Raw genomic sequence first — 57671 nt, 5'->3', positions numbered from 1 at the left:
AATGGCATCGAACTGGCCGCTAAGGAGATCAATGAGCAGGGCGGGATCCTCAATCAAACCATTGAAATCAATTACAATGATGATGGTAATAACACCAATACCGCCGTGGAAGTAGCCACCCGGATTGGCGAAAATCGAGGTTTTCCGATTGTTATCGGACATCGGAGCACCGATGATGTGCTGAAGGTGGGGAGCATCTATAACCAGAATAATAAGCTGCTGTTCGCACCGATTATCGCCAGCTCGAAACTAAATCTGGCTGAAAATGAGGGCGCCTATCTCTGCGCACCATCGGATGATGCGATGGCCAGTGAAATGGTCAATAGTATGGCCGCTCAGGGTATCCGCCGGATTGCCGTTGTTCATACCGCCGGCAATACCTATGGCAAAGATTATATGCAAAAAGTTGAAGAACACGCGGGTGAAGCCGGCATTGAAATTGTTGATGCCGTGTCTTATCTACCGAATCTGGATTATTTCCGTTATTATCTAAAAAAATGGGACAGTCTGGGCGCCCAGGCCATCGTTACCGCCTGTGTCGGCGAGGATATCACCGCGCTTTATGGGTATCTGGAAAAAACCGGTAATACCCGGCCAATTTTTGCCAGCTATGACATTGAGATTCAGCCCTATATAATTCCCCAGAGCATGAAAAACCTGACCCAGGTCACCAGTTATTTTAACAATACCGCCACGGCGGGTCCCGAAGCGGCATTCATTCAGGCTTATCAACAGGCCTATGGGAAGAATCCGGATTTACCGGCGGCTCAAGCCTACATGAATATGCACCTGGCGGCAGCCGCGGCGAACCAGGCCCAGAGTCTGGACGTAGCGGACCTTAAAAAGGTGCTGGAAGAGAACAGTATTGATACAGTCTATGGCAGTTTAAGCTTTGATAAACGGCTGATCAACGGGATTCCGGTGTTCCAGAAGATCTATGTCAATGATCAATTGGTGCCCAAGGACAATTTGACGGGGGGAGGACAGGGTAGTGAGTAAATCCATTTTTAAAAATAAAGAGGATAAAAGCACCAAAAAAAGTGAGCATGCAGCCCTGATGACGGTCATCGGTCCGGGGAATCTGCTGATATTGCTGGGGATTATCATTTTTTTAGTCGGTGTGATCATTTATTCGATTACCGTCCCCATTAACATCACCACCACCATGGATGCGGTGGTATCCTATGGCGAAGGAACCGCCCAAGTGGTGGTTGAAAATGAAGGGATCTTATCCCAGCTCAGTGTCTCCAATGGCGATTATGTCAAGCGGGGTGATCTGCTGGGTGTACTGACCACCGAGGGGACCGCAGCTCAGATCACCAGTGGGGCCGTTTTAACTGATCAGGAGAAAAGCCTGGTTAAACGACAAACGATGATTGTCGCGATGGAAAGCGGTGTGGTGGCAGACCTGAGTTTTCAGGACGGCGCATTCTTGCCTAAGAACAGCACCTTGTGTCAAATTGTCAAACGGGAGAACGAAGAAACCACAGTGGTGGTGCTGGCTTATTCCAGCTATGAACAGGCGATTAATGTTAAGCAGGGAGACCGGGCATTTGTAGCGGTGGAATCGGCCGCCACCGATGAGTATGGATATTTAAGAGGGATTGTTCGCAGTGTTCAGCTCAGTGGTTTATCTCAGGAGCAAGAGAGTCCCGTTGAAATGCAGATTATTATTGATCCCAAGGTAGATGATCAGGGGAATTATATCTGGACCAAAGAAAACAATGGTTTCAGCGGTGAAATCACCGCTGGGACCTCCGCCAGCGCGACGATTTTCACCGATCAGTTATATCTCATTAATTTGATTATCTCTTAGAAAGGCGGCATAGACTCATGACGAATTCAGAAACCGAGAAAAGTCGGGATGAGCACGGAAAACTGCCTAAAATAGCTAAGGTACCGGTAGTGCTGCAAATGGAAGCAGTAGAGTGCGGGGTAGCATCGCTTTCGATGATTCTGGCCTATTATGGGCGCTACGAAACCCTGGAGACGCTCCGGATTGATTGCGGGGTCTCCCGGGATGGGGTAAAAGCCGGAAATATTGCCAGAACAGCCCGACTTTACGGCCTCGAGTCCCAGGGCTTTGTCTGTACCGTAGATAAGTTAAAAGAAATGACGATGCCGGTGATTATTCACTGGGATTTCAGCCATTTTGTCGTCCTGGAAGGGTTTAAAAACGACAAGGTTTATTTGTGCGATCCGGCTTCGGGACAACGGGTAATCACTACGGAAGAACTGGGACAAATGTTTACCGGGGTGGTGATTGAGTCCCGACCGGGACCGGAGTTTAAAAAGGCCGGGGAAAAGCCCGATGTCTGGAAGGCGCTGTTTAAACGGCTATCCCAAACCGGGATTTCCCCCTTACTCTATGCCCTGGTGCTGGGGGTGCTGCTGGTTATTCCGGGTTTGATTATTGCCAATTACGCCAAAATATTTGTCGATTATTACCTCAATAATACCGAAAAATTTGATATTTTGATTTTTGTTTTTATTCTGCTAAACACCGTGGTACTCCAGGCCATTCTCAACTGGCTGAAGGAGAACGCCCTGGTGCGGATGGAGAACTATATTGCCATCGACAGTGCCGGCACCTATCTTCGTCATGTCCTGCGGTTGCCGGTGGAGTTTTTTAATCAGCGCCAATCCGGTGATATCAACAGCCGGATGCAAAGCATCAATACCGTGGCAACCGCGTTGTCTTCTAATCTGGCCCGTATTCTGGTTAATCTGGTCACAGCTTTTTTATACCTGATTCTGCTTTTTCAATATAATGTCATTTTGACCCTGATTGGCATCGTCATCACCGGGATCAACATCTTTCTGCTGCAATACACAGCCAAAAAGAATGCTGACAACAACCGGGTGCTGCTGCAGTATCAGGGGAAATCGATTGGCTGGATCATGGTCAATCTGAAATCCATCGAAACCATTAAGTCAATTGGTGAGGAAGACAATTTCTTTACCCGCATCGCCGGACTCAGTGCCGAAACGCTGGCAGTGGAACAGCGGATGGGGCGGATGGAAGCCGTTATTTCGGTGCTGCCGACTCTGCTGACGGCGATCTTAACGGCTCTGATCTTTACTATCGGTAGTGAGTATGTATTAATGGGAACCATGACCATTGGGACCTTTGTGGCCTTTAATACGCTGATGACCGGCTTTACCCAGCCAATGAGTGAGCTGGTTAGCACCAGTGCCGCCTTACAGGGGATGATCGCCGATATTGCGCGTCTCGATGATGTCGAAAAATATCCGGAAGATATCGCCCTGGAGTCAGAAAAAATTTCATTGGATGGATTTGACTGTGATCAATTGGAAGGCGAGATTGAGATCCGGGATCTGACCTTTGGATATAACCGACTCTCAGACCCGATTATTCAGGGCTTGAACCTGACCCTCCGGGCTGGTGGTTCAATCGCCCTGGTCGGTTCATCGGGAAGCGGCAAATCGACGATTGCCAAAATGATTACCACCCTTTACCAGCCCTGGAGCGGTGAAATACGCATTGATGGCATTGATATTAAAGCGATTCCGGCCGAGCTGCGGGTCAACACGATGAGCTCGGTCGATCAGGAAATCGTGATGTATTCGGCCTCGGTGCTGGACAACATTACCATGTGGGATGAAACCATTGCGGTCGAGGATGTCATCCAGGCCACCAAAGACGCCTGTATCTATGAAGATATTCTGGCTTTGCCCAACGCCTTTGACCATATTTTAAGCGAAGGCGGAAAAAACTTAAGCGGCGGGCAGCGACAGCGACTGGAAATCGCCCGGGCCTTATGTAAAAATCCCCGGATCCTGGTGATGGATGAGGCTACCAGTGCGCTGGATACGGCCACCGAGGCCGAGGTCAGTGAAAACATCCGGCGCCGCGGCATCAGCACCATTCTGGTGGCCCACCGGTTATCAACGATTCGCGATTGTGATGAGATCATCGTACTGAGCTGCGGGGTTGTCAAAGAGCGCGGCACCCATGAAGAATTGATGGCTTTGGGCGGTGAGTATGCAAGTCTGATCAGAACTGAGGGATAAGAGATGGCAAAAAAACTAGAAGAGATCCGACAGATCAATAAAAAATACGATAACAGCGCCAAAAAAGCCTTTGACAGCGTTTTATCCCCCAAAAAATCGGCGGCATCCCAGGATGATAACCCGCTGATCGCGGCGGTGATCAAGGTCGCCGAAGCAATGGGAATTGTTGTGAAAATTCCGCCCCTGCGTAAGCTAAGTGGCGGCGGTGATCAATTTAAAATGATCGCCGATGAATCGGGATTTCGGATTCGCCAGGTGGACTTGAAAGCGGAGTGGTATCACAGCGACAATGGCCCGATGCTGGCCTTTACCATGACGGGAGAGCCAGTCGCCCTGATCCCTAAAACACCAACCCGCTATCGGTGCTTTCGTGCTGATGGGACATCTCAGGAAGTGGATGGCCAGTCGGAATTCGACCGGGCTTATGTTTTTTACCCACCCTTGCCCAAAGAACCAGTATCTTTTTTAGATATGATAAAATTGGGCTTAAAACTGTTCCGCCGTCGGGATCTGGTCTGGACCCTGGTGCTGGCGGTAGTGACGGCCCTGTTATCGCTGCTGCCGGCAATGGCCATGCAAGAGACCTTCAACGTCTGGATTCCCCAAAATCAATCAGTGACGATTCTGGTGGTGGGATTTATTCTGGTGGCTGTGGCCATCAGCCGGGGCCTGTTTACCATGGTTCAAAATATCTGTGTACTCCGCATCCAAGGGAAATTGTCGATATTGCAGAATTCGCTGCTGGATAAACTGTTATCACTACCGGCTTCATTTTTCAAGCAGTATTCATCCGGAGCTCTGGCCATGCGGGCCACCGGCTTTGCAATGATCCAGAAGATACTATCAGTTAATGTCATTACGATGATTATCACCAGCTCTTTTTCAATTATCAATGGATTTTATATCTTTACCATCAACACCACCATTGGCTTCCTGGCCATGGCTTTAACGGCCATCAGTGTGGCAGTCACCCTGGTGATCGGAAAAATGCAAATGAAATGTCAGCGAACCTCGCTGGAAATGTCCAATGATATTTCGGGGATGGTGTTTGAGCTGATCACCTCAGTTTCGCGGCTGCGGGTGGCCGGGGCGGAAAGTCGCTCCTATTTGAAATGGGTCCGGGAGTATGCCAAACAGCGAAAGGTGGAGTATAAAAGAGGACAGTTGATGGCGCTGTTGCGGTTAACGACCATTGCCCTGCCGACCCTGTCAATGTGTGTGATCTATTATTATGTGAGTGTCAACAGCATTTCTTCCGGGGGCTTTGTGGCCATCAATTCAGCCTTTGTTATCTTTATATCCTCGTTGCTGGGACTGGTACAAACCTTGATTTCGATTAACAGCGTAGTGCCGCAGTATGAAAATACTAAACCGATCATTGACGGTATTCCGGAAGTAGATAGTTTTAAAACGACGCCGGGAAAAATTCAGGGGGATATCGAAATAAGGCACCTGTACTTTTCCTATTACGAGGGCGGTGCAACGATTCTGGATAATATTTTTATCAATATCAAACATGGCGAATATGTGGCCATTGTGGGGGCCTCCGGCAGCGGCAAATCAACCCTGTTACGCTTGTTGCTGGGTTTTGAAAAACCGACCAGTGGCACGATTTACTGCGGCGGATTTGATCTGGAAAGTGTCGATATCCGGGAAATCAGAAAGCAAATGGGAGTGGTGCTTCAGGATAGTCAACTGATCCCCGGGGATATTTTATCCAATATCGCCGGCTCAAAAAAAGAACTGACCGAAGAAGATGTCTGGGAACTGCTTAAAAAGGTGGGCATGGATGAAGAAATCCGGGAAATGCCGATGGGTCTTAAAACCATGGTGGCAGAGGGAGCCGGAACCCTGTCGGGGGGGCAGCGGCAAAAGTTGCTAATTGCCAGAGCCATTGCTGCCAATCCAGCGATCATCTTTTTTGATGAGGCCACCAGCGCCCTGGACAACCGGTCCCAGAAGACTGTCTCGGAAAGTATGAAAAATCTTGATGCCACTCGGATTGTCATTGCTCATCGGCTCAGTACGATCATGGATTGTGACCGGATTCTGGTACTGGAAAAGGGTACCATCGTTGAAGCTGGTACCTATGATGAACTGATGAAAAAAGAAGCTTATTTTTATAAATACGCCAAAAGACAACTGGTCTGATAAAGTGCAGAAAAAAACCAGAAGCATCCTCCGTTAAGACGGCGGAACTTCTGGTTTTTTCTGGTTAGGAGATGGGGTTGATTATTTATTTTAGTATTCTAAATACGCAGTAGTTAATACTTAATAAAGCTGGTTCCGGGAACACCACAGATCGGGCATTTATCAGGCACTGCTTTTTCAATATTTCCGCAGAGGGGGCAAAGGTAGTAGAAGACTTCTTCGGTTTGATCCAGATTTTCCAGGGCTTCCTGATACAGTCGGGCATGAACAGCTTCGGCTTTCATGGCAAAAGTAAAGGTTTTGATGGCTTCTTTGTTTCCTTCGGCTTCAGCTTCTGTTAAGAAGTCGGGATACATTTCAGTATATTCATGGGTTTCGCCGGCGACGGCATCTTTAAGGTTTTCTGCTGTTGTATGAATCTTTCCAGCCACTTCAAAATGCTTCAGAGCATGTAGCGTTTCTGCATCAGCTGCCGCTTTAAATAATTTAGCCGCATTAATGTTTCCATCTGCTTCAGCTTTTTTTGCATAAGCAGTGTACTTTCTGTTTGCCTGGGACTCGCCGGCAAACGCCTCCATAAGATTGTTCAATGTTTTTGATTCTGACATTTGTTTTCCTCCATATCAATAGTTTAAATAGGTAGTTCGATTTAGCAAGAGTCTGGAAAGAAAGGGGAACGTTCCAGACTCTTGTGGATGAACCTTTTTTACAAGAAATAATTACTAAACAGTAATGATTGTAAATAAGATATCATAGAAAAACCGCAGTGTCAATAAAATTTGGGAAAAAAGTAAAAATGAAGATAAAAAAACCGAAGCAATTGCCTCGGTATCGATTATTGTTGTTCACAGTCGTCAGCGGTGATTTCCTCATAAATCATCTGCATTTCCTCATCGAGTCGGGTAATCGACTCGGCGCAGTATTTCAGTCGTTCCCGGAGTCCTTCAGACATATCGCTATGTCCTTTATATTTGAGCTGATGTTCAAGACTGGCCCAAAAATCCATGGCGATGGTGCGGATTTGGATTTCCACCGGAACGGATTCGGTTCGTTCCGCCAGAAAAATAGGTACCAGAACAATCAGGTGGAGGCTGCGGTAGCCGTTTTTCTTAGGCTCGGTGATATAGTCGTTTTTACGGACCAGGGTAATATCATCCTGCCGCAGTAATAGGTTGGCAATTCGGTTGATGTCATTTAAATAGTTACAGATCACCCGAACGCCAGCAATATCAGTCAGGTTTTTGCGGATATTTTCAGCAGTGATCTCCAGACCTTTTTTCTGCATTTTTTCAGCAATGCTCTGGGGCGCTTTTAATCGGTATTCCATGTGATGAATCGGATTGTGGTCGTATCTGGCCTGGAATTCTTCATCGAGGATTTCAAGCTTGGTTTTAATTTCTTTGATGGCAGCACGATAAATCTGCTGTTGAAGGAGAAATTCTTTCAGACTTCCGTTAATGTCCAGATCTTCAGAAAAGGGGACTTCAGTTGAATTAATTTGCATTGTTTTTTATCACTTTCAATCAATTAAGAGTAGAAAATGCCTTTCTATAGTTAATCGTGTCAATAAGCAAGCTGTAAATAGGGAAACGTTGCAATATCAATAAAGGCTGGGGAGTTATGGCCTTAACAAGTATCTCAACAATGGTGAGCGCATGTGATGAATGCGGTTGCTATTAATAAAGTCTACAACGAGTAATTGTACATCTAAAACCTTAGGTGCATTTTAAGGAATGGCGAATGTGATAAATATAACCGAAATTTTTGGTGATCACCAAGCGATGTAAGGGGATAACGGAGTTGCGAAAGCCTGGAATGGTGATATTTGGCGAATTTGAAAGATTTGTTTTAAGATCAATGGGTATAATAATAACAAACAGAGAAAGAAAGGAAGTGGCCCTATGGGATTTTTCACCTGGATTATACTTGGAGGGTTAGCCGGTTGGCTGGCCAGCATGCTGACTAAAAACAATGAGAAGATGGGATTAATTAAAAATATCGTGGTCGGAATTCTGGGAGCAATGATCGGCGGATTTGTATTTAGCTTTTTTGGAACAGCCGGGGTAACCGGGTTTAATTTATGGAGTATTTTTGTTGCCTCGGTGGGGGCGGTAATCCTGCTGGTTATCATTAATTTGTTTACAAAATAAAGAGTATATTTAACTGCAGGTTCCAATTGGTCGGGAAAGAGGCGAGGTTTCTCTCTTCCCGACTTTTTATGAGCGTAAAATAAATGGCGGCCCTGAAGACCAGGGTCTTTTTGTGATCATCTGAGAATATCGGCAAAATAAATAACGTTTTCAGAAAATTAAACAATAAAATTCAGAGCTCATTCACAGAACAGTCACTTTAGGGGAATAGAATGCTGACAAGAATATAAAGGAGGTCAGACCTATGAAACCTATTGTGATTATCCCTGCTCTGAATCCAGATGAAAAATTAGTCACCTTAGTTGAACAATTGAAGCAATATAATTTAACGACAGTTATTGTAAATGATGGCAGTACCCCAGGGTATGAAATTATTTTTGATATATTAAGAGAAAAGTTGGACTGTGTGGTTTGCGTCCACACTAAAAATATGGGCAAGGGGGTAGCTTTGAAAACCGGGATTGCCTATGCCGCCAATGTTTATCCAGATGCACCGGGTTATGTTACCGCCGATGCTGACGGACAGCATTCACCAGAGGATATTTTGAAAGTTGTCAGGATGATGGAAAAAAACTCTGGAAAATTCATTCTGGGAACCCGGGATTTCAATAACGAAAAAACGCCCTTTAAAAGCAAGTGGGGCAATCGTATTACATCTTTTGCCTATTGGTTAACGACTGGGGAACGGTGTCCGGATACCCAAACCGGGCTAAGGGGAATTCCGATGAGTTGGACAAAAAAGTTGCTGGAAATTCCCGGCGACCGTTATGAGTATGAAATGAATGTACTGCTTGAAGCAGGCAAAAGTCGGATACCATTTGTGGAGATCCCGATTGAAACCATCTATCTGAATGAAAATAAAGCTTCTCATTTTCATGCGATTAAAGATTCAGCCCGGATCTACCTTAATATCCTGAAATTTAGTTTATCATCCTTTGTTTCGGCAATTGTGGACAATTCGGTCTTCACGCTACTGATACAGATCGCCTTTGGGTCCACCTTTCTGGGTATCCTGGAGGCAACGATTATCGCCCGGGTAATGTCCGGCGGGGTCAATTATATCCTCAATAAGCACTGGGTATTTCAGAATAAGGACCGCGAAGGCAAGGCGGCATTACAGTATGCGATCCTGTTTATCAGTCAAATGCTGTTAAGCTGGTTTTTCGTTTCAAGTTTAAGCAGTCTGCCTATTCAATTGACCCTTTTAAAGATATGCGTCGATACCGGATTATTTTTCGGCAGTTACCTGATTCAGAAAAATCTTATTTTCGGTGAACAGCGAAAGGAGTATCGCCTCAAATGATTAAATTTTTTTCTAAACCCTACCGCTGGGCAGGGGTTTTCTCCCTATTATTGGTGGGGATGTTTACCTTTGTACTGCTGGACGCCTTTGTGATTCAGAAATCGATGGTGATTGTAGCGTCGGAAACAGGTACCGAAACGGCCACAGTGGTGGAAGTTGAGCCAGTGGTCACGGAAACCTCCTATGCAGATGAGCATATCGAGATCAGCATAGAAACGCTGCAAGAATATGATTCGACCATTTATGTGGCCGACATTCAGATTTCTGATGCCTCATATCTGAAAACGGCCTTCGCCAATAGTACCTATGGCCGAAATGTCAAAGCCAAAACATCGGATATCGCTGCGGCTCAGAATGCCATATTTGCCATCAATGGTGATTATTATGGTTTCCGGGATGAGGGCTATGTCTTGCGTAATGGTGTTGTCTATCGGGACAGTGCCAGTGAAAATGAAGCACTGGTTATAGATAAAACCGGGAATTTTTCAATTGTCTCTGAAAGCGAAGTCAGGATGACTTCACTGAGTGAGAATTGGCAGGTTTTGTCCTTTGGTCCCGCCCTGGTTGAAAATGGTACCATCACGGTAGACAGCAGCAGCGAGGTTGGTCAGGCCAAGGAAAGCAACCCCCGAACAGCCATCGGTCAGATTTCAGCAGGCCACTATCTTGTGATCGTTTCTGACGGCCGGACAGATGAGAGCGAGGGACTTTCGCTGCTGGAATTAGCCCAGGAATTTCAGGAAAGAGGTTGTACCGTTGCCTATAATCTGGACGGCGGCGGATCCTCCACCATGGTTTTTAATGGTGAGGTGATCAATAATCCCACCGACGGCCGAAGTATTGAAGAGCGGGAGGTCAGTGACATTGTTTATTTCGGGTATTAAAATAAAAAGCAAAAAGATTCGTAAGACCATTGCTGTATATCTGCTGCTGGCGCTGGTGGCCATTGCCGTCAATCTGATTTATAGTTTGTTTGGTCATGGAGTACATTCAGCAGCAATGACATGGATGTTCTTATACCCGCTATTGGGCGGGGCTTTAGTTTATTTTCTGATTGACCGCGGCAGTCCTTTGATCACCCGATTTGTTGTTTATCGCATTGCTTATAATAGCTATAACTCAGGGATTGGGGCCCTGACAGTGGGGAGCTTCCTGAAAGGAATACTCGAAATTGCTGGCACCAATTCCGACTATCTGGCGTTTTTTATAATCCTGGGTTGGTTGTTGATTGCCATCGGGTTGGCAATATTTGCTTTTCTGACAGTCAAAAATTCCCGTCGAGCCCAGCCTCAAAAAGCCCAGTCACCATTGAACTAGCCGTGATTCATGAATGACGCTGATTTTTGTAGCAGCACACGTATTAAGAAGCAGAAAAAAGCAAGTAGGATCTCTTTTATAGAGGTCTTACTTGCTTTTTGAAAGCGCAATTTAGAAAATCAGCTAGTCCATTTTAGAAAGTGGATCCGCTACGCAAGTGAATGAGGGGGTTATTTTGTACGGCTGTTTTTTATTTCATATAACTTCTTGTCTGCTTCAATGATGACCTTTTCGAGAATTTCTTCGTTACGCATCTGGTATAATCCAAAGCTGGCACTGATGTGGATAAGGGTATCGTTATAATTAATTTCGATGGTGTCGAGAACATGTTTTAAGCGGGCGATGAGGATGGATGCTTCGGCATAATTGGTACTGGACATCAGCAATACAAATTCATCCCCACCATAGCGGCCAAATAGGTCAAAATCCCGGATGCTTTCATTGATCGTTTGGGCGACTGTTTTTAAAACCAGGTCTCCGGCATGATGACCGTAGGTATCATTGATATTCTTAAATCGATCAATATCGATCATGGCAACACAAAGATCTGCATGAAATCGTTTGGCTTTGGAAAATTCAACAGTGGCCAATTGTTCAAAATACTGACGATTGTAGATCCGGGTCAGACCGTCCCGCTGGGCAAGATCGCGCATTTTCTGACCTTCCACCTTATCCGTCACATCCATGCAGCTGCCAATATAGCCGGCAAATTCATGATCGTTGATATAGTAGGGAGTGCCCCGGTCATTGATCCAGCGATAAACGCCATCCTTTCGTTTAAGTCGGTATTCCATTTCAAAGGATTCCTGTTTGGCAAAGGCGTCTAAATAAATTTTCAGGCACATGTCAAAATCCTCAGGATGAACGCCTTCGGCCCAGCCGGTTCCGACTTCTTCGGCCATGGCTTTGCCGGAAAAACTCAGCCAGGTGGTGTTAAAGTAATTACACAATGTATCGGTACCAGCACGCCAGATCATGTTAGGGGATGACTCAACAATGATCCGGTATTGTTCATTATCCAGTGTCATGGAAATACCTCCAGAAAATTTAAATATTAACGGTTTAGATTTAATACTTATTATAGCCTGAGTTGGGTATCTTTGCAGTAAAATTTTAGCGCGTCAATTTATTTATTTTTGCTGCCGGGAAAGTAATCGCAAAGGGATCAACCTTAATAATTGCGAGGGGCTTGAAACGGCCCAGATCGGGAAAGAAATTTTCGTTTATGTTAAGATCGGTCATCGTTGCAAAGCGACCGGTACCTGTGCCGGAAAAGGTGGTTCGAAAGGCCTTGTTATCCCAGTGCTGAATCAACGGAAAGGGTAGCAGCCGGGTGCTGACCGGAAACGGGATCGGACCGGTTTTGAAACTGGCCTCAAAGATGGGCGAGGATTCCCCGTTGTTTCTGTTTGTGACGGTCACTTTTTCGCTTTTGTCTGACTGGGGTTCAAAATTGAATTGGGCCAGTTCTTTGGGGATCCCCCAGTTTTTCCGGCCATTTTCCACTGAAGCCTGGGATGACACATAAATTTTGCTGATGGTATGTTTCTTTTCCTGGTGATATTGATATTTGCCAGGGATGACAAGCAGTTCACCATAGGGGCCACAGTCGGAGGTCTGATAATTTACCAGCATCACACTGCCAAAACCGGGGATCGCCTGATCAGTGAGAAACTCTGGGGCTTGTTGATTGGCAAAGCTGGTGCCAAATCGATAGAGAAGAATATAGCCGTAGCCGCGTAAGGTCCAGGGGGCGGGATAATCAGTCATGTACGGTCCTCCATTTAGATAGTTTATCGGCTTCCTGCTTTTTTATCAGCGGGTGGATCAGGCCCAGATGATGAATAAGCTGAAAAATTTTGGAAGGGTAGATGTGAGCCTTGTTTTTTTCGATGCCAGCCACGTAATGTCGAGCTACCGCTTCGGGGGTCTGAGTTGGAAAAAGGTCAGGATTGTCATTCTTGAAAAATGCCGTTTTGGTGGCAATCGGGTGGATCAGCGAAATCACCTGATGACGGGGAAGTTCAAACCGGGCGGCTTCGAAAAACCCCTGCAGACTGTGTTTGGTGGCCGAGTACAGGGCATAGCCGGGAAGCGGTAAAAAACTCATGGCACTGGCGGTCACGGCAAACTGAAAGGGCTGGTCACCCTTTATTTTTTTTAGTCTGTGAAAAGCATAGATGGGGGAAGTGACATTCGTATCAAAAATGGCTTCAATATGATCCCAGTCTGCCTGTTCGGCCCCTTCATAATAAGAAAATCCGGCATTGGCAATAAATATATCAACCCCACCGAGAATGGTTTCGGCTTTGGTGAACACTGAATCAACCCCCAATTGGGTTGAAATATCTGCTTGCATATAAGTGATGGTGGAAAAATCCGGCGTAAAGGCTTGGCGACCCACGGCTAAAACCCGGGCGCCTTTATGATGGAGCAGCGGTTGCAGGGCAAGTCCGATGCCCGATGAAGCCCCGGTTAGAATAATCCGTTTACCGTTTAAATTCATAAGTCATCATTTCCTTTCCATGATGTTTCGTCAAGGCCCAGTAATTCTTCAAGCTGAAACATCATCGTTAAAATTGTCTGGGTACGTTCGGACCCAAGATTTGTACTGGCTTTTTCGATGACCTGATAATGAAAGGCATCGATTTCTGCGATTACAGCTTTTCCTTTAGCAGTTATCTGAAGTGATTTGATTCGACGATCGGACTTTTTTTCAAACCGCAGCAGCAATTCTTTTTTGACCAGTCCATCGACCAGTCGGGTGGCCTGGAAGGGTTTTATGCCGAGTAGCTCAGTGGCATAACCCATACTGAAATCGTTGGTGCTCGAGAGCTGTTTCAGGAGCAGCATTTCCTGCCAGGAAATTGAAAATTTTGCCAGCTCCATTTGTTCAAATTTATAAATAGCCTGTAAGAATGCAAAAAGAGCATCATTGACCTGTTGTTTATCCATCATTCACCTCGTTTATTTGCGATATGCAAATAGTTTAGCACAATTAATTGCGCATTGCAAATTAAATATCAAATCAACCGGATAAAAAGTTTTCAGCACTTTTTAGATTTATTTTCTTTAAGGTTTGTGGTATTCTTTTACCAGCGTCACCGTATCAAAAATTAACAAAAGAGGAAGATGAGAGCGTAAATGAAGATACTGAGATTTTTACTGATTTTTGTGCCGATAAGTATTGTGGGAGAATTCATGCATTTTTCACCCACCTTGATGTTTATTTTGTCAGCTTTGGCCATTATCCCCCTGGCGGGCATTATGGGAGAGGCAACCGAAGAAATTTCTTTTTATTCGGGGCCGCGAATCGGCGGATTTCTCAATGCCACCTTTGGTAATGCCACCGAATTGATCATCGCCTTTTTTGCCATGCAGGCTGGGTTGTTTGACGTGGTCAAAGCGTCGATTGCCGGTTCGGTGATTGGTAATATTCTACTGGTGCTGGGGGCCAGCATGCTGATGGGGGGGATTAAGTTTAAATCCCAGACCTTTAATAAACAATCCATTGAGGTGTCATCCAGTATGCTGCTGTTTGCTGTCATTGGTTTAACTGTTCCGGCGATCTTTACCCATACAGTTGCGGCCGATCTTCTCAATACCCGCTATGAGGGTCTCAGTATTACGGTAGCGGTGATCATGTTTGCCATTTATCTGATGAGTCTGTATTTTTCTTTTTATACCCATAAAGATATTTACTCGGCAGTACCAGAGGAGGAAGCCACACCCAAGTGGTCCCTCAACAAGGCGATTGCTGTTTTAGTTGGCGCAACCGTCCTCATCGGTGTCGAGAGTGAGATGTTTGTGGGAGCGGTTGAACCGATGACTGAAGCCATTGGACTGAGCGAGTTTTTCGTGGGGATTATTCTGGTGCCGATTATCGGAAATGCTGCGGAACACAGTACCGCCATTGTGATGGCTTATAAAAATAAAATGGACGTAGCAATGGAGATCGCCATTGGTTCCAGTCTTCAGATGATTCTTTTTGTTACACCGGTGCTGATTTTTTTGAGCCTACTGTTTACGCCGATGAGCATCATTTTTAACGAGTTTGAACTGGTAGCCCTGGTTTTATCGGTACTGATTGCCAATCGGGTCGCCAGCGACGGGGAATCCAACTGGCTGGAAGGGGTTCAGCTGCTGGCAGTCTATCTGATTATGGCGGTGTCATTTTTTATTCTTTGATTCTTTGATTCAATCAATGCTCTTAATGAAGGAAATTCCAACAAATTATTTTTCTAGTTTGTTGGAATTTTATTTTTGATAGGGATATGGTGGGTATAAAGAATTAAAAGCGTCGGTTATATATTAACGTCGAGAAAAATGTAATTGAAAGGGGAAAGTGGGATGATCGAGCCTAGAAAGATCATCGTTTTTGTATTTGTGTTGTTGCTTCTTTTTTATACCTGTCGCCTGTTATATGCGACACGAAATAAAAAAGATAAGGCATACGTTTTTATTATTATGATTTGCGGACTCTCACTGAGTTCCATCGCAACATTTTTGGATATAATCGCTAAAATTGTCAATAATCAGGTGATTTATGATTTATTGCGTTTATGTTTTACATTGGGATCAATTTTTTATATTATCGGAATTATTCTCTGGAGTGGTTTAACAAAAGCGATGATTGAGGAACTGGAACAAATTGCTTCGACGGATCCGCTGACTGGAGCTTTAAACCGAAATGGACTCGAGAAAAGATTTCAGGAATTGATTAAAAAGGAGAGATCTTTTTTTCTTTGCGTTTGCGATCTCGATGGAACGAAATCTATTAATGATACTTATGGTCATATTGAAGGTGACAAGTTTATCAGCAATACAGTAAACCTGATGGTCGGCCTGGTGGAAGCTAAAGGATGGGTAGCGAGAACTGGAGGAGATGAGTTTATTATCCTTTTTGAAGATAACAAGGAGATGGAAATTGAGAGTTTTCTCGGTGTTATTAGAGAAAAGGTCAAGTGCTTCTATCCGCAGGAAAATGTTGGTATCAGTGTGGGTTATGCACATTTCCCGGAAGATGGGCAAAGCCTGGAGTTGCTGACGAAAACAGCGGATATGAGGATGTATGAGGATAAAAATACTAAATAAAACAGATCAGAAAGAGACTGGATTAAAGGCAGAAAGGGGTTAAAATGAACAAGAAGTTGATGGCGTTGGGGGCTAGTCTGGTATTGATAATGGTGATATTGTCGGGATGCACACAAAGCGCTGAACCAAAACGCTATGAAAAGACCATTGAAACGGCGCGAACGGAGATCTGGAATGCCATCTCAGCAGGAGGGGCGTCGAGTGCCACCGTGGCGATTATGGACAATGGCAATCTGGTATATGAAGAAGGCTTTGCCATGGCCAACCGGGATACCGGGCTTCCAGTGACCAGGGATACCCAGTTTAATATCTGTTCGGTCAGCAAGGTGTTTACTGCTGCGGCAATCTTGCAACTTTGCGAAGATGGAAAATTGGAACTGGATAAACCGGTGGTTGATTATCTGCCGGAGTTCACCATGGCGGACAGCCGGTATAAGAATATCACAGTCAGAATGCTGCTCAATCATACTGCCGCCTTGCCCGGAACCTATACCAATAATGCCGAAACAACGGTGCCGAACCCCAACTATACCAAAAATTTTCTGGCCTATCTGACCGAAACAGAGTTAAAGGGCGAGCCCGGGAAGGTTAGCGTCTACTGCAACGATTGTTTTACGTTGGCTCAAATTCTGGTCGAAAAGCGTTCCGGCCTGTCCTTTGCTGATTATCTGGCGACAAACATTTTTAATAAAGCTGGGATGAAAAACAGCAGCTGTTATTTTAAAGCCGACAACCCGGACATTGCCCGGAAATACAACGAAGATGGCACTGCCGCTCCAGTGGAATACATCAACAGCCTGGGCTCGGGAGGGATTTCCTCCACCGCGGCCGATTTATGCCGTTATGGCCAGGCGCTGTTCCAGGGCAAAATTATCAATGAAGCGATGTTCACTGAATATACCAGTCCTCAATATGGTGATGAAACAGTACCCGCAGGAACGCCCCTTTATCCTTATGGGTTGGGTTGGGATAGTGTGGCAGTGGCGGATTTTGAGCGCCAGGGGGTGACCGTGATTGGCAAAAACGGCGGATCACCCCAATACAATTCGCAGTTATATCTGCTGCCTGAGGAAAATATCTCAGTGGCCATTGTCTTTGCGGGAAATGCTGATGTCACTGGCGTTGCCAATGATATTGTCCAGTCGCTGCTTGATGAAAATGGCCTCGGTGAAGTTCCGGAAATTGCGGTAACGGAGCCAATAGCAGCCACCATCCCTGATGCGATTTTGGCTTACGCCGGGATATATGGCGATGGTTCAGCCATTCAAAAGATTGAATTCAATAATGAGAAGAATGCGATGACTTATAAAAAATTTAACGGCCAGGTCTTTGAAACCCAGGGCACCTATCCCTATCTCAGCGATGGCTATTTTCATTTACCGGTGGGCTACCGGGCTGGCTTTGCTGAAAATTTCGGCCAAAAACTTTTCGTGATCTATGATCTCAACAGCGATGCGGGCTTTGTTTCAGGTCAAAAAATGGCGTCTGGAGATGGGGTTCTGGATACCAGCCAGTTTAACGGAAAATCCTGGATTCCCACCAATCTTTCAGCCATTGATGCCAATGCAATGGCCGTCCAAACCGGTGTTGTAGCAGAGCTGTCGGGTTATCTTTATCACACGGCTAATGGGGGTTACACCCTCTATGGCTTAAAGGATGCAACGACAACGCAAATGGTTCTGCCCTATGGCAGGGATCTGGCCGAGGCCACGATTACCGAAAGCAACGGTCAGGCGATCTTAACCATCATGGATTATCAGTTAATCGATACCGCTACTGTGGCTTTGTTGCAAAAAGATGAACCGCTTGTCATTGGCAGTGATGGTCTGAACGTGTGTCGTAAGCTGGATCATGACGGGGTCTTTGGCGCAGTGATTCCGGAAGGCAGCCGGATTGTTATTTACGATCCTGATTTGCAGCCAGGCTACGACAGTATGACTGACGCGGCCAAAGAAACCGCAGTGACCGCCGGATCCTATCTGGTCTTTATCGGAGCGCCGGGAGATACATTCGCTTACAACTATACGCTTTAGCCCGGCAGCATTGCCAGGGATGGAGAAGCTACTAAGGCTGTTTATACAAAAGTAGGTAACGGCGAAAGTGCCGTGAGCTATGGATTTAGTTTTGAAATTAAATAGAAAAAAAGACACGAAAGGATGAAGAAAATGTTAAAAAAAAGATTAACGGTTGTGATCCTCAGTTTGTTCTTGATTCTTGTTCCTTTGGCGGGGTGTACGACCGCCCCTTCTCAGAGTCAGAGCTATGAAAAAACCATTGCTACCGCTCGCACCGAAATCTGGAAAGCGATCGCCGGTGGCAGGGCTTCCAGTGCGACGGTGGCCATTATGGACAATGGTAAAATTGTTTATGAAGAAGGCTTTGCCATGGCCAACCGGGTGGAGGCTCTGGGGGTAAATACCAGCACCCAGTTTAATATTGGCTCAGTCAGTAAGGTTTTTACGGCTGCCGCCGTGATGCAGCTGGTGGAGGCTGGCCAGCTTGAGCTGGATAAGCCGGTGGTTGATTATATTCCGGATTTTACCATGCAGGACAGCCGCTACCAAGATATCACGGTCCGGATGCTGCTGAACCATACCTCGGGATTGCCGGGAACAATGATGTATAATGGCTTTGCATCGGCCAAAGATCCCCAGTTTTTAAGCGAATTTATGAATTATCTGGCGGGCTGCAGTCTCAAGGCTGATCCTGGGGTGGTCAGTGTTTACTGCAATGATGGCTTCACTTTGGCCGAGGTTTTAGTTGAAAAAGTAACCGGCCAGAGCTATGCGGACTATCTGGATAAAAACATTTTTTCAAAAGCCGGGATGAAAGACAGCAGCTGTTCCTTTAAGGCTGAAAATCCCAATATTGCTCTGAAGTATAACAATGAGGATGGCGCTGCTCTGCCGGCAGAAATCATCAATCTGATGGGTACCGGGGGAATTTCCGCGACAGCAGCGGATCTGTGTCGTTTCGGAAATGCCCTGCTGGGGAACAAGCTGATGAGTGCCGAATCCTTTGCCGAGTATACCAGTCCCCAGTATGGAAAAGAAACGGTGCCGTCAGGTACCCCGATCACCAATTACGGTTTGGGTTGGGATATGGTGGACGTCGCCAGCTTTGCCGAACAGGGCGTCCATGTGCTCAGCAAAAATGGGGGAACCCTGCAGTTTAATTCCCAGTTGTATGTGATACCCCAGGAGAATATTTCAGTTGCCCTGATCTTTGCCGGTACCGGTGATGCCTCGGGAATTGCCGAAACCATCACTCAGACACTGCTGGAAGAAAAGGGGATTATTCCCGCCCCGGTAGCCGCGGATCAAACCGCGACAACCGCCGCCGTAGCGATACCCAACGAAATTCTCGGTTTTGCTGGGTATTATGGAGCCAGTGGCAGTGCCATTAAAATTGAGTTTAATCAGCAGAACAACACCCTCGAATACAAACGCTTCGATGGAAATGGCTTTGCCACCGCCGGCAGCTATCCCTACACGGGTGACGGATTCTTTGATATGCAAAACGGATATCGGATGTCTTTTTCCGAAAGTTTTGGCAAAAAATTGGTACTGCAATCGATGAATGAGGCTGATTATTCGCTTGTTATCGCAGCAGATATTAAGGCCAATAATCCGGTCGATACCAGCCGTTTTGCTGGTAAAGCCTGGATTCCGGTGAATCTCAGTGCCATTGATCTGTATGCCTTCTCGGCTGTGACCGGCAGTCTGCCGGAGCTTCCGGGGACGATTTATTTCGGCAGCGACGGCAGCTTTACCCCTTATCCCCTAAAGGACGAAAATACCGCCTTTATGAACCTGCCCTATGCCCGGGATCTGGTTGAGCCAACCATTAAAGTAGAAAACGGAACCACAACGATGACGGCGATGGGTTACGTTTTTCTGGATGTGGCCGAGATCCCCGTTCTGGCCAGCGATGAAAAAATCAGGATTGAAAAAGCTGGCGAAAATGTCGTCCGAAAGCTGGATGCCGATGGCAGCTTTAGTGTCACCCTGCCAGAGAGTGGCCGATTGGTGATCTATGATCCAGCGCTGACGGTATTAGCCGATACCATGTATGCAGCAATTGAAGAAGTGCCGGTGACAGCGGACTCCTATCTGATGTTTATCGGAAACGAAGGCGATGAATTTGTCTATCAGTACAGCTTTTAAATAGTCAGTACTTGCAATAAGGCTCAAAACAAATATTTTGATTCAGACTATCAAAAAAGATAACCCAGTACCGACAATTGTTACATCATGTTGTACGCATCGGAGCGGACACGGCAGAGCCTGTCCGATTCCGCGGCGAACAACAGATTAACAATTGGTCGGTACGGTAGTTTATAGACAACCTCGCTCAAAATATATTTTGAGTCTTATTTTTTTGTCGGAATTGGGTTACAATGAATGAAATAGAGCAATTGATTATGAGTCGAAAAATTATCCAGGGTGATTGCAGATTTGCTTATTTGAATTAAGAAGGGAAATTTGTCATGAAGAAGATTACCAAGATTATCTGTCTATTTCTTTCGGTGCTGTTTTTGACCGGCTGTACCGCCAGTCAAAATGAACCAAAAACAGAGCGTATCAAAGAGACCATCTACGATGCCTACGTTTATGCCTTTCCGTTGGTGCTGGTGAATGCCACCATGGAAAAGATGACCAATACCGTGGAGCCAACGACAACCCAGGCACCGCCCAATCAGTTGTTCCACAGCCATAATCTGGCCAATGCCAGTGCTAAAGATGTGGTCACCCTCAATACGGATACCCTCTATTCTCAGGCATTTTTGGATCTTTCGGAAACGCCGATGGTTTTTGTGATGCCCAAAGCCGATCGTTTCTGTTCCGGGGAGATTATGGATGCCTATACCAATGCGGTGAAAATTACCGGCTCTGGCAGCGATAATCCCGATCAGACGGCTTTTCTGATCACCGGGCCGGACTACCGTGGTGAAGTTCCCGATAACCTGACCCAAGTAGCGATGCCAACCAATATGGCCTGGATTCTATGCCGGGTGCTCAGCTACGGCGAAGCCGATCTTGATAATGTTTACGCCATTCAAAATAAGATGCAACTGCAACCATTACAAAACTATTTGTCAGGGGAAGTCTATATCCCGGCTAAGGGCAGCTATAATGAAAGTAATAACTTTATTCCCATTGAACATGTGTTGCAGATGTCTCCGGCGGATTTTTTCAATACGGCCAATCAGTTGATGGTTGCTAATCCCCCCGCCAGCGCTGATCAGGCCATGATCGAAAAAATCAGCATGGTGGGAGTAGGACCGGGCCTTAAGTTTGATGAAGCGATATTGGGGGATTCCGGCCAGGAAAACTGGACCGAAATGATTAATGAGCTGTCGACCACGTTGTTTAATGATTCCCAGGATTTCCTGGTTCAGATGAATAACTGGCGGTTCTTTGGGGAACCGGTGGCGGAATTTGGCACCGAATATGATTACCGGGCATTGATTGCCTTAAATGGTTTGGCGGCCAATCCGGTTTCAGTGGCCATTTACCCCAATGCCAGTACTGACAGCGCTGGCGGCACCTTTGATGGCACCAATAATTATGTTATTCATTTTGACATAGATCAACTTCCGCCAACTAACAATACCGGTTTCTGGTCGATCACTGCCTATGACAGTAATAACTTTTTAATTGATAATCCGATTAACCGTTACAGCATCAATGACCGCAGCGCCGTCACCTATAATCAGGACGGATCACTGGATTTGCTGCTGCAAACGCAGGCTCCTGGCGATGCCGCAATGACCAATAACTGGCTACCGATTTCGGCCGACAACTTCCATTTATATCTGCGTATCTACCTTCCTCAGGATTCAGTGTTTGATGGAACCTGGCAACCGCCAACGATTAAAAAGACTGAGTAAGAAGGTGTGATTTAAGAAGTAGCAGTGGTGATATGAGTAGGAATCCGAATTAGAGTATAACAAAATTGGCGAAGCCCCAGGGGATTCGCCAATTTTTATAGAAAATTTTTGACTGTGATGTTATTGAAAGTTACACCAAATGGTAGGCGGCAACAAAACCGGTTTCGACCGCGTTGGCAATTCGGCCAACCTGGGCGGTATCACCAATTTTGACAACCCGATCAAAGTGATTAGCAAGCACATCGGCCAGGGTTTGATCAGCTTTGACACCTAAGGATAGCACCACATAGTCAACAGCGAGGTCAGTGCATTGTCCATTAGTCTGCTCCAATTTAATCGATTTGTCATCAATCGAAACCAGCTTATGGGCAGGCATAAAGATCGTGCCAAATTTTATCAGGCGGGCCTGAACGTCGCTGAAGCTCTGCCAGCTGGCATCGGGGCCAATGCGATCAGCCATTTCCACCACAAAAACCTCGTTATCCTGGGTTTCCAGCAGCTCAGCCGTTTCAACCCCGGTCATGCCAGAGCCGATCACAGCAACTTTTTTACCAGCGAGCTGGACCTTGCCAGTGAGAATATCGGTGCTGGTGCAGACATGGGCTTTTTTGACGCCTTTGATCGATTGGGGAACAATCGCTTCAGAACCGGTGCCAACAAAAACAGCATAAGGGTTCAGGGCCGTAATGGCATTATGGGTGGCGGGCGTATTGAGTCGAACCTCCACCCCCAGTTTAGTGAGCTGGATTTTATAATAGTCGATCAGCCAGTTGATTTTGTCTTTATGAGGTGGTTTGTTGGCCAGCCCGAGTTGGCCACCCAGTTCGCCGTCTTTCTCAAATAAGACGACTTTAAACTGGCGTTCGGCCAGCTTTCGGGCCGCTTCCATGCCCGCGGGACCACCACCGATAACAACCACTAAACGGCCATCGCCATCCCGCCGGGCATCATTATAGAACCATTCCCGGGCGGCCCGGGCATTGATGGCACAGGCAAAGGGTTCACCCTTCATTCCATTGGCAATCATCGAATCCATACAGTTCAGACAGGAAATACAGCGGCGGATATCGTCCACCTGTCCGGCAGCAGCTTTATTGACCCAATCGGGATCGGCCAATAAACCCCGGGCGATGGTAACCCCGTCTACCCGTCCTTCGGCAATGATTTGTTCGGCAAACTCGGGGTTGCGGATCACACCGACCCCAAAGACCGGCACATCGACCGCTTTTTTAACGGCTTCGGCCAGATAGATTTTCCAGCCTTCGTTAAAAGAAATTGGTTCCCAGGCCTGGTTCATGGTTTCATAGATACCAGCGGAGACGTTGATGGCATCGAGACCAAAGGGCACCAGGTATTTACAGATTTCCACCGCTTCATCCAGCAGCAAGCCGTCTTCGGAAAAGGGGAACATCGATTCCCGGAGAAACTCATCGGCTGAAATCCGGAACATCACCGGGTAGTCCCGGCCAACGCGGGCGCGAATGCCTTCAATAATTTCTTTAACGACGCGAGCCCGGTTTTCGGTGCTGCCGCCGTATTCGTCAGTCCGTTTATTGGTCAGCGGGGAAATGAACTGGTTTAACATATAGCCATGGGCGCCATGCAGTTCAACCCCGTCGATCCCGGCTTTGTAGCAACGTTCTGCAGCATTGATATAATCCTGAACAAAACTTTTTATTTCGGCATTGGTCATTTCCCGGCATTCGGCCTGGGTTAGCATGCTCTTGATGCCACTGGGGGAGATGGTCGCCCGACCGCCGATGGCCATGTTATCAGTCTGGCGACCGGGATGATGAAGCTGAATAAAGATCGCTCCATCATAAAAATGAACGGCTTTGGCCAGCTTTGCCAGTCCTGGGATGCAGTCGTCGGTGGCGGCAGAGGTTTGACGGGGCATCATCACCCCGGTTTCATTATTTACCCGGGTGACCTCATTGATAATCAGTCCGACCCCGCCTTTGGCGCGCTCGGCGTAGTAGGCGCATTCGCATTCCGAAACCGTAGCGTTGTCGTGGGCCGTTCCCGAACCCATGGCGCCCATCACGACCCGGTTTCTGATTTTTAATGAACCAATATTAATAGGGGATAATAAATTTTCAAAAGTCATAGAGATTCTCCTTAAATTTTATAAATCGATTTACTGATAGCAGTCGAAGATCTTGGCCAGCGATGCGGCAATGCGTTCTTCAGTAGCGGGAACCGGACAGAGAAAGCGTAATCCTTCATTGGCGACATAGTTTGTACAGCCGATGATTTGCTCCCGGGATATATTTAAGTCCTGAAGCGTGGGGATCCCCAATTGCTTCTGAAATTGCCGTAATCCATTGGCGACTTCGATCCCAATGTCCAGGGGATCAGTGGCACTGATGGTTAGGCCCATGCAGGTACCGATTTTTTTGACTTTTTCGGGATAAACGGGTGCCGTCAATTCAAGGATAACCGGCGTGACCAGGGCGCAGGCAATCCCATGGGGGATATGAAAGGTGGCGCCCATGGCGTGGGCAATGGCGTGACCCAGGTGAACCATGGCATCATTAAAGGCAATGCCGGCATTGTTACTGGCCAGGGCCAGATTTTCCCGGGCCTCAAGATGCAAAGAATCAGCAGCAGCGATGGGCAGCCATTTGGTAATCCGTTCAATGGTGTCATAACAGAGAATATCGGAGTGGGGATTGGGTTGCACACTGGTTAATGCTTCGCAAACATGGGAAAAAGCGTCCATACCGGTGTAAACCGTGATCTCCTTTGGTAGACCGAGAGTCAGTTCCGGATCAACAATGGCAAAGCTGGCAGGTGCAATCGCACCGATTTTTTCATGATTCTTGGTATCGCTGATCACGGCGATAACGGTGCTTTCCGAGCCGGTACCAGAGGTGGTGGGAATCAGAATAAGTTTAATGGGTGGGTTTGCCAGTGGCGTCATGTTTCGGGCTGAATCCAGCAGTTCTGAAACACTGACATTATTGGCGCCCAAGGAGCTGATTCCTTTGGCGGTGTCGAGAACACTGCCGCCGCCAATGCCGACAATCCCATCAATGGCGTGGGTTTTTACCAGATCGGCACCAGCCTGAACCGTATAGTCCGGGGCATCCATTTCACAGTCGGTAAATAAAAAGGTTTCCATCCCGGCAGCGGTTAAACTGTCAATGGCTTTTTGAGAGTGCCCCATTTTTTCAACGTTTTCATCAGTGACGATTAAAACCCTGTTAAATCCTAATTCTTTGGCGACATCTCCGGTGGTGCTGACAGCGCCAGCACCGAAAGCCACCGGACATAATTGTGAGTATCGTTGTACCATATCAAATCCTCCTTGATTTTGTTAAAGAGTTGTCATTTCTATCTGGCATCAGTATAGCAGTTGGGGGTGGCTCCGTCTTTGTGAGGGTTTGAGATTTTAGTGATCAAAAAAGAAGTCAGTTAACAAAGCAGACTTGTAAAAAATGACAAAATGAGGAGGCTGAATTGGTAAACGATTCCTAAAAATGAGATCCGGGAAAGGTCAGTCGTTTTTATTTAAGACCCTGATGTACAGGGGTTTCACCCCGTGATATAATGAGTCAAATTCGATAAGATGATAAGGTGGTTCTGATGGCGGTAACACTTCAAAAAATTAGGTCGGTATTGAATGGGCGTCCCATTAAAATGAGCAGCGATGAAAATGACGACAATATTGAAATTAAAGGCATTGATTATTTTGCTGAACAGCGTCCGGACTTGTTGCCAGACTATGCCTATGTCATTAAGATGTCTGAGCTAGTCCAGCGACGGCTGGATCACAAAAACTGTTTCATTATCATTGCGGATCAGCCCCTGGACGAAAAGGATATCAGGGTAAGCGGCACGAAGGCCATTCTGGTGAATAAAGACTGGAACCCGGAAACGGTGGTCAAGCGGGTAAGACAATTATTTGAGGAGCAGTATCGGATTGGTGACAGTTCAATAAAGATTCTTGAGTCCTGCCGGAAAGGCTATACGATCCAGCAATTACTGGATCTGGGCTATCAGCTGCTGAATAATCCCTTGTTGCTGGTTGACGTTTCGTTATGTTTTATTGCCCATTCCGGCGGAAATAATATTGACGATGAACCGCTCTGGGAATGGACCCTGTCCAAGGGCTATGTCAATAAAGAGTATGCAAAATCGGTGATGACGGATGATAATCAAAATGAAATTGAACAGGGCAAAGAAGTGCTGGTCATCTGGGAAACCGGCCTGTTAAACCACCGGCAACTGGTTGGCCGGGTTTTAAAAAACAATCGGCCGCTGGCCTATCTGAAACTCTTGGAGTATCATCATCCGATTACTGAAAGCGATCAGGAAATCCTGATCATGCTCTGTCATGCCGTGGCGATGACCATGGAAGATGCCAACGGCAGCAGCCATACCGCCAGTTCACTCAGCGACACCTTTTTAATTGCCCTGCTCAACCAGAAAATGTATGATCATAAGGCCATTGAAGAACGGGAAAGAATTTATGGATTAAAGCTCTATAAAAACCTCTTTGCCCTGGTCATCCGCATTGATAATCGCCAGAATACCAATGATCGGTTGTACTATTTAAAACGGATTTATCAGAATTTCTTTAATCGTCAAACAGTGATTATTTACAATGGGCAATTGGTGATTTTGCTGGACACCATTACCGCAGAAATTCAGAATGAGCGGGAGATGGCATCTTTTGAAAATCTGCTGGAGGAAAATGACTGTACCGCCGGCATCAGCAAAATATTTTATCACCTGTATGATTTTTGTGAGCACTATAAACAGGCTCACAACGCGCTGAATTTAGGCGATCAGCTGAAAAAACCAGGACGGATTCGCAACTATGACGAACTGATTATTCCCCACATGATCCTCAGTTTTAGAGGGGAAACCAATATTAAAAATTTAATCCATCCGGTGGTGAAAGCACTGAAAGACCTGGATGATAAAAAAGGTAGCAATTTTCTGGAAACCCTGGTAGCCTATATTAATCATAATCAGGATACTACCCTGACAGCTAAAAGCCTGCATGTTCACTACAATACGCTCAAATACCGGATTAATCGGATTATCGAATTAACCGAGCTTGATTTATCCGATAGCGAAACCTTGTTCAATATTCAGCTGTCAGTGAAGGTAAATGAAATTTTAGCCTGTTTATAGTAAAAAATGGAGAAAAGCGCGATGAAGATAATCAATGAAACCCACAGCTTAAGTTTAAAAGAGAATTTTGCAATCGAACGCATCCATCAGTCGACAGACCAGCAGTTGACTGATGAGAAAATGACTGACATGGTGATTGTCGAACATCATCTGGATGCTTATATCAATGATCAACTGGCCTTCAAGCTGGTCTGCACCCCGGAAAAACTGGATGCCCTGGTGCTGGGATTTCTGCTCAGTGAGGGCTATATTGAAAAGCCCGATGAGATTGAATTTATTTATGTCTGTGAAAGTGGGGAGCGGGTCAAGGTCCAGCTGAACAAACCGTTGGCATTGCCGGAAATTGATCATGACACCGGCAGTAACTCGATTTCCTGTGGCAATAACCGGAAAATCCGCCAGGCCGCTTACGCCACAAGTCTGATTTCGATACCGGTCCATGACTGGTCTCATGAAACGGTATCGATGCTGGCCAATGCCTGTAACCGGAATGCCGGACTATTTGCCGAAACCGGCGGAACGCACTGCTGTGCGATGAGCATTAGCGGCGAACTGACTTTTATCTGTGAAGATATTGGTCGCCATAATGCGGTGGATAAAGCCATTGGCCAGGCCTTAATGGAAGAAAAAAACCTCGACGAGGCAATCCTGTTTACCACCGGTCGGATTCCCTCGGATATGGTCATAAAAGCGATCAGAAGCCGCATCCCGGTGATTGCTTCACATTCAGCACCCACCGACGAAGCGGTTTTACTGGCCCGCCAGTTTAATCTCACCCTGATTGGTTTTGTCAGAGGTAAACGAATGAATCTTTATGCAGGAAAGTAATTTCCTGCTCAGACTGTCAAAAAAGATAACCTAGTACCGACAATTGTTACATCATGTTGTACGCATCGGAGCGGACACGGCAGAGCCTGTCCGATTCTTCGCGAAAGTAACGAGCCAATCACAAGCTTGCTTGTAGTTGGCGACTGCTCGCGACTAATGCGAAAGGAGCGTAGCGGATTTCGCATAGCGCAGCGAACAACAGATTAACAATTGGTCGGTACGGTAGTTTATCGACAACCTCTGCAGGAAAGTAATTTCCTGTTTTTTTTCGGAACTGCAATATCATCCAAGAGATAAAACCAGATCAATGCTACACTGGGATGGAAGCGGAGGTAGTAAAATGAAACACCACGAAGAACGGGTTGTCCGTTATGATAGCGAACTGAAAATCGAAGCCTTGCGGTTAAGAGGCATTATTCAAAAATTTCCCAATCACTTTCATGAGCATTATGTGATTGGTTTTATTGAAAGCGGACAGCGAAAACTGTCCTGTAAGAACAGGGAATACCGGGTGGAACCGGGGGACTTGCTGCTTTTTAACCCCTATGATAATCATTTTTGCGAACAAATTGATGAAAAACCATTGGATTACCGGTGTCTTAATATCAAACCGGAAATAATGAAGGAAGTGGTTTACGAAATCACCGGGAAGTTGGACAGGCTGATTTTTAAACAGCCGGTAGTATCCCGGTGCGAACAGGTCAAGGGCCTTCAGGAACTGCATCAGATGGTGATGCAGGAAGCATGCGAATTTAACAAAGAAGAAGCCTTTCTGTTTTTGATCGAGCAGCTGGTCGAAGAATACGGAAACTGGGAAGCCGATTGTGATCAGCCGGAAAGTGATGGCGACATTGAAATGATCTGTGCTTACCTGGAAGCACATTATCAGGAGCGGATCACACTGGCGGACTTATGTGCCTTAAGCGGATGCGGCAAGTATTATCTGGTCCGGGCTTTTACTAAAACAAAGGGCATCACCCCCTACCGCTATCTGGAGACGGTGCGTATCAACCAGGCCAAGCAGTTGCTGGAAAAAGGCCTGGAACCGCTTGAAACAGCTTACCAGACAGGATTTTCGGATCAGAGTCACTTCACTAATTTTTTTAAGGAATTCATCGGGATTACCCCCAAACAATACCAGAAAATATTTATCCCACATGCTCCGCAACCCCGGGGATCCAGGAGCGGGGATGAAGGGAGCAAAAATTGAGTGGCGATCCCCGGCTGACCGGCCATCTGGCCGCGGCATTTACGATTTTTATCTGGGGCATCACCTTTGTTTCGACAAAAATTCTACTGGATGTCTTTGCGCCGATTGAGATTCTGGTTTTGCGCTTCGTCATCGGGTATATCGCTCTGACGCTTGTCTACCCCCGACGCATGGGCCTTTGCAGCAGGACTGAGGAAATGCTGATGATGGCCGCGGGTTTGTGTGGGGTCACGCTTTATTTTTTGCTGGAGAACATTGCCCTAACCTATACCTATGCCTCTAACGTTGGCGTGATTATTTCGATTGCGCCCTTTTTTACGGCCATCCTGGCTCATTTCTTTTTGGCGGGAGAAAAACTGCGTCTGAATTTTTTCATTGGTTTTCTGGCCGCGATCATGGGAATTTTTTTGATCAGCTTTAACGGGATCATGGTGCTGCAACTCAATCCCATTGGTGACTTACTGGCGCTGCTGGCGGCCGGGGTGTGGGCGGTTTATTCGGTGTTGACCCGGAAAATAAGTGGTCTGGGTTATCATACCATTCAAACCACAAGGCGGATCTTTTTTTACGGGATCCTATTTATGCTGCCAGTGCTGCTCTTTTTTGATGTCAATTGGAGTCTTAAACCATTGGCCCAGCCGGTTTATCTCTTTAATCTGCTGTTTCTGGGATTATTGGCCTCGGCGCTCTGCTTTGTCACCTGGAGTCTGGCGGTTAAACGATTGGGAGCCACCAAAACGACGGTTTATATTTATCTGGTGCCAGTCATCACGGTGGCAACATCGGTGCTGGTTCTGCAGGAAAGACTAACCGGGCTGGCGGTTCTGGGGATTATGCTAACCTTGCTGGGATTGGTCATTTCCGAAAGGCAGGTAGCCCCGGGGGGGAAATACGATTGCCGAACAAACCGAAAAGATCAGCTAAAATTGAGAACCAGCAGACATGAATTTATAACAAAAACAAACAAATTATCTGCCCATCGTCATGATTTATGATAGAATAAATCATGACGATGGTTTTTTTGAAATGATAAATGATATCAAGGAAGGGTTGAATAAAATGTTAAGATTAAGGGCAATTAGGATCACTTTGATTGGTTTATGCGGTCTGGCTTTATTGCTGGTGCTGACGCCGCTTTGTGGCAGTGTCAGTGCAGAGGAAAATCCGACACAAACTGAAAACGCTGTCAAAGCGGCCTCGGATTCGGTGGGTCAGGCAATGACAGCAGAGCGCACGGTAAATGCTGCGATGGGTTGTTCTTATCGTACCCATGTTCAGAATGTCGGTTGGCAGAGTTTTGTCAGCAACGGCGTCATTAGCGGAACTGAAGGACAGGGTCTGCGGTTGGAGGGCATCGAAGCCAACTTGGAGAATGTCAGCGGCGATGTCGGCATTGAATATACCACCCACGTCCAGAATGTCGGCTGGCAGAATTATGTAAAAAATGGTACGATGAGCGGAACCTCCGGCCAGTCACTGCGGCTGGAAGCGATCAAAATTAGATTGACTGGGGCTGACGCTGAGAATTACGACCTTTACTATCAGGTCCACGCTCAAAATTTTGGCTGGCTGGATTGGGCTAAAAATGATGCTAGTGCCGGAACCGAAGGGTTTGGCTTAAGGTTGGAAGGGATCAAAATCATGGTGGTACCCAAGGGTGATCCGGCGCCGGGGGCAACCGACCGGCCCTTTGTCACCACCAACATCCAAACGGTTTACCAGACCCATATCCAGAATATTGGCTGGCAGGGTTGGCAGAAAAATGGCGAACTGAGTGGCACAACGGGACAGAATCTGCGTCTGGAAGCGATTGAAATAAAGAATGATAATAGCGAGAGTAATGTCGGGCTTGAATACCAGACCCATGTTCAGAATATTGGTTGGCAGGGTTGGAAAGAGGACGGCGAAATGAGCGGCACCTCGAATCAGGGGTTGCGCCTGGAAGGAATCCAAATCCGGCTGACTGGAGCCAATGCCAATCTGTTCGACGTATATTATGAAGCCTATGTGGAAGGTTTTGGCTGGATGCCCTGGGTGATGAATGGGGAAAGTGCCGGGACCGAAGGGTTGGGGTTACGTCTGGAAGGAATTAGAATTATTGTTCAGCTCAAAGGTTCACAGGGACCCAGCCCCACCCAAAATGAGTTGGGTTCGATGGCTCAGCTGGTCAATAAAAACCACAGTGTTTCACCGGATTATGTTCCGGACGATCTGGTCTGGGTTAATCTGCCCTCGACCCGGGACACGCAACTCCGGGCTGATGCCGCTGAGCATCTGATCCAGCTGTTTAATGGCGCCAGTGCTCAGGGCTTGACCCTTTACTGCTGTTCTGGGTATCGCTCTTATGCGACCCAGTCAGCGTTGTATCAGTGGAATGTGGAGATGTATGGGGTCGCTGGGGCGGAGCTGGTCAGTGCCCGACCGGGAATGAGTGAGCATCAACTGGGGTTGGCCATGGATGTCACGTCCGCCACGGTTGATTTTGATCTGGTGGAAAGCTTTGGGGCCACGGCGGAAGGTCAGTTTATCCGGGATCATGCTCATGAATATGGCTTTATTGTCCGCTATCCTCAGGGTAAAACCAATATCACCGGCTATGCCTATGAACCTTGGCATCTGCGTTATCTGGGGGTTCCGGTGGCCACCACCATTCACAACAGTGGTAAAACCATGGAAGAGTTTTATGGGATTTATTAACTGATTTGATTTTTACGAAAGGCAATGCGATGAAAAAGTTAGGAATACTATTGCTGGTTGTGGTCATTTTGGTGGCCGGATGTTCAAGTCAGGAAAAAGCAAAGGAGAAGGCGGTGTCAGTTAAAAAAATTACGGCTGCAGAGGCCAAAGTCATGATCGATGGGGGCGAAGACCTGGTTATTCTGGATGTCCGGACTCAGGAGGAATACGATCAAGGTCATATTGAGAATGCGGTACTGATTCCGGATACCGAGATCAGCGCTAAGGCGCCTACTGTTTTAGCTGATCAGAATCAGACCATTCTTGTTTATTGCCGCACTGGCCGGCGAAGTGCCGAGGCGGCTAAAAAATTGGTGGATCTCGGCTATACTCATATCTATGATTTTGGTGGTATTGTGGATTGGCCTTATGAAGTGGTGAAGTAAGCCATCAAGCAGCTAGATAAATTATCCAGGTTGCAACAGACAAAAATGTGGGCAACCTGGATGGGGCGATAAATATCTTGCTAACAGCAAAAAAAATCTGTCGAAAAATGTGTTGAGGGTGGAGAATTAGTGATTATCTGATATTAAGGACTAGAATTCTAAATAGTTGAGATTTAAATTGCGATTTGAGAATAATTGCAGGTTTGAATATAGTTGTCAATATGACGATCGATGTCGATCCAATCATTAACCCGGGTAATCCCGGGAAACAAATGACCCTGATTATAATAACAGTCGATCAGCAGGACATTAAATCCGTGACTTGCTAGTTGCACCGCATTTTCGTAGCGATCCTCAATAAAAATATCACAGCAGAATTCGTAGGCTTTGGCAACCTTATCATGAGAGCCCAATAGTGATAGGGAACTCATCGGGATGTGGTGATGAGACAACCACTTTTCAGTCACGTTTTTCATTTCGATCTCCCGGGCGGTAACAAAGTGAAGATTGTGATCGGTAAAAAGGCCATTGAGAACGTCTTTTACACCCGCGCGGATGTGGGACTCGGCATAAATGGTTTCACCATACAAATGATAAAATTCAGCAAAGGCTTTTGGGTCTACCCCAAGCGCGATATATTCATCATATTCAGTAACCATTTCTGGGATAATTTGGGTGTTGAAGTATTCGTTGGCTCTGGGAATCCAGTCATAAGCTTCGGTTATCGTGCCATCAATATCAATACAAAAATTCAACTGATTCATTATTCATTCCTCCTGAACTTACTCGATAATGTGATTATATGGATGGCTCCAGGTTTCGTCTTTAATTCGAGATTAAAAATGTGTAAATTCTATGGTTTTCATTGTTTACGTATTTATTTAAAGAGTATCCATCCAATGATAGGGGCGGTAGGCCAGTCAAATGATGACTAGCCCACCGCCCAATTTTTTTATATTCGTATTATTTACATTCGTTGGGTAGCATCGAAGGCCAGCGGTGAACGCAGACATTCGTCGGCAAACATGGTCAACTGGAAGCATAGGGGGCTGCCTTTCATTCGTTCTGAAGCGTAGCTTAAGCCATTGGTTTTTTCATCCAGAAGGGGATGATCAATCTGCTGCGGGTCGCCTAGTAAGACTACTTTGGTACCCTTGCCGACCCGGGTAATAATACCCTTTACTTGTTTGGGAGTAAGGTTTTGCGCTTCATCAATAATCAGATAGGTATGGGTAATGGAGCGGCCGCGGATAAAATTCATGGCTTCGGCGGTGATGACACCCCGTTCAAACAGTTCCTCAATTTTTTTGCGCATTTCGATTTCATTCTGAAACCGGGATTTATCACTGCGATTCATTAAAATCTCCAGATTATCAATGATCGGCCGTAGCAGTGGGGCGATTTTTTCTTGCTCGCTACCCGGCAAAAAACCAATTTCATCATCAAACTGAACATTAGGCCGGGTGACTAAGATTTTGCGGTATCCTTTAAAATCGGGATCGAGGGTTTGGTGCAGCCCCACGGCCAAAGAATAGAAGGTCTTGGCGGTTCCAGCGGTGCCTTTGACAATTACCAGCGGGGCGGTTTCAGCGTCCTGCATCAGGGCTTCCTGCAAAAAACGCTGTCCGACATTTTTGGGCTTAACCCCGAAAGGCTCCAGGTCCAGGCTTTTTAAGGGGACAATTTTCTTGCCATTGAAGCGGCCCAGCAGCGTTTTTCGTTCATTGATATCAGAATGAATGATGAAAAACTGATTATGTTCAGGGATGATACCAGATTTTGTTTTGTTATCATTGATCACATAGATATTTTCTGGCAGAATTCCTTTTTTCTTGAATTCCTCCATTTTTTCATCCGGTGCATAGACTTCGGTTCGACCGGTATACTGATTCTGAAACACCGGCGACTGTTCAGCAAAGAAATCTTCGGTGGGGATTTCCAGCATCTGGGATTTCAACCGGACGATGATATCTTTGGTCACAAGTGTTACCGGTTCGCCCTGACTGATCAGTCCCTTACAGACTTTGAGAATGCGATTATCGTTGGAATTGTTTTGAAAACCGTAGGGAAGATCCACCGATGCAAAATTTGCTTCAATTTTAAGTAGTCCACCACTTTCCAGGCTGACCCCTTCAAACAGATTCCCCTTCTGCCTTAGCTGCTCCAGAAAACGAATCGACTGTCGGGCGTTTGAACCACGCTCGCCATCCTCGTTTTTCAGTTTGTCCAAATCTTCCAATACGGCGATGGGCAGAACAATCTTGTTATCCTCAAAGGACAACAGTGCCTGGGGGGATTGAATCAGTACGTTGGTATCCAGTACATACGTTTTTGGCATAGAAAACCTCCATAAAAGCTATTTTATGTTTTGCAGTTTCACGTTGAGTGTACACCAAAAGATCAAGTGACAGGTTTGGAACAGGTTAAATTTGTTAAAGAATAAGTCAAAAATGTGACAGATTGATTTTTGGGGGTATATAATAAAACACTGCGGTGGATAGCAGTTTTATGATTAAAAAACAGTAGATGAAAGGAGCTCTTGTGGGGATACTACCATTGATATTTTCATTTTTGTTTTTCATTATATGCGGAATGTATATGTTCTTTGGTGCTTATATTGTTTCGGTTAATTCAAAAGAAAAAAGTAATCGGATTTTCTTTGTGTTATGTATCTTCTTAAGTGTCTGGACATTTAGCCTGGCCATGTCCATTTCTGTGGCGGACATAGAGACTTGTTTTTTTTGGCGACGTGTTTCAGCACTGGGTTGGTGCACCTTTGCGGGGATATTATTACACTTCTTTTTAATTCTAACCAATAAACGAAGGTTGCTTCAAAAGTGGTGGATCTATTTTTTAATTTATACACCGGCAGCGGTCTTTATTTACATCTTTGCGCTATCTCATGACCTGGCCATCCTACAGTATAATTTAATCAATACACCATTTGGGTGGATGAATAAAGCCGAAAATAATATCTGGAACGTGCTGTATTATATTTATTACTATAGTTTTATCGCCATCGGGCTGGCAGTGCTCTGGCATTGGGGAGAATACTCCGGTGACAAGCGAAATAAGCAACAGGCCAGGCTTATTTTGTATGGGTTTAGTATTTCATTAATCAGTGGCTTTATGTTACAGATTCTCGGGAATGAATTATTCTTAACAGGAGCCACACAAAAAGTTTCGAATGTTATGTTTGTCGCAATCCTGGCAATGTTTTATTCAATAAAAAAATACAAACTGGTAAGAATGCCGCCACTCAATATGGATGAAGTCATTTTAAACAAGGGGAATCGCACAAAAATATACAATTACTTGTCGGGATGCTTTATCGCCGGGAGTTTTTTGAATATCGTGTCCCGGCACTTTATTCCAGAACAGGCTGATCTGATCACGATCCTGAGCTTTAGTGGACTATTATTGGCGATTGGTTTTATGATACAGATTGCCCAGCGTGTTGAGCCGCTAAAGAAGTACCAGAATTATATCATCATGGCGCTAATTGGTTTATCGATACCAGTGATAACCTTTGAGTTTATCAATATTGCCAGTCCGACAATTTGGGCGTTCCCATTTATTTTGATTATTGTTGCCCTTGTTTACAATAACCGAATTGCGCTGGTTGGTATAACGGTGTCCATTTTTCTAACCCAGATTCTCGTGTTTATTATCAAACCTCAGGCAATTGTCGAAATTAACAGCTCTGCTTATGTGGCGAGAATCGGTTTGTTTGGAATTGGTGTATGGGTGGCATTTTTTGTAAATAAACTCTATGTTCAGCGATTAAAGCAAAATGCTGACCAGTTAAAAATCCAAAAAATGATTTCAGAATTTTCGACTGACTTTTTAAATGTCAATGCTATCAATTTTGAAGAAAAATCCGCAAAATGGTTACGTAAAAGCGGAGCGTTCTTCAATATTGACCGGGCCTGTATCTGTTTTTTTAATGACGATAAAAGTAGCGTATCGTGTCAACAGGAATGGCGCAATGAAGACGTCGCGTCACAAAAAGCAGAACGGCAGGAAATTCCGGTCGAAGCAGCACCAGAATGGATTGAATCAATTATTGCAAATAAGATTGTTCATAATTTCAATCGCGGAGATATTTTGGATGAAAGACCCAATGATGTAATTATCGCGATCCCGATATCCAGTAAAGTTGAGGTAAGAGGATTCCTGGCCTTTGAAATAAAAACAGAGAAGGATGAATTAAACCCTGAATACGAAGGGCTACTGGAAATTATTGCCAACATTTTAGCAGATGCACTGGTGAAGATCGATGCCGAAAATGAAATCAACTATCGCGCTTATTATGATCAACTAACCGGACTGCCTAACCGGTTATTGTTCAATGACAGGTTAAACCAGGGAATAGAATCAGCACAACAAAATGGCAAAATGATCGGAGTCATCTATCTGGATATTGATAGTTTCAGAACTGTTAATGATATGATGGGGCATGAGGGCAGTGATAAGCTGCTGGTTCAGGTCAGTCAAAAGTTGGTAAGATCGGTAAAAAAAACCGATGCGGTTTGCCGTTTTGAGGGCGATGGATTTGCAATCATGTTAAATAATATGGCTCGGGATAAAGAGGTTTTAAAAGTAGCCGACCGGATCGCCGGCTTATTTAAGCATGCTTTTATTGTCAATGGCCAGGAATTTTATATCTCTGCCAATGCCGGTATTTCGATTTATCCGAAGGATGGGGATACCGCCGAGGAGCTGATAAAAAATGCCGATATTGCCATGTGTAAGGCCAAAGAAAAGGGAAAAAATAACTATGTGTTATGTTCATCAACGATTAAAGAAGAGGTCAAATTCAAAAACAAACTGACCAGTAATCTGTATCATGCTTTAGATAATCATGAATTACGGGTTTATTATCAACCACAAATTTGTCTGACAACGGGAAAAATTGTCGCTGTGGAAGCGCTGCTGCGATGGCAGCATCCTGAATTGGGAATAATTCCGCCCAAGGTGATTATTCCCCTGGCAGAACAAACCGGATTGATCAATCCGATCGGAGAATGGGTGCTGACGACCGCATGTAGTCAAAATAAGACATGGCAGGATATGGGACTGCCCCCGGTACGGATCGCTGTTAATATCTCGGCAACCCAATTTCGAAACCCACTGTTGATCAGTCAGATGAAAAAGCTGCTCAAAGAAACCGATTTAAAACCAAGGTATCTGGAACTGGAGCTGACCGAAAACATCGCAATCAACAAATCCAGTTATATTGTCGGTGTTTTAAACGGGTTAAAAAAGCTGGGACTTTATATTTCCATCGATGATTTCGGGACCGAATACTCATCATTGAGTCGCCTGAAATTATTGCCCATGGATCAGATAAAAATAGACAAGCAATTCATTGATGGCATCACCGAAAATGAAAAAGATCAGGCGATCGTTAACACGATTATTCTGCTGGCCAAAAATTTGGGACTTAGTGTAATTGCCGAAGGCGCTGAAACGGAGGAACAGATTGATTTTTTAAAAGTGCAGCAGTGTGATACGGTTCAGGGTTTCTTTTACTATAAGCCGATGCCGGCAGCGGAAATGGAGGCAGTACTACGACAAAAAAATCAACACCCTGAATAAGTGTCAGGGTGTAGTTTTCGTTAATTCAGATTGTTTTCTTCCAAAGCCAGTTTGGCGGCGGGAAAGGGTTCCAGGGCCCGGCTTAAGATTCCCTGAACATAGGCGATCAGCATCCCATAGTTGGTGATGTAAACCCCTTTTTGTCGGGCCGTGTGGACTCGATACTGCATTTCCCGGCGGTTGAGCATACAGCCGCCACAGTGGACAATCACGGCATACTCACCAATATCTTTGGGATAATGAGCACCGGAGGCCCAGTGAAATTCGATATCACAGCCGGCAATCTGGCGGATCCAGCGGGGGATTTTAACCTTGCCGATATCATCGGCCTGGCGGTGATGGGTACAGCCTTCAACAATCAGGACCTTATCCCCGGGGGCCAGTTGTTCAATTCGCTTAATGCCCCGGACCATTTCGGCCAGATCGGTTTTTTGTCGGGCAAACAGGATCGAAAACGAAGTCAGTGGAATACCGGCCGGGGTATCGGCCGATACTTTGAGAAAAGCTTGAGAATCGGTGATGACAATGGCCGGCGGCTTGTTCAGGCTCTCCAGCGTGTGTTTCAGTTCATGTTCCTTGGTGATCATCGCTACCGCATCCTTTTCGATGATGTCCCGGATGGTTTGCTGCTGAGGCAGAATCAGCCGACCCTTAGGCGCGGATTTGTCGATCGGGGTCACCAACACCACCATATCACCGGATTCAATCAGATCCCCAACCAGGGCCGGTTCCACATCCTCATAATTGGCATGGTCAATGATCATTTGCTTGACCGCTTTAATCCCGGTACCATTATAAACGCTGGTAAAGGATAGGGGGATTTTAAGCGATTTTTTCAAGGCTTCGATCTCTTCGGGGGCGGGACAACCCTTATCAGCTTTATTTAACACAAAAACGCTGGGGATTTTGCGCTTGATCAGTTGATCGATGAATTCTTCTTCAAAGTCAGTAATGCCGGTTTCAATATCCGCCACCACAATCGCAAAATGACATTTTCTGAGTACCTCGTAGGTTTTTTCAATTCGCAGCAGCCCCAGTTCCCCGGTATCATCCAGACCGGCAGTGTCGATAAAGACCACCGGGCCGATGGGTAGCAGTTCCATGGTTTTATAAACCGGGTCGGTGGTGGTTCCGGCCACATCAGAAATAACGGCCACCGACTGATCGGTGAGGGCATTGATCAGCGAGGACTTACCGGCATTTCGTTTGCCAAAAAGGCCAATTGCCATGCGGCTGGACATTGGGGTTTCATTCATACTATTTAGATTCATAATTTTTTATTTCCTTTCGATCGGTGATTTAGATCAGAGATTTTGATTAATGCTTTCGATCCATGCTGGGTGAGGTCAGGCGTTCCGGTTTTAGCACCTCGGCCAGTTCAGCAGCTGTCATCCATTTTTTTTCAAGAATAATATCCTTGATCGGTTTTCCGGTTTCTTTTAAAATCAGGGCGGCTTCGGTGCCCTTGTCATAACCGATGATGGCGGTGAGGGCGGTGAGTGTCACAGTACTGTTTTCCAGATTGGCCCGACAGGTCTCCTCATTGGCCGCAATCCCGTCGATACAGCGACGGATAAAGATCGGTAGGGTGTGACTGAGCAGATCCAGTTCTTCAAACAGGTTTTTGGCTATCACCGGCAGGAAAGCATTCAGCTCCAGTTGTCCCGACATGGCAGCCAGAGTAATGGCGGTATCATTGGCAATAATCTGAAAGGCCACCTGGTTGACAGCTTCGGGAATGACCGGATTAACCTTGCCGGGCATAATCGAAGACCCGGCCTGAACTGTCGGCAGGGTGATTTCGCCAAGGCCGGTGTAGGGTCCCGAGGAAAGCAGCCGCAGATCATTGGCAATTTTAGAAAGATTGACGGCGGCAGTTTTTAACAGGCCGGAAACTTCTACAAAGACGTCGCAGTTCTGGGTTGGATCCATCATATAGTCGGTCCGGGCCAGGCTGATGCCAGTGAGATCCCGGAGCTTTTCAATCATCGTAAAGATGTAGGACCGGGGCGCATTTAAGCCGGTACCCACGGCAGTCCCGCCGATATTCACCTGCCGGAGCCGTTCTTCAGCCTTGTAAAGCCGCCAGCGGTCCCGGGAAATAGCCTGGGCCCAGGCCCCAAACTCCTGGCCCAGGGTCACCGGTACGGCATCCTGGAGCTGGGTCCGTCCGGCTTTGATGACCCGCGAAAATTCTTCCTCCTTTTCCTGGAGCGCCGATTGCAGGTTGGCAAAGGACTCGGTCACCGGTTTTAGCAGCCGGATGGCAGCAATCCGTACCGCGGTGGGAAAGACATCATTGGTGGATTGGTGGAGATTGACGTGATCCAGTGGATGAATCAGGCTATAATCGCCTTTTTGTCCGCCCAGGTGTTCAATGGCCCGGTTGGCAATCACCTCGTTGACATTCATATTAGCCGAGGTGCCGGCACCACCCTGCATACAATCCACTACGAAATGGCTGCGCAGCGCCCCGGCTAGGATCTCATCACAGGCGGCGGTGATGGCTTCGCCCTTGTCCGGATCCAGGGCGCCGATGCTGATATTGGTCAGCGCCGCCGCTTTCTTGATGACCACCAGGGCTTCCACCAGTTCTTTATGAATCGGTATGCCGGTGATCTGAAAATTTTCCAGGGCTCGAACCGTATGGATACCGTAGTAAGCATTAATTGGCACCTCCAGTGGGCCCAATAAGTCGTGTTCTGTTCGCATCTTTTCCCTCATTTCAAATAAGAATCAAATAAAAATAAAAGACAAAAAAACTCTCTCTCCGAAAAATGGACGGAAAGAGAGCGTAATAGCATTAAGGACGTTTATTTAATAAAAAATAACAACAATTAAGTTAAAATACTAAATCAAATAAACTTGCCAATTTCGCACCTTTCCGGTCAGAAAAATCTTTTCGGTCAGGATAATAGCAATAATATAACGTTTTCAGTTAATAAGGCAATCTTAGCATTGTTTGAGTGGTTTGTCAAAGCAGGGTTAGGGTATTATTTTGTGAAACCGGCCTGATTTGATATTTGGCTCGATTAGATATGATAAACAGAGTAGTAAAAAATAAAACCAGAGGAATTAAAGGGAATTTAAATCCCAGTTAACAAACTTTTTTCTTGACTATTTTAACTGGTTTAATTAACATAGAGATTAATTTGTTTATAATGATTATTTGATAAAAGAGGATAACTACTAAAAATCGGGAGGCTAGCAATGAGTGAATTAGAAACAGCATATCCATGGGCATTGTTTAATCTGGAGCAGGGTATCTATGGTGTTTCCAGTCAATATATTAAAGCCATTTTTAAAATCGAAAATTTAATTAAAATGCCGGGTATGCCCCATTATATGCGGGGCGCAGTTAATATGCGCGGAAAAATTGTACCGATTATTGATACGCGAAAATTTTATGGCTTCCAATCGGTAGCTGAGGAGATTAACGGACTGACAGAGCTGCTGGGACAACGAAAACAGGATCATATCAATTGGATCAGAGAATTGGAAGATTCGGTTGTGGAAAACCGGGAATTCAAGCTGACAACAGATCCCCATGCCTGTGCTTTCGGGAAATGGTATGATCATTTTGAAACCAATGACAACACGTTGGAATATCTTTTGCGAAAATTTGATGCACCCCATAAGCGGATTCATGCAGTCGGCGTTGAGGTCAGAAAACTGGTTGATCAGGGCGATCGGGAAAAGGCCTTTGAGGTAGTCAGGAAAGCAAAAAATAGCGAACTGATTCAAATGATTAAACTATTTGATTCATTGGTGAATGACTTTGCGGAATCGAAACGGGAATTGGCAATCGTGTTGGAAGATCCAAAACAAAACCTGGAAATTGGCCTTACGGTGGATCGGGTCATTGCCATTGAACCAATATTGGAAGATCGGGAAAATACCCTTGATTCAGTGACCCATAAGTCTCATGAGAGTCTTGGCTTGGCTAAACGATCAAAAGATCAAGCACCGGTATTCACGATCGATGAAAAATATTTTTTGAATTTATAGCAAAACTTTTTGTTTTGGCAGCAGTTCTTTGACATGATAAATGAAACGGTGTGATTTTATTGAAAAAACGGGTAAGTATTCCATAAACCAGAGAGGAGGATTTGTAGATGAACTATCAAATCATTAAAGAATTTCCCCATCCGATGATGGAAAAAGGAAAGAGGCCGGTGATCTCCATTTATGTGGATACCAACATTAAGAAACCGGATCGTCTGGAAAATCCCATCCGTTTCAAAAATCTCGTCAAAGAAGCACAGGCTTCTTTAAAAGACAAGGAATTCAAAGGATTTAAAGATCTGTTTTCGCTTTTTAAAGAAATGGAGGAAGACGCTTTGTTCTGGGAAGGGGCCACTGAAAGCCTGGCCATTCTGGGGGATGAAGAAGAATGCATTGTCTATAAGCTGCCGGTGAATGTAAAAAGCCTGGCGATTGTGTCAGACAGCTATTATATAAAACCTATGTTAAGGAGTTTTCAGTCTTATGGCCATTATCATGTGCTGGGTTTGAATCGGGATAATTTTATTCTTTTTGAAGCCGACCGCGACGGAATCCACGGGATTCCCGTAGACGAAAAAGATTCAACCATGGAAGGGGTTCTGGGAACCGAAAAAACTGCCCCCCATCTTTCGGTCGCTAGTATTGGCGGCGATCAGTCGATGTATCACGGCCATGGTGGCGCCAAGGATGAGCGGAAGGTTGATCAGGAAAAATTTTTCCGTCATGTCGATGCTTTTATTCTGGAGAACTACTCCAAGCCATATAAAATACCCCTTATTCTCGTTGGCCTGGATGAACATCAGGGGGAATTCAGAAAGCTGACAAAGAATAAATATCTGATTAATGAGGGCATAAAAGTTGATGTCGATTCGCAGGACAAAAAGAGTTTGCATGAAAAAGTTCAGAATGTAATGAAGGAGCTGTTTAAAAAAGAGCTGAAGGAACGAATGGATATTTTTTCGGAAGCTCACGCCAAGGATTTAGGTTCCGATGACCTGGTGCAGATCGGCCGAGCCATCGCCGAAGGCAAGGTAGCCACTCTTTATCTGGAAGAAAACAAGGTTCATCCAGGACTCTTTGATCCCCAATTGGGAACCATCGTTCAGGGCAAAATTGTGGATCCCCGAGTTGGGGACGTTTATGATGACATGGCCGAGGTGGTACTGAGTCGGGGTGGTGAGGTATTGATTTTAGAAAACGAGGATATGCCGACCGAAAGCGATATTGCCGCCGTGTACCGGTACTGAGAATCCGGTTGGATTAACGTCGAACAGAGGATTAACTCCTAGTATTTAAAGGGGTTAATCCTTATTATTTTTCCGGATTAAGTTGGATTTTGTAGTATAATAAAGAAATTAAAACGCCGTTGAATGATTGAAGCGGCAAGATAATTAAAAAACACCAAAAAATACAATCGGCAAAAGTGAAAGGGAAAACCATGAGCAACGAATATAAAGCAAAAATAGGAACATTGGTTGACAGTATTTCTGAGAGTTATAAAAAGGAATGTTATATTGCCCCCCATGATTTAGGTTTTTTACCGAATCGGACCGTGATTATTGATACGACCAAAGCATTGCGGCAGCTTGTTTTTCCCAGTTATTTCGGGAGAACTAATTTTCGCAGAGAAATTCAGGACTATCACATTGGTGAATTGTTGGTTTGCATCATCGAAAGTCTGACCAAGCAGTTCACCTTGGCGCTAAAGCATCAGGCTGGCAAATCCGGAGATTTAGGCGAAGCCGAGTGTCACCAGGAAGCGGAAAGAATTTGTTATGAATTTATGAGCAAAATTCCCCAAATCCGGGAGTTTCTGGCCACTGATGTGATCGCGGCCTTTGATGGCGACCCGGCGGCAAAAAGCAAAGATGAAATTATTTTTTGCTATCCCGGCGTTTTCGCCATCAGTATTCATCGGCTGGCCCATGAACTTTACAAGCTTTCAGTGCCGTTGATTCCCCGCATCATGAGCGAATATGCCCATAATATCACGGGCATTGATATTCATCCCGGCGCTACCATCGGCAAGTATTTTTTTATTGACCATGGTACCGGAGTAGTTATTGGTGAAACTGCTGTTATTGGTGAGCATGTCAAAATCTATCAGGGGGTTACCTTGGGGGCGCTGTCGACCCGGGGTGGACAGAAACTCAGAGGAGTACGGCGTCATCCCTGTCTGGAAGACGAGGTAACGGTTTATTCCGGGGCTTCCATTCTCGGGGGTGAAACGGTAATCGGTAAAGGGTCGGTTATCGGCAGTAATGTGTTTATCACAAAATCGGTGCCGGAAGGGACAAAGGTCAGTATAAAAAGTCCGGAACTGGTTTTTGGCGAACGATCGAAAAAGGAAGCCCCCAAACAGGAACAGCTTTCAGATATCGAAACGATTTAAAAAGGATAACAGCATATGCAGACAAAAGCGTTTCAAGATTCCATTTGGATTTTGAAACGCTTTTTTAGCGCTGTTTAAAGCGTAACAAATTCTCCCGATTCTTACCGGGATTTTGTCGCAAAAACCAATAGTTGTGCTATAATAATCACAAGTTTAAGTATGATGAGGAGGGTAACAATGTTAAATATTGCTTCGCGGATTGATCAACTGCCGATGACCCCGATGTTGAAGAAGGTTCTGCTGTTAACCGGGATCGGCTGGATGTTTGATGCGATGGATCAGGGGATGGTTTCCGGTGTGATGGCAGCCATTGGCAAAGAATGGGCCCTGGATCCCAGCCAGCTGGGTTTGTTGGGCAGCATCGGGATGCTGGGGATGGCGTTGGGCGCCGGATTGTCCGGCATGGCCGCGGATAAATGGGGCCGCCGGACGGTAATTATGTGGACCCTGGTTATTTATGGGGTCTCCAGCGCGCTGTCTGGTTTTGCCGTGAATTTTACAATGCTGCTGGTATTACGGTTCTGTACTGGTTTTGGACTGGGCGGGGAACTGCCGGCGGCATCAACCCTGGTCAGTGAGTTTTCGCCGACCCGGATGCGGGGCCGCAATGTTATTATTTTAGAGAGCTTCTGGGCCTGGGGATGGCTGATTGCGGCCTTCGTGGCGTATTTATTTATTCCCGTATACGGTTGGCGGATGGCCTTTTTTGTCGGTGGAATACCAGCCCTGTTTGCGGCCTTTTTTCGCATGGCCGTGCCCGAATCGCCCCGTTATCTGGAATCAGTGGGTAAAACCAGTGAAGCGGAAGATCTGCTGATGACGATGGAGAAACAGGCTAACATTACCAGTCAGGTGAAAGCCGAGGAATCTGTAACCGATAAGTTAACTCATATCAAGGCATCGTTTCTGGATTTATGGGGCAAAGAATATATCCGTTCTACCATTGTTTTATGGGTGATCTGGTTTGGTATCAATTTTGGTTATTATGGCTTCGTGTTATGGACCCCATCGCTATTGGTAGCCAAGGGCTTTACACTGACTAAAAGTTTTGAGTTTACCCTGATTATGTGTCTGGCTCAGTTACCGGGATACTTCAGTGCTGCCTACCTGATCGAAAAGGTCGGGCGAAAAAAAGTCTTGGCCATTTATTTCGCCGGAACGGCTCTGGCGGCCTGGCTGTTTGGCCATGCTGGCAGTGTGGAACAAATTCTAATCTATGGTTCGATGCTATATTTCTTTAGTTTGGGCGCCTGGGGCTGCGTTTATGCCTATACCCCGGAAGTCTATCCCACCTTTTTTCGGGCCACCGGTTCCGGTTGGGCCGCCGCCTTTGGTCGCATTGGGGCCTTTTCAGCACCCTTTGTGGTGCCGGTGATCTATAATTATTATGGCACCGAAATCGGCTATACCAATGTGTTTATTACCTTGACCCTGGTGTTTGCGGTGGTGGCTGTTGTGGTGGCGGTGTTTGGCAAGGAAACGATGGGCAAAACCCTGGAAGAAATAAATAAAGCAACAGTTTGAAATTAAGACGTCATAAAATAAGTGAATAAATAAACAGCCTGTTGTCTTTAATCGACAACAGGCTGTTTTTTTTCAAAACGTTTATATAATTGACAATCTTCAATCGCATCATTGGGATAAGGCATTTTCAATCGATTTGAGATAGGCCTTGCTGGAAACGGTGGCGCCGGTGACGGTGTCGACGGTGGTATTTTGTTTTTCGATGACACTGTTGATGATGGTGCTGGTCATTTCCGGAGATTCGATGGTGACGGTTTTGACCACATCGATGTTTGAAATCTGATGATCGGCAACGCTGACGGCGACCTCATTAGTCCAGCGTCCGGCCTGGTAAACACCGGCATAGGTGCCATCTTCAATCTTGGTCAGATCGACCGGGTTGATCGCCAGGTTTTCTCCGGCTTCCAGGCCGTTGGTGATGTAAAAAACGCCCCCAGCGCCGACCAGTACCAATACCCCCAGAATACTGAGAATAATCATCATCACTTTTTTCATCTGTTTTTCCTCCTGTTATTTAGATTCCTGGTCCATTACTTCCAGGTTTGCCAGCATTTTTTCTAGTGCTGACCGGGTCATCGCCATTTCTTCAGCCGAGATACCTTTAAATAACTTTTCGGTGAAGATTTCTGATTTTTTTTGACTATTTTTACCAAACGAAGCAACCGCATCGGTTAGTTTAATCCGGGTGATCCGGGCATCATGGGAATCTTTTTCCATCACCACAAAACCCTTTTGTTCTAACTTGAGCGCAACCTGTTTGACATTCTGATGAGAACTCCCCATTCCTTTGGCAACTTCTTTGATGGTTGGGTCGTGATCAAAAATATTAGCAACGACAATGGTGAGCAGCCACTGTTTGGTTGTTAAATTGTATTCTTTCAGTTCCCGCTCCAGCATCGTATCCATCTGGTTGGCAACGACTTGAATCCCGCCAAAGATGAATTTTTGATCGGGCATTGAATCGATAATGTCCAAAATATAACCTCCAACAATCTATTAAGGTAATATATTACCTTAATAGATAATACATTACCTTTTTTTATCTGTCAATACTTTTCGGTAAAATTAATTTGTTTCTGAAAAAAGTTAAGGGGTATCTGTATTTGAAAGGGTTTGCAGAAATTTAAGCAGCAGAAAATTTCGAATTTATGTTATTATAGATAGGCATCAGAAAGAGGAGAACTTTATGCCAAAAGTAGGAATGCGAATTTTTAAGACATTTATAGCGGTTTATCTGTGCTTCTTAATCTATTTATTAAGAGGCGAGCAAGGCTCCCCCTTCTATTCGGCGATTGCGGCGATTTTATGCATGCAACCCTATGTTTCCAATAGCTTTAAGGTGGCGATGAATCGGACCTTGGGAACCTTTATCGGTGGTGCGATGGGTTTGGTGCTGCTTATCTTCGAGCGGAGCTTCATTCCGGTGGATATGCCGGTATTGCAGTATCTTGTGGTCTCTCTTTGCGTGATCCCGCTGATTTATTTTACCGTCAGCATCAGAAAAGCAAGCGCAGCTTATATTACCTGTGTGGTATTTTTAAGTATTACGGTGACCCATGGGGCTGATGTGAATCCGCTGATCTTTACCATCGACCGAATTATTGATACGTTGATTGGAATTTTTGTGTCGTTAGGTGTTAACGCCTTTCATCTGCCCCGGCGAAAAAACAGGAAGACTCTATTTGTTACCAATCTTGATGGATCATTGCTAAATTCTCATGGTGAAGTCAGCAGTTACTCCAGAATAAAATTAAATACCATGATCCGGCAGGGCGCTTTGATTACCATTGCGACGACAAGAAGCGCGGAAACCCTGTTACCCTTGCTGGAAGGGATCGAAATGAAAGTCCCCATTATCATGATGAATGGCGCCGTTTGGTATGATCTGCAAAAACGGACTTATTCATGCTGTAAGAAAATGAAACCGGAAACAGCCAAACGAATTATTGATGTTTTTGAAAGGAGCGAACGGAACTGTTTTACTCACGCCATTATTAACGATGTCCTGCATGTTTATTATACCAGGCTCATTAACCCGGTGGAGGAAAAAATCTATCACTCGAAAAAGCGCCTCCCCGAGCAGAGCTATGTGTGCGGTGAATTACCAAATGATCAAAGCGTTTTATCGATCATGGCAGTGGATCAGCAAAAGACTATAGTGGAGCTGAAAGATGCCATCATGACCCTGGATATTGCCCCTTCTGTTAATATTGAGTGTTACCCGGACGACGAACACCCCGGCTATTATTTTATCGAAATAACCAGTCATGAAGCCTCAGTAAAAAATGCCATCAGCGATATGAAGACTTATTATGATGCCGAAAAAGTGGTCGCCTTTGGTAACGATATCCGAAACTCAGCCGTGCTGGAGGCCGCCGATTTTGCTTATGTGGTTGAAAATGCCTCGGATGGTCTAAAAGGAATGGGCTGGACGCAGATTGGTACCAGTGACAGTGATACGGTGGTTAAGACCATCAGCCGGCATTTTTATGTCAAACCTTTTAGTTTAAAACAATGATGGCCGTTTGCAGAGAAGAATGGGTTTGACACTACATATTGTATGTGTTAATATAAGTACAACAAAATAAGATGGTAATGGTGCTGCGCCAGCTGGAGCAGTTTAAGGGGAAGCAGGTGCAAATCCGGCACGGTCCCGCCGCTGTAAAGGGGAGTTTTTTATCGGAAAACAAGCAGATAAATCTGAGTGTTTTTATAAAAAATCAAACCTGAGTCAGAATACCCGCCGTTATTAGACACACCAGACTCTACGCGTGATAGGGGGTGTTTGAACCAAGGAATCATTATGCCTCTTGACACGCCGTCGAGGGGCTTTTCAATGCCCAAAACAATGAAACAAGACTACCAGGAAAGAAGGAAAACAAACCCGTATGATTACTAAAATCAAAAAAAGAGATGGTCGTGAAGCCCCTTTTAATATTGAAAAAATTGCCAATGCTATTTTCAAAGCAGCCAGTGAAATTGGCGGACAAAATTACCAGACCGCCATGGATCTGGCCGAAAAAGTGACCATTTATATCGAACAGGAAATGAAGACCAAAGCACCGACGGTGGAAGAAATTCAGGATGCGGTTGAAAAAATTCTCATTGAAACCGGACATGCTAAAACCGCCAAGGAGTATATTCTCTACCGGGCTGAGCGGACCCGGATCCGGGAAATGGATACCCGGCTGATGAAGATATATGAAGACCTGACCTTTAAAGAAGCCAAAGACAACGATGTAAAACGGGAAAATGCCAACATTGACGGTGACACCGCCATGGGCACGATGCTGAAATATGGATCAGAAGGAGCCAAACAGTTTTATGAAATGTTTGTCCTGAATCCGGACCATTCAAAGGCCCATAAAGCCGGTGAAATCCACATTCATGATCTGGATTTTCTGACTTTGACCACCACCTGCTGTCAGATTGATTTAGAACGGCTGTTTAAAAATGGTTTTTCGACCGGCCATGGACATCTGCGCGAACCCAATGATATTCAGAGCTATTCGGCGCTGGCCTGCATTGCCATCCAGTCTAATCAAAATGATCAGCATGGTGGACAGAGTATTCCCAATTTTGACTATGCCATGGTTCCAGGGGTGAAAAAAACCTATATCCGGCTTTATCGGGAAAATCTGGCTAAGGGCTTAACCCTATTGACGGATACCAAAAATGCCTTAGCCAAGGTTAAGGCCATCAGTGAAGATATTGACAAAAAACTGGGACTAAGTCCTGAGTTGAATCATCCGCAAGATTACCTTGAAGCAGAAACCCGGAGTCTGGCCCAGTGGATTCACGACGCCAACATTATTACTCGAGTTCAGCAGTTTGCCATGGAAAATGCTGAAAAAGAGATCGATCGCAGCGTCTATCAGGCGATGGAAGCCTTTGTCCATAATCTCAACACCATGCACAGTCGGGCCGGAGCCCAAATTCCCTTTAGTTCCATCAACTACGGTATGGATACCTCAACCGAAGGACGGTTGGTGATTAAAAACCTGCTGCTGGCCACGGAGGCCGGGTTGGGAAACGGCGAAACTCCGATCTTTCCGATTCATATTTTTAAGGTTAAGGAAGGGGTGAATTATAATCCCTGGGATCCCAACTATGATTTATTCAAACTGGCCTGCCGGGTCAGTGCCAAGCGTTTGTTTCCCAATTTTTCCTTTTTGGATGCGCCCTACAACCTGAAATATTACCAGGCCGGCCAACCGGAAACTGAAATTGCTTATATGGGCTGTCGCACCCGGGTGATTGGAAATGTCCACGATAGCAATCGGGAAATCACCTATGGCCGCGGCAACCTCAGTTTTACCACCATTAACCTGCCCCGGATTGCCTTAAACAGCAAGGGCAACCAGGAGCTGTTTTTTAAAGAGTTGGATCAGAAAATCGATCTGGTGATTGAGCAGTTGCTGGAGCGATTTGAAATTCAGGCCCATAAAAAGGTTAAGAATTTTCCCTTTCTGATGGGTCAGGGGGTCTGGATTGATTCGGAGGATCTGACCGACGAGATGGAAATCCGGGAAGTATTGAAACATGGCACCCTGAGTATGGGCTTTATCGGACTGGCGGAATGCTTGACGGTTTTAACCGGAAAACACCATGGCGAAGGGGCTGAAGTTCAGGAACTGGGGCTGGAAATCATTGGTCATATGCGCAGGCGTATGGATGAAACCAGCACCCAGTATCAGCTGAACTTCACCCTGCTGGGAACCCCCGCTGAAGGCACCGCCGGACGTTTTGTCAAGTTGGATAAACAGGTCTTTGGTGAAATCCCCGGCGTAACCGACCGGGAATACTATACCAACTCGTTTCATATTCCCGTTTACTATCCTACCAGTGCCTACGAAAAGATCATGCTGGAAGCCCCTTATCATGAACTGACCAACGCCGGGCACATCACCTATGTGGAAATGGATGGGGATCCCCTGGATAATCTGGAAGCCTTTGAGAAAGTGGTCCGGACGATGAAGGAAGCCGGCATCGGCTATGGCTCTTATATAAGGTAAAAAACATAATAAATATACTTAAATGGCTAAATAATAGTATTATAGATTTATTACATATAATCAAAAAATATAATAAAACTTAAAGACCAATTCAGAAATGCATATGAAATAGTATGTGTTTTTTTTGATGCGTTTAAGTAGAGTTCAATTAGATTGATCAATTATTATTTAGCTATCAGTTCCCATTCAGAACGATGAAATCGAAAGATCAAAGATAATTTGATAAATCTAACCCCGGAAAATATTAAATCCATTAGTTTTGACAACAATTTATGACACTAAACAGGCTGCTTACTAAACATTTAGGTTATCCCGCCCATTACACGATATCATAAAGCAAACTATATTATAAATTCTTGATTCTTGTTTCATCCATATTCATTGGGGTATCAAATTAATCAAGTAAGGAGTGTGGAAAAAATGAAAAAAGTAATTCTTGTCTTCACTTTATCGTTGTTAGCCGCTTTGGCTCTTACTAGCATTTCATTTGCGGAAGAGATGGAACTTAAAAGTCCGGATGTTATACTATCAGAAATTATGGTAGAGCAAGGAATTAAGGATGCAACACAGATTGATCCAAACAAAGTAAACCAGGAGACACTTGAAGCATTAGGTGATTCGGTGATGGAAAAAATGATTGCTAATTCAGCTATGCATGAACAGATGGACATCAAACTAGGCGGAGACGGATCAGAATCCCTTAGAGCCTTTCATATCAATCTTGCTGTCAATTATCTAACAGATTACCCAAATGGGATGATGAATCTCATGAGCGGAGGAATGATGACGAATAGTTATTCATCTACTAATTCTGGATGGTACGGAAATGGAATGATGAATAATAATTCATATGCCAATTCAGGATGGAATGGATATGGGATGATGAATTCTTTTGTATCTGCAGTGGTTACCATTGGTATTATTGCCATATTTCTGATTTTAATTATTGGCGTCATAATTTTTGCAGTGATAAGATCAAAAAAGATACCGATAGCTCAGGAAAAATCTCTGGAAATATTAGGTATAAGGTACGCACAAGGTGAAATCACAAAGGAAGAATTTAATAATATGACAAAGAACATCCGCTCCCTAAAATAAATTCAGATTTTAGTTGGGTTCATTAGAGTGAAATATGTTTGAGAATAGAAAGAAGGAATCAATAATGATGTATGGCATAGGTTATGGTGGTGGTTTTGGCTTCTTTATGATGTTTGGATTGTTTCTATTACTTGTTCTGGTTATCATCGGAGTGTATTTTATTGTTCACCATTTTACAAATTCAAATGTAAAAGAAGGAACCCGTTCAGGTGATAAAGCTCTGGAAATTTTGCATGAGCGGTATGCTCGCGGTGAAATCGATGAAGAAGAGTACAATCGAAAAAAAGCGGAGTTACGAAAGTTATAGCTAAGACAGGATGGAAAAGGACTGTGCTTTCTGGTGCTGTCCTTTTTTTTAGTAGTTTTGATGTAATGGTTGGTCAAATAGGTAATTATATTTCCAACTGTTATAAAGTGTAAATATAGTTGAAAATAAAGAAAGGCACTTCCAATTGAGGCGGAAAATCTATATTTTGTGCTTCTTATTGGCTTATCGAAAAATCTATGTATAAAGCAATGAAGGGACAAATAACGGTTTGTCGCCATTTATTGTCCCTTAAGATTAATTCACACGATATCAGTTTTCAGAGTTTACACAAAAAATGAAACATTTTCCTGGCTTTCGGAAAAGAGATCTCAAGGTCTAAAGCAGGACTCTTAAAGCTGATTATAAATTATGTTTCCTTAATTCTATTTTCTTCTTAGCATATTCTTCATCAGCAATTTCTCCAGATGCATAGCGTTCATTCAAAATTTCTAAAGATCGATCTGTTGTTTGATATTTAAATCGATTGTTTTGGGGATTTCCGTTTTTTGAAAACCAAACAATAGCAACAACCACCACAAGCACTAATAGTAATACCATAAATATGGTTACACCCCCTGTTATTCCCATCATACCGAATCCATTGTGCATACCATACAGTGAGTGAATTCCGTGCCAACCTAACGTATTAAATCCCATCATTTTATTAGCCACCTTTCAACTGATTTCTTGATTTTACTTGATGTATATCTTTGTACTTATTCTAATAAAATTATGTGTAGATCTTATGTAGATTTCAATTACAAAAATATTTTCTCAACTATTTTCATTTGATCAATTTCTCGACTATTTCTTAAAATTCTTGCCATGTAGATTATTAAGAAATTTTCCTCAATAATCTATTTCAAATAATATATTTTTAATAATTTCAACTGTGTATCATCTGGATACTTATTTTTCATCACTTTCCATTCGTTAAGTTCATCAACATTTAGCCCAGCCTTTACAAGGTCTTCAGCACCAACAATAAAGGCCATATCTTTATTTACACGTCCATCTGCATTCCAATGCACTTGAAAGCCTTGATCGAGACTTAGAATATAACCATCATTTTCTAAAACAGCAATTTGGTCAGGTATCTGACTTATTAGTTTCTCGAATGCTTCATTAGAGTCTTTATAGATTTCTTTGTTACTGCTGACATCAAATTTATATATGAGCATATTTGGATTGTTATCTGAAGCTGCTACATAAGTGAAGGGTGTTCCTTCGAGTTTAGTAACATCTAATCCAGCATGTATAAATTCATCAGCATTTATAGAAAGAGAAAAGTCAGCATCACTCACAGAAGGATCTTCTGTCCATTCAAACTTATCACCGTCTTTAAGTAGGAGCCCAAAATGGCTTAATGTCTCATGATAGACTTTATTTTCTAAATTGTTAGTTACTATCAAATTAAAACTACTGGCTGCATCCCTTATAATCGCACTATTGTTTTCAGATGTCCTATCATTGCAACCCGTTAATGCAAATATTAACAACGCTACTAAAGTTATTACAAAAAACTGCTTTTTCATATTTCCCTCCTAAATTATTGCATCAATATCATCTAAAGATAAGCCGTTTCTACACTTTTGAAAATAGTCATCAAAAATATCGGCTATCACAAGGTGGTAACAATAGATTCTATTCACGGCAATTTAACTTTTATCAAATAAAATTAAAAAATCTTGTCTTGATTCACAGAAGGATGAGCACATGTTTCAATAAAGTCAAGCTATCACACTTGTCAACGTTTGTCAACAATGATTTGCGTCAGACAGCACTACTGAAGTGTTTATTCATATGACCTAAATTAAAGGAGTCAATTATAGAGACAGATCTTCTCGGCTGACTAATTTTATACAGCTATTCTCACTATCATTCTAAGAAAAATATAAAAGGGGCAGTGCATATGATTTTGGCACGACCCCCTTTATGTTTTAAAATGATCTTTGACTTGCAGATCGAAGCAGAATAGATTAATAAAATAACCGCCATCGTTTAAACAATGCTTATAATCATTATTCCAAATCATTCTTAGAAATTTGTTCTTTCTCTGAATCCTCTAAATTTTTTTGACCATTATGATGTTTATGACCAGAATGGCCACCGCAACATCCGATGCCGAATTTAGACATGACAAACATGAGTCCGATAAAGATTAAAATTGATATGATTGTTCCCATTGAAATTCTCCTTTAAAATTATTTGTTGTATCTATCATACAATAGACTTATGAAGAAATTATGGAGAGATTGAGTATTTCAACATAAATAAAATCAAATTTTCAAATAATTTTGCAAAAATTTGAGAATGATAAAAAAGGACACCTGCAAAACAATGCATGTGTCCATCTAGCTGGAAAACAGAAAGTAAAATTACTAAGAAAGTATGTTCTGATTTGAAGGTTTTTCCTCTGTTTGATCCGTTTGTTCAGATTTACCTTTATCTCCACCCCGTAACATCATCGGCATCATGAGTACCATCATAATCGGGCAAATGAATGGCAGAAGCGTAAATAGAATACCTTGATAACCAAGCAATGTTATGATAAGTAGTATTAAAATGGGTGCACCACAACAAAGGGCCATCATCATCATGTGTGACATGTGATGTTTTTTATTTTTTTTCAGGTTGTTCTTGTTTTCATCGTTTTTACAACAATTCATCAGTATCAGCTCCTTAAAATTATTTGATCTATGTTTGCAAGTATACTTGATAGTTGTGGAGATTTTATGGAGATTGGAAAATTTTAAAAATTTATTACAGTTTTTTCAGAAAACAGAAAATTCGGATATCAATGAGATATCTGTCAAATAGTGATTGAGATTATCTGAATTTCATATTAAGATAAAAAAGATAATCTACAACTTGATTTAGCCGATAAAATAACGTATAATGCATATCTATCATAACAGATAGATATGATAGGATTAAACAACATTGTGAAAGGTGATATTTATGAAAAGATATCCATTAATAAGGACTTTTGCCTTATACAGTCTATTCGCGTTTGTTTTAATGGGCATTGTGCTTTCCCTGGTTATATATGAACATATTAAAAATGATAAGCTAGATAATCTTGAAGAAGTCTCTAAAATTACAATTAGTACGGTTGTTAAAAACAATCTGACTAAAACAGACTTTGCTGATACCATATCTGACACTAAGGCATCTCAAATCAAGTCTAATATCATTGAATCCATGAATTTATATGACATTCAAGCGATTATGCTCATCAACCAGGATGAAAAAGTAATCATGGCAGATAATTCTGTTTTTACTGTTGAACAACCTGACAAAAAAAATCTTGAAAAAGTATTAAATGGTGAGACTCCTTTCGTCGTTTCAGATGCTTATGCACTCAATAATGCTGAAGATGAGAATAAAGGCAAGCTGGTCATAAATATTTATGAACCGATCATCTATGACGGTAAAGTTGAAGGTGTTGCCGTTTTGCAAATCCTTGAAAAGAACATCAGTGAACATGCAAACATGATTGTACAAGTGATAGCATTGACAGTCTTTGGTGGATTTTTGATCCTTTTTTTATTGTTGGTTGGCATTCTTTATAAAACATCACAAACACTTCGACAACAAAATAAAGAGCTAATTAATCAAAAGTCAGAAATCGAATTATCACTGAAAAGACTTGATGATTCCTATTTAAATACTGTCTTTGCTTTATCCAATGCTGTTGATGCAAGAGATCCTTATACAGCAGGACACTCTGAACGGGTGTCAAAAATATCCATGCTTTTAAGTAGAGAACTGAAATTGACAGCAGAAAATCAAGAAATTCTTGAATATGCAGGGCTTTTCCATGATATCGGGAAAATAGGGATACCTGATCATATTTTGAATAAGAATGGTAAGCTGACAGATGAAGAATACGAGGTTATAAAAAAGCATCCGGATATTGGAATTAATATCCTTAGTAATGTCGATTTTCTAACTGAAGCTTTACCAATTATTCGCCACCATCATGAGATGTTCTCAGGCAATGGTTATCCATGTGGGCTCAAAGGTGCGGAAATTCCACTGGGTTCACGGATCATTGCCATTGCCGATACTTATGATGCAATGACGACAGATCGGCCTTATCGACAGCGATTTAGCCATGAGGTTGCAGTAGCGGAAATTCAAAGAAACAGTGGAACTCAATTTGATGACAAATTGGTTGACATATTTATAAAAATTGAAAGTATCATCAAAAGTATTAACTAGTAATTAGGTGTGATCAGAAATACCCTGTAAATTTTCACATTATTTCAGACTGGTTTAATCACAATAAAACGGATGAAAAAGAACGAAATAATGGGAAAAAACTGGCGTGTCAAAAATAAAACGCCAGTTTTTAATCACATAATCACGCTCTGTTTCTCCAGAAAAAAGGGAAATAACGCCGTTAGGCGTTAAATCCCAGCTTCCGCAGAAGCGGCAAATACAATTTCTTCATCAATAAGTTCGGTTTGTTTTTGAAAGGCGAGAATCAGACACTGGGTAACGAGATTACCGACTAATCGCGGATACCCGCCAGTGGATGATGAAATGGCTTCATAAGCATTCTCGTTGATCAGATTCCGTGAAACACCGGCATGCTTAAACCGGTGTTTGATATAGTCCCTGACCTCATCCGGTGTAAGCGGTGAGAAATGAAAGCGGGTCACCAGTCGCTGATCAAGCGACCGGTTCTGGTTTAAAGCCAGACGGTTGGCCAGCGTTGGTAAACCGGTGAGAATCAGAATAAAAGGATTACGTTTATCCATGTCAAAGTTAAAAATGATGCTCAGATCGTGAAGAAACTGAGCCGAAGCCGACTGCATCTCATCGAGGATAAAGACTGGCGTGATGCGGCGCTTATCATAAAGATCGGTAATGACGTTCTGAATCTGAAAGAACAGCTCCACTTTGCGAAATTTTGGCTGTTCCCCAAGCGAAAAGGCCAGCCCCCGGTAAAAATCCATGGTTGTCCCGGAAGACATCGGGAAATACATGACCTTNTATAACGACGGATTCANACTGTCNGCANAGACCCGCAGGGNCGATGTTTTACCAACCCCNGGNTCNCCNGTAATCAGACCAAAACCNNNGGTGGTTTTNAGATAATCCAGACGNGCCAGNACTTCCTTGTAAGCTTCNGANTGAAAGAGCATCGATGAATCAATCCCCTTGTCAAAGGGCGCCTGCTGGAATCCGAAAAATGATTTATACATGAGGCACACCGCCTAACGCGCTGTAGCTGATAGCATTGTTATTGCGTTTGGCAATGGCGTTGTCCGTCATGATGACTTTTTTACAGGTATAAATCCGGACACTGTTTTCATAAATATAGATTTCATCCGGGCATTCATTGGGATAACGGATATCGACGCTCTTGCCAATAAACATCGGCGACGCTTCGAAAAGGGCGTTGTGCAGCGAAATGGTGGCATCCGACTTGACCTTTCTGGTTACCCGGATCAGAAAGGCTTCATCAAT

The 57671-nt window shown here is 44.5% G+C and carries 48 protein-coding genes, 1 pseudogene and 1 riboswitch (1 of these 50 running past the window's edge); of the genes and pseudogenes, 29 read left to right on the top strand and 20 right to left on the bottom strand.

The features are described 5' to 3' along the window. The 4 genes in view from A3KS_RS0103170 to A3KS_RS19865 are tightly spaced (at most 17 nt apart) and all read left to right on the top strand, a layout consistent with a single transcriptional unit that may run on beyond the window. Positions 1 to 999, top strand: partial view of an ABC transporter substrate-binding protein gene (locus A3KS_RS0103170; protein WP_026393676.1) — the 3' portion only. It extends 144 nt beyond the left edge of the window; 999 of the gene's 1143 nt are visible here — the last part of the coding sequence; the start codon falls outside the window, past its left edge; its stop codon occupies positions 997 to 999. Next, positions 992 to 1816 (top strand): HlyD family efflux transporter periplasmic adaptor subunit, encoded by an 825-nt coding sequence (locus A3KS_RS0103165; protein WP_026393675.1) that lies wholly within the window; start codon positions 992 to 994, stop codon positions 1814 to 1816. Before A3KS_RS0103170 ends, A3KS_RS0103165 begins: the two co-directional genes overlap by 8 nt. A gap of 17 nt (positions 1817 to 1833) precedes the next feature. Further along, complete coding sequence (locus A3KS_RS0103160) at positions 1834 to 4035, top strand: NHLP family bacteriocin export ABC transporter peptidase/permease/ATPase subunit (protein ID WP_051355623.1); 2202 nt, start codon at positions 1834 to 1836, stop codon at positions 4033 to 4035. A gap of 3 nt (positions 4036 to 4038) precedes the next feature. Beyond that, positions 4039 to 6186, top strand: coding sequence for an NHLP bacteriocin export ABC transporter permease/ATPase subunit (locus A3KS_RS19865; protein WP_051355622.1), 2148 nt, complete (start codon positions 4039 to 4041; stop codon positions 6184 to 6186). A gap of 113 nt (positions 6187 to 6299) precedes the next feature. On the opposite strand, the gene A3KS_RS0103150 is transcribed toward A3KS_RS19865, so the two are convergent. Further along, on the bottom strand, positions 6300 to 6794 hold the full coding sequence (locus tag A3KS_RS0103150) for a rubrerythrin family protein (RefSeq protein WP_026393673.1): 495 nt from the start codon (positions 6792 to 6794) through the stop codon (positions 6300 to 6302). Between the two features lie 227 nt (positions 6795 to 7021). Then, positions 7022 to 7690 (bottom strand): GTP pyrophosphokinase, encoded by a 669-nt coding sequence (locus A3KS_RS0103145; protein ID WP_051355621.1) that lies wholly within the window; start codon positions 7688 to 7690, stop codon positions 7022 to 7024. A 397-nt stretch (positions 7691 to 8087) separates the two neighbouring features. On the opposite strand from A3KS_RS0103145, the gene A3KS_RS0103140 reads away from it, so the two are divergent. From A3KS_RS0103140 to A3KS_RS19860, 4 genes are all read left to right on the top strand, one after another. Beyond that, a complete protein-coding gene (locus A3KS_RS0103140) occupies positions 8088 to 8336 on the top strand; it encodes a GlsB/YeaQ/YmgE family stress response membrane protein (RefSeq protein ID WP_026393671.1) in 249 nt (82 codons plus the stop codon). 244 nt (positions 8337 to 8580) lie between these two features. After that, a complete protein-coding gene (locus A3KS_RS0103135; RefSeq protein WP_026393670.1) occupies positions 8581 to 9639 on the top strand; it encodes a bifunctional glycosyltransferase family 2/GtrA family protein in 1059 nt (352 codons plus the stop codon). Continuing rightward, positions 9636 to 10523, top strand: a complete 888-nt coding sequence (locus A3KS_RS0103130) for a phosphodiester glycosidase family protein (RefSeq protein WP_026393669.1) — start codon at positions 9636 to 9638, stop codon at positions 10521 to 10523. Before A3KS_RS0103135 ends, A3KS_RS0103130 begins: the two co-directional genes overlap by 4 nt. Continuing rightward, entirely contained in the window at positions 10498 to 10956 is a 459-nt protein-coding gene (locus A3KS_RS19860; protein ID WP_156913193.1) for a hypothetical protein, read from the top strand. Before A3KS_RS0103130 ends, A3KS_RS19860 begins: the two co-directional genes overlap by 26 nt. A gap of 170 nt (positions 10957 to 11126) precedes the next feature. Here the strand turns inward: A3KS_RS19860 and A3KS_RS0103120 are convergent, their stop codons facing one another. From A3KS_RS0103120 to A3KS_RS0103105, 4 genes are all read right to left on the bottom strand, one after another. Then, on the bottom strand, positions 11127 to 11984 hold the full coding sequence (locus tag A3KS_RS0103120; RefSeq protein ID WP_026393668.1) for a sensor domain-containing diguanylate cyclase: 858 nt from the start codon (positions 11982 to 11984) through the stop codon (positions 11127 to 11129). A gap of 85 nt (positions 11985 to 12069) precedes the next feature. Continuing rightward, positions 12070 to 12726 (bottom strand): acetoacetate decarboxylase family protein, encoded by a 657-nt coding sequence (locus A3KS_RS0103115; RefSeq protein ID WP_035355083.1) that lies wholly within the window; start codon positions 12724 to 12726, stop codon positions 12070 to 12072. Next, a complete protein-coding gene (locus A3KS_RS0103110) occupies positions 12719 to 13462 on the bottom strand; it encodes an SDR family NAD(P)-dependent oxidoreductase (RefSeq protein ID WP_026393666.1) in 744 nt (247 codons plus the stop codon). Before A3KS_RS0103110 ends, A3KS_RS0103115 begins: the two co-directional genes overlap by 8 nt. Continuing rightward, positions 13459 to 13911: a MarR family winged helix-turn-helix transcriptional regulator gene (locus A3KS_RS0103105; protein ID WP_026393665.1), complete on the bottom strand. Its 453-nt coding sequence runs from the start codon at positions 13909 to 13911 to the stop codon at positions 13459 to 13461. Before A3KS_RS0103105 ends, A3KS_RS0103110 begins: the two co-directional genes overlap by 4 nt. Positions 13912 to 14100: 189 nt before the next feature. Between A3KS_RS0103105 and cax the strand changes: the two genes are divergently transcribed. The 5 genes from cax (at position 14101) to A3KS_RS0103080 (ending at position 21943) form a co-directional block, all read left to right on the top strand. After that, positions 14101 to 15144 (top strand): calcium/proton exchanger, encoded by a 1044-nt coding sequence (gene cax / locus A3KS_RS0103100; protein ID WP_026393664.1) that lies wholly within the window; start codon positions 14101 to 14103, stop codon positions 15142 to 15144. 162 nt (positions 15145 to 15306) lie between these two features. After that, entirely contained in the window at positions 15307 to 16050 is a 744-nt protein-coding gene (locus A3KS_RS0103095; protein ID WP_026393663.1) for a GGDEF domain-containing protein, read from the top strand. Between the two features lie 44 nt (positions 16051 to 16094). Then, positions 16095 to 18083, top strand: coding sequence for a serine hydrolase domain-containing protein (locus tag A3KS_RS0103090; RefSeq protein ID WP_026393662.1), 1989 nt, complete (start codon positions 16095 to 16097; stop codon positions 18081 to 18083). 132 nt (positions 18084 to 18215) lie between these two features. After that, positions 18216 to 20216 carry a serine hydrolase domain-containing protein gene (locus A3KS_RS0103085; RefSeq protein ID WP_026393661.1) on the top strand — a complete coding sequence of 667 codons (2001 nt, stop codon included), beginning with the start codon at positions 18216 to 18218 and terminating at the stop codon, positions 20214 to 20216. A gap of 323 nt (positions 20217 to 20539) precedes the next feature. Continuing rightward, entirely contained in the window at positions 20540 to 21943 is a 1404-nt protein-coding gene (locus A3KS_RS0103080; protein WP_051355620.1) for a DUF1254 domain-containing protein, read from the top strand. Between the two features lie 130 nt (positions 21944 to 22073). Here A3KS_RS0103080 and A3KS_RS0103075 read toward each other — a convergent pair whose 3' ends face one another. Both A3KS_RS0103075 and A3KS_RS0103070 read right to left on the bottom strand, forming a co-directional pair. Continuing rightward, complete coding sequence (locus A3KS_RS0103075; RefSeq protein WP_026393659.1) at positions 22074 to 24050, bottom strand: NAD(P)/FAD-dependent oxidoreductase; 1977 nt, start codon at positions 24048 to 24050, stop codon at positions 22074 to 22076. A gap of 30 nt (positions 24051 to 24080) precedes the next feature. Beyond that, on the bottom strand, positions 24081 to 25241 hold the full coding sequence (locus A3KS_RS0103070) for an iron-containing alcohol dehydrogenase (RefSeq protein WP_026393658.1): 1161 nt from the start codon (positions 25239 to 25241) through the stop codon (positions 24081 to 24083). Between the two features lie 290 nt (positions 25242 to 25531). On the opposite strand from A3KS_RS0103070, the gene A3KS_RS0103065 reads away from it, so the two are divergent. From A3KS_RS0103065 to A3KS_RS0103040, 6 genes are all read left to right on the top strand, one after another. Beyond that, complete coding sequence (locus tag A3KS_RS0103065; RefSeq protein WP_026393657.1) at positions 25532 to 27088, top strand: PucR family transcriptional regulator; 1557 nt, start codon at positions 25532 to 25534, stop codon at positions 27086 to 27088. Positions 27089 to 27109: 21 nt separating this feature from the next. Beyond that, positions 27110 to 27916 carry a formate dehydrogenase accessory sulfurtransferase FdhD gene (fdhD, locus tag A3KS_RS0103060; RefSeq protein ID WP_051355619.1) on the top strand — a complete coding sequence of 269 codons (807 nt, stop codon included), beginning with the start codon at positions 27110 to 27112 and terminating at the stop codon, positions 27914 to 27916. A gap of 340 nt (positions 27917 to 28256) precedes the next feature. Further along, a complete protein-coding gene (locus A3KS_RS19855) occupies positions 28257 to 29126 on the top strand; it encodes an AraC family ligand binding domain-containing protein (protein WP_051355618.1) in 870 nt (289 codons plus the stop codon). After that, positions 29123 to 30121 carry a DMT family transporter gene (locus A3KS_RS19850; RefSeq protein ID WP_084504865.1) on the top strand — a complete coding sequence of 333 codons (999 nt, stop codon included), beginning with the start codon at positions 29123 to 29125 and terminating at the stop codon, positions 30119 to 30121. The genes A3KS_RS19855 and A3KS_RS19850 overlap by 4 nt, the downstream gene beginning before the upstream one ends. A 64-nt stretch (positions 30122 to 30185) precedes the next feature. Then, on the top strand, positions 30186 to 31823 hold the full coding sequence (locus A3KS_RS22265) for a D-alanyl-D-alanine carboxypeptidase family protein (RefSeq protein WP_169727688.1): 1638 nt from the start codon (positions 30186 to 30188) through the stop codon (positions 31821 to 31823). A 29-nt stretch (positions 31824 to 31852) separates the two neighbouring features. Then, positions 31853 to 32248 carry a rhodanese-like domain-containing protein gene (locus tag A3KS_RS0103040; protein WP_026393655.1) on the top strand — a complete coding sequence of 132 codons (396 nt, stop codon included), beginning with the start codon at positions 31853 to 31855 and terminating at the stop codon, positions 32246 to 32248. 173 nt (positions 32249 to 32421) lie between these two features. Here the strand turns inward: A3KS_RS0103040 and A3KS_RS0103035 are convergent, their stop codons facing one another. Both A3KS_RS0103035 and A3KS_RS0103030 read right to left on the bottom strand, forming a co-directional pair. Beyond that, positions 32422 to 33012, bottom strand: coding sequence for a nucleotidase (locus A3KS_RS0103035; protein ID WP_026393654.1), 591 nt, complete (start codon positions 33010 to 33012; stop codon positions 32422 to 32424). A 203-nt stretch (positions 33013 to 33215) separates the two neighbouring features. Continuing rightward, positions 33216 to 34586 (bottom strand): PhoH family protein, encoded by a 1371-nt coding sequence (locus A3KS_RS0103030; RefSeq protein WP_026393653.1) that lies wholly within the window; start codon positions 34584 to 34586, stop codon positions 33216 to 33218. 188 nt (positions 34587 to 34774) lie between these two features. Here A3KS_RS0103030 and A3KS_RS19840 point away from each other — a divergent pair, with 188 nt between their 5' ends. Next, the gene (locus A3KS_RS19840; RefSeq protein WP_084504864.1) at positions 34775 to 37849 is read left to right on the top strand and encodes an EAL domain-containing protein; all 3075 of its coding nucleotides are present in this window, start codon (positions 34775 to 34777) and stop codon (positions 37847 to 37849) included. Positions 37850 to 37869: 20 nt separating this feature from the next. On the opposite strand, the gene hydF is transcribed toward A3KS_RS19840, so the two are convergent. Beyond that, positions 37870 to 39120, bottom strand: a complete 1251-nt coding sequence (hydF, locus tag A3KS_RS0103020) for a [FeFe] hydrogenase H-cluster maturation GTPase HydF (RefSeq protein WP_207637738.1) — start codon at positions 39118 to 39120, stop codon at positions 37870 to 37872. A 46-nt stretch (positions 39121 to 39166) separates the two neighbouring features. After that, positions 39167 to 40561, bottom strand: a complete 1395-nt coding sequence (locus A3KS_RS0103015; RefSeq protein ID WP_026393651.1) for an aspartate ammonia-lyase — start codon at positions 40559 to 40561, stop codon at positions 39167 to 39169. A gap of 498 nt (positions 40562 to 41059) precedes the next feature. On the opposite strand from A3KS_RS0103015, the gene A3KS_RS22260 reads away from it, so the two are divergent. From A3KS_RS22260 to A3KS_RS0102995, 4 genes are all read left to right on the top strand, one after another. After that, a complete protein-coding gene (locus A3KS_RS22260) occupies positions 41060 to 41857 on the top strand; it encodes a chemotaxis protein CheW (RefSeq protein ID WP_051355615.1) in 798 nt (265 codons plus the stop codon). Positions 41858 to 41964: 107 nt separating this feature from the next. Further along, positions 41965 to 43101 (top strand): baeRF3 domain-containing protein, encoded by a 1137-nt coding sequence (locus A3KS_RS0103005; protein WP_026393650.1) that lies wholly within the window; start codon positions 41965 to 41967, stop codon positions 43099 to 43101. Between the two features lie 191 nt (positions 43102 to 43292). Further along, positions 43293 to 44246: a serine O-acetyltransferase EpsC gene (epsC, locus tag A3KS_RS0103000; RefSeq protein WP_026393649.1), complete on the top strand. Its 954-nt coding sequence runs from the start codon at positions 43293 to 43295 to the stop codon at positions 44244 to 44246. 177 nt (positions 44247 to 44423) lie between these two features. Beyond that, on the top strand, positions 44424 to 45770 hold the full coding sequence (locus A3KS_RS0102995; RefSeq protein ID WP_026393648.1) for an MFS transporter: 1347 nt from the start codon (positions 44424 to 44426) through the stop codon (positions 45768 to 45770). 108 nt (positions 45771 to 45878) lie between these two features. Here A3KS_RS0102995 and A3KS_RS0102990 read toward each other — a convergent pair whose 3' ends face one another. Continuing rightward, complete coding sequence (locus A3KS_RS0102990) at positions 45879 to 46265, bottom strand: FMN-binding protein (protein ID WP_026393647.1); 387 nt, start codon at positions 46263 to 46265, stop codon at positions 45879 to 45881. Between the two features lie 15 nt (positions 46266 to 46280). After that, a complete protein-coding gene (locus A3KS_RS0102985) occupies positions 46281 to 46745 on the bottom strand; it encodes a MarR family winged helix-turn-helix transcriptional regulator (protein ID WP_242834726.1) in 465 nt (154 codons plus the stop codon). Between the two features lie 211 nt (positions 46746 to 46956). Here A3KS_RS0102985 and A3KS_RS0102980 point away from each other — a divergent pair, with 211 nt between their 5' ends. The 4 genes and pseudogenes from A3KS_RS0102980 (at position 46957) to A3KS_RS0102960 (ending at position 52190) form a co-directional block, all read left to right on the top strand. Further along, positions 46957 to 48288 carry an HAD hydrolase family protein gene (locus A3KS_RS0102980; RefSeq protein ID WP_026393645.1) on the top strand — a complete coding sequence of 444 codons (1332 nt, stop codon included), beginning with the start codon at positions 46957 to 46959 and terminating at the stop codon, positions 48286 to 48288. Between the two features lie 61 nt (positions 48289 to 48349). Then, positions 48350 to 48532: riboswitch (cobalamin riboswitch) on the top strand. Between the two features lie 126 nt (positions 48533 to 48658). After that, positions 48659 to 50773: pseudogene (locus tag A3KS_RS19830) on the top strand (anaerobic ribonucleoside triphosphate reductase); the annotation flags it as partial. A gap of 432 nt (positions 50774 to 51205) precedes the next feature. Continuing rightward, the gene (locus A3KS_RS0102965) at positions 51206 to 51883 is read left to right on the top strand and encodes an SHOCT domain-containing protein (RefSeq protein WP_026393644.1); all 678 of its coding nucleotides are present in this window, start codon (positions 51206 to 51208) and stop codon (positions 51881 to 51883) included. Between the two features lie 64 nt (positions 51884 to 51947). Continuing rightward, positions 51948 to 52190, top strand: a complete 243-nt coding sequence (locus A3KS_RS0102960; RefSeq protein ID WP_026393643.1) for an SHOCT domain-containing protein — start codon at positions 51948 to 51950, stop codon at positions 52188 to 52190. Between the two features lie 360 nt (positions 52191 to 52550). Here A3KS_RS0102960 and A3KS_RS0102955 read toward each other — a convergent pair whose 3' ends face one another. The 4 genes from A3KS_RS0102955 to A3KS_RS19825 form a co-directional block, all read right to left on the bottom strand. After that, positions 52551 to 52850 (bottom strand): SHOCT domain-containing protein, encoded by a 300-nt coding sequence (locus tag A3KS_RS0102955; RefSeq protein WP_051355614.1) that lies wholly within the window; start codon positions 52848 to 52850, stop codon positions 52551 to 52553. Positions 52851 to 53047: 197 nt separating this feature from the next. Continuing rightward, positions 53048 to 53725, bottom strand: a complete 678-nt coding sequence (locus A3KS_RS0102950) for a hypothetical protein (protein WP_026393641.1) — start codon at positions 53723 to 53725, stop codon at positions 53048 to 53050. 486 nt (positions 53726 to 54211) lie between these two features. After that, positions 54212 to 54376 (bottom strand): hypothetical protein, encoded by a 165-nt coding sequence (locus A3KS_RS23705; RefSeq protein ID WP_169727686.1) that lies wholly within the window; start codon positions 54374 to 54376, stop codon positions 54212 to 54214. Between the two features lie 195 nt (positions 54377 to 54571). Continuing rightward, on the bottom strand, positions 54572 to 54859 hold the full coding sequence (locus A3KS_RS19825) for a hypothetical protein (protein ID WP_035355079.1): 288 nt from the start codon (positions 54857 to 54859) through the stop codon (positions 54572 to 54574). A gap of 292 nt (positions 54860 to 55151) precedes the next feature. Between A3KS_RS19825 and A3KS_RS22255 the strand changes: the two genes are divergently transcribed. Continuing rightward, a complete protein-coding gene (locus A3KS_RS22255; RefSeq protein ID WP_051355613.1) occupies positions 55152 to 56417 on the top strand; it encodes an HD-GYP domain-containing protein in 1266 nt (421 codons plus the stop codon). Between the two features lie 188 nt (positions 56418 to 56605). Here A3KS_RS22255 and A3KS_RS0102930 read toward each other — a convergent pair whose 3' ends face one another. Together A3KS_RS0102930 and A3KS_RS19815 are read right to left on the bottom strand one after the other, a co-directional pair. Next, entirely contained in the window at positions 56606 to 57346 is a 741-nt protein-coding gene (locus tag A3KS_RS0102930; protein ID WP_242834733.1) for an ExeA family protein, read from the bottom strand. A 52-nt stretch (positions 57347 to 57398) separates the two neighbouring features. Continuing rightward, a partial coding sequence (locus A3KS_RS19815) for a Mu transposase C-terminal domain-containing protein (protein WP_026395716.1) occupies positions 57399 to 57671 on the bottom strand: 273 nt, incomplete at its 5' end.

Origin of the sequence: Acetobacterium malicum subsp. dehalogenans DSM 11527 (assembly GCF_000472665.1) — a bacterium.
Classification (GTDB): Bacteria; Bacillota; Clostridia; order Eubacteriales; family Eubacteriaceae; genus Acetobacterium; species Acetobacterium malicum.
Note: the sequence above shows the minus strand (reverse complement) of the source record. Positions and strands in the feature narration are given on the sequence as shown.

What these genes read in the sequence shown, in the direction of transcription:
- A3KS_RS0103160 (WP_051355623.1), top strand. Translation starts at nt 1,834, where the DNA reads ATGACGAATTCAGAAACCGAGAAAAGTCGGGATGAGCACGGAAAACTG.
- A3KS_RS19865 (WP_051355622.1), top strand. Translation starts at nt 4,039, where the DNA reads ATGGCAAAAAAACTAGAAGAGATCCGACAGATCAATAAAAAATACGAT.
- A3KS_RS0103150 (WP_026393673.1), bottom strand. Translation starts at nt 6,794, where the DNA reads ATGTCAGAATCAAAAACATTGAACAATCTTATGGAGGCGTTTGCCGGC.
- A3KS_RS0103145 (WP_051355621.1), bottom strand. Translation starts at nt 7,690, where the DNA reads ATGCAAATTAATTCAACTGAAGTCCCCTTTTCTGAAGATCTGGACATT.
- A3KS_RS0103140 (WP_026393671.1), top strand. Translation starts at nt 8,088, where the DNA reads ATGGGATTTTTCACCTGGATTATACTTGGAGGGTTAGCCGGTTGGCTG.
- A3KS_RS0103135 (WP_026393670.1), top strand. Translation starts at nt 8,581, where the DNA reads ATGAAACCTATTGTGATTATCCCTGCTCTGAATCCAGATGAAAAATTA.
- A3KS_RS0103130 (WP_026393669.1), top strand. Translation starts at nt 9,636, where the DNA reads ATGATTAAATTTTTTTCTAAACCCTACCGCTGGGCAGGGGTTTTCTCC.
- A3KS_RS0103120 (WP_026393668.1), bottom strand. Translation starts at nt 11,984, where the DNA reads ATGACACTGGATAATGAACAATACCGGATCATTGTTGAGTCATCCCCT.
- A3KS_RS0103115 (WP_035355083.1), bottom strand. Translation starts at nt 12,726, where the DNA reads ATGACTGATTATCCCGCCCCCTGGACCTTACGCGGCTACGGCTATATT.
- A3KS_RS0103110 (WP_026393666.1), bottom strand. Translation starts at nt 13,462, where the DNA reads ATGAATTTAAACGGTAAACGGATTATTCTAACCGGGGCTTCATCGGGC.
- A3KS_RS0103105 (WP_026393665.1), bottom strand. Translation starts at nt 13,911, where the DNA reads ATGGATAAACAACAGGTCAATGATGCTCTTTTTGCATTCTTACAGGCT.
- cax (WP_026393664.1), top strand. Translation starts at nt 14,101, where the DNA reads ATGAAGATACTGAGATTTTTACTGATTTTTGTGCCGATAAGTATTGTG.
- A3KS_RS0103095 (WP_026393663.1), top strand. Translation starts at nt 15,307, where the DNA reads ATGATCGAGCCTAGAAAGATCATCGTTTTTGTATTTGTGTTGTTGCTT.
- A3KS_RS0103090 (WP_026393662.1), top strand. Translation starts at nt 16,095, where the DNA reads ATGAACAAGAAGTTGATGGCGTTGGGGGCTAGTCTGGTATTGATAATG.
- A3KS_RS0103085 (WP_026393661.1), top strand. Translation starts at nt 18,216, where the DNA reads ATGTTAAAAAAAAGATTAACGGTTGTGATCCTCAGTTTGTTCTTGATT.
- A3KS_RS0103080 (WP_051355620.1), top strand. Translation starts at nt 20,540, where the DNA reads ATGAAGAAGATTACCAAGATTATCTGTCTATTTCTTTCGGTGCTGTTT.
- A3KS_RS0103075 (WP_026393659.1), bottom strand. Translation starts at nt 24,050, where the DNA reads ATGACTTTTGAAAATTTATTATCCCCTATTAATATTGGTTCATTAAAA.
- A3KS_RS0103070 (WP_026393658.1), bottom strand. Translation starts at nt 25,241, where the DNA reads ATGGTACAACGATACTCACAATTATGTCCGGTGGCTTTCGGTGCTGGC.
- A3KS_RS0103065 (WP_026393657.1), top strand. Translation starts at nt 25,532, where the DNA reads ATGGCGGTAACACTTCAAAAAATTAGGTCGGTATTGAATGGGCGTCCC.
- fdhD (WP_051355619.1), top strand. Translation starts at nt 27,110, where the DNA reads ATGAAGATAATCAATGAAACCCACAGCTTAAGTTTAAAAGAGAATTTT.
- A3KS_RS19855 (WP_051355618.1), top strand. Translation starts at nt 28,257, where the DNA reads ATGAAACACCACGAAGAACGGGTTGTCCGTTATGATAGCGAACTGAAA.
- A3KS_RS22265 (WP_169727688.1), top strand. Translation starts at nt 30,186, where the DNA reads ATGTTAAGATTAAGGGCAATTAGGATCACTTTGATTGGTTTATGCGGT.
- A3KS_RS0103040 (WP_026393655.1), top strand. Translation starts at nt 31,853, where the DNA reads ATGAAAAAGTTAGGAATACTATTGCTGGTTGTGGTCATTTTGGTGGCC.
- A3KS_RS0103035 (WP_026393654.1), bottom strand. Translation starts at nt 33,012, where the DNA reads ATGAATCAGTTGAATTTTTGTATTGATATTGATGGCACGATAACCGAA.
- A3KS_RS0103030 (WP_026393653.1), bottom strand. Translation starts at nt 34,586, where the DNA reads ATGCCAAAAACGTATGTACTGGATACCAACGTACTGATTCAATCCCCC.
- A3KS_RS19840 (WP_084504864.1), top strand. Translation starts at nt 34,775, where the DNA reads ATGAAAGGAGCTCTTGTGGGGATACTACCATTGATATTTTCATTTTTG.
- hydF (WP_207637738.1), bottom strand. Translation starts at nt 39,120, where the DNA reads ATGAATCTAAATAGTATGAATGAAACCCCAATGTCCAGCCGCATGGCA.
- A3KS_RS0103015 (WP_026393651.1), bottom strand. Translation starts at nt 40,561, where the DNA reads ATGCGAACAGAACACGACTTATTGGGCCCACTGGAGGTGCCAATTAAT.
- A3KS_RS22260 (WP_051355615.1), top strand. Translation starts at nt 41,060, where the DNA reads ATGAGTGAATTAGAAACAGCATATCCATGGGCATTGTTTAATCTGGAG.
- A3KS_RS0103005 (WP_026393650.1), top strand. Translation starts at nt 41,965, where the DNA reads ATGAACTATCAAATCATTAAAGAATTTCCCCATCCGATGATGGAAAAA.
- epsC (WP_026393649.1), top strand. Translation starts at nt 43,293, where the DNA reads ATGAGCAACGAATATAAAGCAAAAATAGGAACATTGGTTGACAGTATT.
- A3KS_RS0102995 (WP_026393648.1), top strand. Translation starts at nt 44,424, where the DNA reads ATGTTAAATATTGCTTCGCGGATTGATCAACTGCCGATGACCCCGATG.
- A3KS_RS0102990 (WP_026393647.1), bottom strand. Translation starts at nt 46,265, where the DNA reads ATGAAAAAAGTGATGATGATTATTCTCAGTATTCTGGGGGTATTGGTA.
- A3KS_RS0102980 (WP_026393645.1), top strand. Translation starts at nt 46,957, where the DNA reads ATGCCAAAAGTAGGAATGCGAATTTTTAAGACATTTATAGCGGTTTAT.
- A3KS_RS0102965 (WP_026393644.1), top strand. Translation starts at nt 51,206, where the DNA reads ATGAAAAAAGTAATTCTTGTCTTCACTTTATCGTTGTTAGCCGCTTTG.
- A3KS_RS0102960 (WP_026393643.1), top strand. Translation starts at nt 51,948, where the DNA reads ATGATGTATGGCATAGGTTATGGTGGTGGTTTTGGCTTCTTTATGATG.
- A3KS_RS0102955 (WP_051355614.1), bottom strand. Translation starts at nt 52,850, where the DNA reads ATGATGGGATTTAATACGTTAGGTTGGCACGGAATTCACTCACTGTAT.
- A3KS_RS0102950 (WP_026393641.1), bottom strand. Translation starts at nt 53,725, where the DNA reads ATGAAAAAGCAGTTTTTTGTAATAACTTTAGTAGCGTTGTTAATATTT.
- A3KS_RS23705 (WP_169727686.1), bottom strand. Translation starts at nt 54,376, where the DNA reads ATGGGAACAATCATATCAATTTTAATCTTTATCGGACTCATGTTTGTC.
- A3KS_RS19825 (WP_035355079.1), bottom strand. Translation starts at nt 54,859, where the DNA reads ATGAATTGTTGTAAAAACGATGAAAACAAGAACAACCTGAAAAAAAAT.
- A3KS_RS22255 (WP_051355613.1), top strand. Translation starts at nt 55,152, where the DNA reads ATGAAAAGATATCCATTAATAAGGACTTTTGCCTTATACAGTCTATTC.